General features: G+C 66.9%; 48 protein-coding genes (2 of these 48 only partly in view). 20 read left to right on the forward strand and 28 right to left on the reverse strand.

What is annotated here, in order from left to right; genetic code table 11:
* Positions 1 to 168 carry the 3' portion of a 30S ribosomal protein S21 gene (rpsU, locus tag J3A66_RS17145; protein ID WP_031394635.1) on the forward strand. The gene continues 39 nt to the left of window position 1, outside the view, so 168 of the gene's 207 nt are visible here — the last part of the coding sequence; the start codon falls outside the window, past its left edge; the stop codon is at positions 166 to 168.
* Between the two features lie 133 nt (positions 169 to 301).
* A complete protein-coding gene (locus J3A66_RS17150) occupies positions 302 to 871 on the forward strand; it encodes an FKBP-type peptidyl-prolyl cis-trans isomerase (RefSeq protein ID WP_031394634.1) in 570 nt (189 codons plus the stop codon).
* Between the two features lie 443 nt (positions 872 to 1314).
* On the opposite strand, the gene J3A66_RS17155 is transcribed toward J3A66_RS17150, so the two are convergent.
* Positions 1315 to 1560 carry a hypothetical protein gene (locus J3A66_RS17155; RefSeq protein ID WP_031394633.1) on the reverse strand — a complete coding sequence of 82 codons (246 nt, stop codon included), beginning with the start codon at positions 1558 to 1560 and terminating at the stop codon, positions 1315 to 1317.
* Positions 1561 to 1729: 169 nt separating this feature from the next.
* A complete protein-coding gene (locus J3A66_RS17160) occupies positions 1730 to 2530 on the reverse strand; it encodes a metallophosphoesterase family protein (protein ID WP_209570148.1) in 801 nt (266 codons plus the stop codon).
* Between the two features lie 92 nt (positions 2531 to 2622).
* Between J3A66_RS17160 and J3A66_RS17165 the strand changes: the two genes are divergently transcribed.
* Entirely contained in the window at positions 2623 to 3711 is a 1089-nt protein-coding gene (locus J3A66_RS17165; RefSeq protein ID WP_209570150.1) for a M48 family metallopeptidase, read from the forward strand.
* Here the strand turns inward: J3A66_RS17165 and wecC are convergent.
* Both wecC and wecB read right to left on the reverse strand, forming a co-directional pair.
* The gene (gene wecC, locus J3A66_RS17170; RefSeq protein WP_209570152.1) at positions 3708 to 5003 is read right to left on the reverse strand and encodes a UDP-N-acetyl-D-mannosamine dehydrogenase; all 1296 of its coding nucleotides are present in this window, start codon (positions 5001 to 5003) and stop codon (positions 3708 to 3710) included. The genes J3A66_RS17165 and wecC overlap by 4 nt on opposite strands.
* Positions 5004 to 5015: 12 nt before the next feature.
* Positions 5016 to 6167: a UDP-N-acetylglucosamine 2-epimerase (non-hydrolyzing) gene (gene wecB, locus J3A66_RS17175; RefSeq protein ID WP_209570154.1), complete on the reverse strand. Its 1152-nt coding sequence runs from the start codon at positions 6165 to 6167 to the stop codon at positions 5016 to 5018.
* A gap of 124 nt (positions 6168 to 6291) precedes the next feature.
* On the opposite strand from wecB, the gene galU reads away from it, so the two are divergent.
* On the forward strand, positions 6292 to 7161 hold the full coding sequence (gene galU, locus J3A66_RS17180; RefSeq protein WP_209570158.1) for a UTP--glucose-1-phosphate uridylyltransferase GalU: 870 nt from the start codon (positions 6292 to 6294) through the stop codon (positions 7159 to 7161).
* A 58-nt stretch (positions 7162 to 7219) separates the two neighbouring features.
* Here galU and moeB read toward each other — a convergent pair whose 3' ends face one another.
* From moeB to J3A66_RS17215, 7 genes are all read right to left on the reverse strand, one after another.
* A complete protein-coding gene (moeB, locus tag J3A66_RS17185; protein ID WP_209570160.1) occupies positions 7220 to 7975 on the reverse strand; it encodes a molybdopterin-synthase adenylyltransferase MoeB in 756 nt (251 codons plus the stop codon).
* The gene (locus J3A66_RS17190) at positions 7972 to 8487 is read right to left on the reverse strand and encodes a hypothetical protein (protein WP_209570162.1); all 516 of its coding nucleotides are present in this window, start codon (positions 8485 to 8487) and stop codon (positions 7972 to 7974) included. The genes moeB and J3A66_RS17190 overlap by 4 nt, the downstream gene beginning before the upstream one ends.
* Positions 8484 to 8924: a dUTP diphosphatase gene (gene dut / locus J3A66_RS17195; protein WP_209570164.1), complete on the reverse strand. Its 441-nt coding sequence runs from the start codon at positions 8922 to 8924 to the stop codon at positions 8484 to 8486. Before dut ends, J3A66_RS17190 begins: the two co-directional genes overlap by 4 nt.
* A gap of 10 nt (positions 8925 to 8934) precedes the next feature.
* Positions 8935 to 10128, reverse strand: coding sequence for a bifunctional phosphopantothenoylcysteine decarboxylase/phosphopantothenate--cysteine ligase CoaBC (gene coaBC, locus J3A66_RS17200; protein WP_209570165.1), 1194 nt, complete (start codon positions 10126 to 10128; stop codon positions 8935 to 8937).
* A gap of 10 nt (positions 10129 to 10138) precedes the next feature.
* Entirely contained in the window at positions 10139 to 11260 is a 1122-nt protein-coding gene (locus J3A66_RS17205) for a hypothetical protein (RefSeq protein ID WP_209570168.1), read from the reverse strand.
* Positions 11261 to 11273: 13 nt separating this feature from the next.
* A complete protein-coding gene (ubiB, locus tag J3A66_RS17210; RefSeq protein ID WP_107929524.1) occupies positions 11274 to 12806 on the reverse strand; it encodes a 2-polyprenylphenol 6-hydroxylase in 1533 nt (510 codons plus the stop codon).
* Positions 12807 to 13044: 238 nt separating this feature from the next.
* Positions 13045 to 13824, reverse strand: coding sequence for a class I SAM-dependent methyltransferase (locus J3A66_RS17215; protein ID WP_166748407.1), 780 nt, complete (start codon positions 13822 to 13824; stop codon positions 13045 to 13047).
* 56 nt (positions 13825 to 13880) lie between these two features.
* Here J3A66_RS17215 and mutM point away from each other — a divergent pair, with 56 nt between their 5' ends.
* The 3 genes from mutM (at position 13881) to dnaA (ending at position 16989) form a co-directional block, all read left to right on the forward strand.
* Positions 13881 to 14696, forward strand: a complete 816-nt coding sequence (gene mutM / locus J3A66_RS17220) for a bifunctional DNA-formamidopyrimidine glycosylase/DNA-(apurinic or apyrimidinic site) lyase (protein ID WP_209570169.1) — start codon at positions 13881 to 13883, stop codon at positions 14694 to 14696.
* A 107-nt stretch (positions 14697 to 14803) separates the two neighbouring features.
* Positions 14804 to 15067 (forward strand): 30S ribosomal protein S20, encoded by a 264-nt coding sequence (rpsT, locus tag J3A66_RS17225; protein ID WP_031394736.1) that lies wholly within the window; start codon positions 14804 to 14806, stop codon positions 15065 to 15067.
* Positions 15068 to 15528: 461 nt separating this feature from the next.
* Entirely contained in the window at positions 15529 to 16989 is a 1461-nt protein-coding gene (gene dnaA / locus J3A66_RS17230) for a chromosomal replication initiator protein DnaA (RefSeq protein ID WP_348634071.1), read from the forward strand.
* A 62-nt stretch (positions 16990 to 17051) separates the two neighbouring features.
* Here the strand turns inward: dnaA and trpS are convergent, their stop codons facing one another.
* Genes trpS through secB form a run of 3 tightly spaced genes read right to left on the reverse strand, consistent with a single transcriptional unit; the run spans position 17052 to position 20167 of the window.
* Complete coding sequence (gene trpS, locus J3A66_RS17235; protein ID WP_056406335.1) at positions 17052 to 18059, reverse strand: tryptophan--tRNA ligase; 1008 nt, start codon at positions 18057 to 18059, stop codon at positions 17052 to 17054.
* 9 nt (positions 18060 to 18068) lie between these two features.
* Positions 18069 to 19634 carry a murein biosynthesis integral membrane protein MurJ gene (murJ, locus tag J3A66_RS17240; RefSeq protein ID WP_159512499.1) on the reverse strand — a complete coding sequence of 522 codons (1566 nt, stop codon included), beginning with the start codon at positions 19632 to 19634 and terminating at the stop codon, positions 18069 to 18071.
* A gap of 23 nt (positions 19635 to 19657) precedes the next feature.
* On the reverse strand, positions 19658 to 20167 hold the full coding sequence (gene secB / locus J3A66_RS17245) for a protein-export chaperone SecB (RefSeq protein ID WP_031394740.1): 510 nt from the start codon (positions 20165 to 20167) through the stop codon (positions 19658 to 19660).
* Between the two features lie 184 nt (positions 20168 to 20351).
* Between secB and J3A66_RS17250 the strand changes: the two genes are divergently transcribed.
* The 3 genes from J3A66_RS17250 to J3A66_RS17260 are packed head-to-tail and all read left to right on the forward strand — an operon-like array spanning position 20352 to position 22925.
* Positions 20352 to 20999: a Tim44/TimA family putative adaptor protein gene (locus J3A66_RS17250; protein WP_156360333.1), complete on the forward strand. Its 648-nt coding sequence runs from the start codon at positions 20352 to 20354 to the stop codon at positions 20997 to 20999.
* The gene (locus J3A66_RS17255; RefSeq protein WP_348634072.1) at positions 20996 to 22366 is read left to right on the forward strand and encodes an MltA domain-containing protein; all 1371 of its coding nucleotides are present in this window, start codon (positions 20996 to 20998) and stop codon (positions 22364 to 22366) included. The genes J3A66_RS17250 and J3A66_RS17255 overlap by 4 nt, the downstream gene beginning before the upstream one ends.
* Complete coding sequence (locus tag J3A66_RS17260) at positions 22341 to 22925, forward strand: Smr/MutS family protein (protein WP_192141973.1); 585 nt, start codon at positions 22341 to 22343, stop codon at positions 22923 to 22925. The genes J3A66_RS17255 and J3A66_RS17260 overlap by 26 nt, the downstream gene beginning before the upstream one ends.
* 9 nt (positions 22926 to 22934) lie before the next feature.
* On the opposite strand, the gene dapE is transcribed toward J3A66_RS17260, so the two are convergent.
* The 8 genes from dapE to J3A66_RS17300 all read right to left on the reverse strand — a co-directional run bounded on the left by dapE (position 22935) and on the right by J3A66_RS17300 (position 28595).
* Complete coding sequence (gene dapE, locus J3A66_RS17265) at positions 22935 to 24056, reverse strand: succinyl-diaminopimelate desuccinylase (RefSeq protein ID WP_209570180.1); 1122 nt, start codon at positions 24054 to 24056, stop codon at positions 22935 to 22937.
* Entirely contained in the window at positions 24053 to 24727 is a 675-nt protein-coding gene (locus J3A66_RS17270; RefSeq protein WP_031393802.1) for a glutathione S-transferase, read from the reverse strand. The genes dapE and J3A66_RS17270 overlap by 4 nt, the downstream gene beginning before the upstream one ends.
* Before the next feature lie 66 nt (positions 24728 to 24793).
* Positions 24794 to 25390, reverse strand: coding sequence for a ribosome biogenesis GTP-binding protein YihA/YsxC (gene yihA / locus J3A66_RS17275; protein WP_245337131.1), 597 nt, complete (start codon positions 25388 to 25390; stop codon positions 24794 to 24796).
* A gap of 92 nt (positions 25391 to 25482) precedes the next feature.
* Positions 25483 to 27192, reverse strand: a complete 1710-nt coding sequence (gene yidC / locus J3A66_RS17280; RefSeq protein ID WP_056406343.1) for a membrane protein insertase YidC — start codon at positions 27190 to 27192, stop codon at positions 25483 to 25485.
* Positions 27189 to 27437 carry a membrane protein insertion efficiency factor YidD gene (gene yidD, locus J3A66_RS17285; protein ID WP_081874402.1) on the reverse strand — a complete coding sequence of 83 codons (249 nt, stop codon included), beginning with the start codon at positions 27435 to 27437 and terminating at the stop codon, positions 27189 to 27191. Before yidD ends, yidC begins: the two co-directional genes overlap by 4 nt.
* 196 nt (positions 27438 to 27633) lie before the next feature.
* Positions 27634 to 28023, reverse strand: a complete 390-nt coding sequence (gene rnpA, locus J3A66_RS17290) for a ribonuclease P protein component (protein WP_051916324.1) — start codon at positions 28021 to 28023, stop codon at positions 27634 to 27636.
* 32 nt (positions 28024 to 28055) lie between these two features.
* Positions 28056 to 28190: a 50S ribosomal protein L34 gene (rpmH, locus tag J3A66_RS17295; protein WP_031393806.1), complete on the reverse strand. Its 135-nt coding sequence runs from the start codon at positions 28188 to 28190 to the stop codon at positions 28056 to 28058.
* 87 nt (positions 28191 to 28277) lie between these two features.
* Positions 28278 to 28595 (reverse strand): hypothetical protein, encoded by a 318-nt coding sequence (locus tag J3A66_RS17300; protein ID WP_348634073.1) that lies wholly within the window; start codon positions 28593 to 28595, stop codon positions 28278 to 28280.
* Positions 28596 to 28732: 137 nt separating this feature from the next.
* On the opposite strand from J3A66_RS17300, the gene J3A66_RS17305 reads away from it, so the two are divergent.
* The 7 genes from J3A66_RS17305 to J3A66_RS17335 all read left to right on the forward strand — a co-directional run bounded on the left by J3A66_RS17305 (position 28733) and on the right by J3A66_RS17335 (position 36965).
* Positions 28733 to 30241, forward strand: a complete 1509-nt coding sequence (locus J3A66_RS17305; RefSeq protein ID WP_209570186.1) for a YifB family Mg chelatase-like AAA ATPase — start codon at positions 28733 to 28735, stop codon at positions 30239 to 30241.
* 281 nt (positions 30242 to 30522) lie between these two features.
* Positions 30523 to 31254: an EAL domain-containing protein gene (locus J3A66_RS17310; RefSeq protein ID WP_245336856.1), complete on the forward strand. Its 732-nt coding sequence runs from the start codon at positions 30523 to 30525 to the stop codon at positions 31252 to 31254.
* Between the two features lie 139 nt (positions 31255 to 31393).
* Positions 31394 to 32206 carry a DUF1206 domain-containing protein gene (locus J3A66_RS17315; RefSeq protein WP_209570188.1) on the forward strand — a complete coding sequence of 271 codons (813 nt, stop codon included), beginning with the start codon at positions 31394 to 31396 and terminating at the stop codon, positions 32204 to 32206.
* A gap of 83 nt (positions 32207 to 32289) precedes the next feature.
* Positions 32290 to 33921 (forward strand): M28 family peptidase, encoded by a 1632-nt coding sequence (locus tag J3A66_RS17320; RefSeq protein WP_209570190.1) that lies wholly within the window; start codon positions 32290 to 32292, stop codon positions 33919 to 33921.
* A gap of 145 nt (positions 33922 to 34066) precedes the next feature.
* Complete coding sequence (locus J3A66_RS17325; RefSeq protein WP_245336857.1) at positions 34067 to 35644, forward strand: L,D-transpeptidase family protein; 1578 nt, start codon at positions 34067 to 34069, stop codon at positions 35642 to 35644.
* An 11-nt stretch (positions 35645 to 35655) separates the two neighbouring features.
* Positions 35656 to 36009 carry a hypothetical protein gene (locus J3A66_RS17330; RefSeq protein ID WP_209570192.1) on the forward strand — a complete coding sequence of 118 codons (354 nt, stop codon included), beginning with the start codon at positions 35656 to 35658 and terminating at the stop codon, positions 36007 to 36009.
* Positions 36010 to 36014: 5 nt separating this feature from the next.
* Positions 36015 to 36965, forward strand: a complete 951-nt coding sequence (locus J3A66_RS17335; RefSeq protein ID WP_244649069.1) for a D-alanyl-D-alanine carboxypeptidase family protein — start codon at positions 36015 to 36017, stop codon at positions 36963 to 36965.
* Between the two features lie 69 nt (positions 36966 to 37034).
* Here J3A66_RS17335 and J3A66_RS17340 read toward each other — a convergent pair whose 3' ends face one another.
* Together J3A66_RS17340 and J3A66_RS17345 are read right to left on the reverse strand one after the other, a co-directional pair.
* Positions 37035 to 37331: a hypothetical protein gene (locus tag J3A66_RS17340; protein WP_209570194.1), complete on the reverse strand. Its 297-nt coding sequence runs from the start codon at positions 37329 to 37331 to the stop codon at positions 37035 to 37037.
* Between the two features lie 37 nt (positions 37332 to 37368).
* Positions 37369 to 37878, reverse strand: a complete 510-nt coding sequence (locus tag J3A66_RS17345) for a hypothetical protein (protein ID WP_209570196.1) — start codon at positions 37876 to 37878, stop codon at positions 37369 to 37371.
* Between the two features lie 274 nt (positions 37879 to 38152).
* On the opposite strand from J3A66_RS17345, the gene J3A66_RS17350 reads away from it, so the two are divergent.
* Together J3A66_RS17350 and J3A66_RS17355 are read left to right on the forward strand one after the other, a co-directional pair.
* A complete protein-coding gene (locus J3A66_RS17350) occupies positions 38153 to 39382 on the forward strand; it encodes an ROK family transcriptional regulator (protein WP_209570198.1) in 1230 nt (409 codons plus the stop codon).
* Positions 39383 to 39453: 71 nt separating this feature from the next.
* Positions 39454 to 40350 (forward strand): ROK family protein, encoded by an 897-nt coding sequence (locus J3A66_RS17355; protein ID WP_209570200.1) that lies wholly within the window; start codon positions 39454 to 39456, stop codon positions 40348 to 40350.
* A 54-nt stretch (positions 40351 to 40404) separates the two neighbouring features.
* Here J3A66_RS17355 and J3A66_RS17360 read toward each other — a convergent pair whose 3' ends face one another.
* From J3A66_RS17360 to J3A66_RS17375, 4 genes are all read right to left on the reverse strand, one after another.
* Complete coding sequence (locus J3A66_RS17360) at positions 40405 to 41097, reverse strand: dienelactone hydrolase family protein (protein ID WP_245336858.1); 693 nt, start codon at positions 41095 to 41097, stop codon at positions 40405 to 40407.
* Positions 41098 to 41183: 86 nt separating this feature from the next.
* Complete coding sequence (locus J3A66_RS17365; protein WP_107929492.1) at positions 41184 to 42242, reverse strand: DUF4118 domain-containing protein; 1059 nt, start codon at positions 42240 to 42242, stop codon at positions 41184 to 41186.
* Positions 42243 to 42312: 70 nt separating this feature from the next.
* Positions 42313 to 43113: a methyltransferase domain-containing protein gene (locus J3A66_RS17370; protein ID WP_209570204.1), complete on the reverse strand. Its 801-nt coding sequence runs from the start codon at positions 43111 to 43113 to the stop codon at positions 42313 to 42315.
* A 170-nt stretch (positions 43114 to 43283) separates the two neighbouring features.
* Positions 43284 to 43934: a carbonic anhydrase gene (locus J3A66_RS17375; protein ID WP_031394264.1), complete on the reverse strand. Its 651-nt coding sequence runs from the start codon at positions 43932 to 43934 to the stop codon at positions 43284 to 43286.
* An 873-nt stretch (positions 43935 to 44807) separates the two neighbouring features.
* On the opposite strand from J3A66_RS17375, the gene J3A66_RS17380 reads away from it, so the two are divergent.
* Positions 44808 to 47312 carry the 5' portion of a TonB-dependent receptor gene (locus tag J3A66_RS17380; protein WP_234387778.1) on the forward strand. The gene runs 330 nt beyond the window's last position, so 2505 of the gene's 2835 nt are visible here — the first part of the coding sequence; its start codon is at positions 44808 to 44810; its stop codon lies beyond the right edge, outside the window.

The following is a 47312-nucleotide window of genomic DNA, read 5'->3' on the forward strand; positions in this document are numbered from 1 at the left end:
CTTCGCGCGCTCAAGAAGAAGCTGCAGCGTGAAGGCGTGTATCGCGAGATGAAGTTGCGCCGCCACTACGAGAAGCCGTCGGAAAAGCGCGCTCGCGAGCGTGCGGCTGCGATCCGTCGTTCGCGCAAGCTCGAGCGCAAGCGCGCCGAGCGCGACGGCGCACGCTAAGCTTCGACTGCAGTAGGAACCCTAGGCTGCACGCGCAGCCAGGGTTTTGGGGGCCGCGTCACCGCGGCTCCGATTACGAATTCTACGGCACGCGCGGCGCTCCGGCGTGACCAGATGACCCGGGGTTTGTCCGATGTCGACCGTCACCGCCGTTCCGCTGCAGCCGACCAAGCGCAGCTATCTCATCTATCTGTGGCTGGGCATCGCGCTCGCGCTGATCGGCGCCGTTGCGCTTGCGCGCCAGGGTGACGATCCGCTGACCCGCAACGGGCGTGCCAAGGGCGTCGTCACGACCGCGTCGGGCCTCCAGTACAAGATTCTGACGCCGGGCAAGCCCGGTGCCGCCAAGCCGACCGATGCCGACGTCGCGCTGGTGAATTACGAGGGCAAGCTCCTCAACGGCACCACCTTCGACAAGTCGCAGCAGCCGACGCCGCTGCCCGTCACGGGCGTCGTTCCCGGCTTCTCCGAAGCGCTCAAGCTGATGCCAAAGGGCGGCAAGTACCGTTTCTGGCTGAAGCCCTCGCTCGGCTATGGCGACAAGGCCAGCGGACCGATCCCGGCCAACTCGACGCTCGTGTTCGACGTCGAACTGCTCGACTTCCTGCCGCAGAGCGTCGTCCAGCAGATGCAGGCGCAGCAGCAGATGCAGATGCAGCAGGGTGCACCCGGCGCCGGCGGCGCGGTACCGCAGCCGCGCTGATCGCCTCGCCGGGCGGTGCGCCGCCCGACTTGCCGGACTCGGCATCATGATACAGGGCCGTCCGTGACTGATCGTCGCGGGCGGCCTTGTTATGTCGGCGTGACGCGGATCATGCAGGGTTCGGCCGACGCGCCCGGTGACGCCTCGGGTCATCTCGCGCCCGCCTGCCTTGGCCAAGGGTGGGTGCGCCGCGTCAGGGGTCAAACACCATCCGGCATTAGAGCGGCATGGTGGATCATGCTCGACCGCCGGAATTCCTGTGCAGGCCTCAGTCCCGCGGATCGTCGCAATCTATCGTCGATCCCGGTGGCACGCGGTGGCTTGCGCAGCGGTGCAAGACGGGGAGGGGCGCTGGAGTTTCGCCGCATCCGCCCCGGACCGATCTGCGGCAGGCAAAAAAATAGCGGCCCGAAGACCGCTATTTTCCAGAACTGAGCCTAGGCTTAGTTGCTGTCGCTGTCGTCGTCGTTATCGGCAACGATAACGATGCCGCCGACAACGGCTGCTGCTGCGAGGACTGCAACGATAACGCCGCCGCCTGCAACCTTGTTCTTCTTCGCGGTAACCGAACCGGCGCGAGCCGACTTCGAAACCGAAAGGCTTGCTGCCGAATTAACCGGTGCTGCCATGGCCGGAGCAACTGCCATCGTGGCTGCTGCTGCGGTCAGGAGATACTTCCCAAGACGCATGATGAACTCCCTTTGTGCTCGTCGCGTAGGTCTTTGGCACGAAACCTGACCTTGCGCAACCGAGGTAACTGGAACGGTACGGAAGAGTTCCATACTGTTGCGAGCGGGCAACATGCCCTGATCGCCCTGGGGGTATACCCTATTGTAGTAGGACGAGAAGGCAAAGTTTTCAGGATTCGGAATAATTTTCCGACGAGCCGGGGCGGGGTGCCGTCTGCAACGTCCATGTGCGATCGCCCTCGATTCCCAACGCCGTCAGCCGACCGGTCGCATAGGCGCCCGTATCTATGCCGATACGATGCGCCATCGTCTGGACCTCTTCGATCACCGTGTGGCCATGGACGATCATCTTGTCGAGCGGGCTGCGATGATCGAGAAACGGGTCGCGGATCCAGCGCAGATCCGAACCGCGCTGGTCCTCAAGCGGCGTTCCCGGACGGACGCCCGCATGCACGAACGCATAGTCGCCGATCGTGATCAGATCCTCGAAGCCCGCCAGGAACGTGCGATGCGCCTCGGGCACGAGCTGCGCGAGCCGCTGCACCAGTTCCTCGTAATCGAGCCGCTCATATTCCGCCGCGTCCATGCCATAGCTCAGCACCGTCTCGCGACCGCCGATCCGGCAGAAGAGGCGTAGCGCCTTGGGCTCGCCGTCGAGCGCGCCGAGGAAGATCTCCTCGTGATTGCCCTGCAGGAACCGCACGTCGGAGCGCGTCGCGGCATAGCCGATCAGCCGATCGATCACCGCGGCCGAGCCCGGACCCCGATCGACGATATCGCCGAGGAAGATGACCGTCGTCTCCGCCGCGCCGCGCGCCGCATCGTCCGCGTCGATCTGCGCGATCAGGTCGTCGAGCAGATCGGCACAGCCATGGATATCGCCGACCGCATAGACGCGCCGGCCGTCGGAAATCGACGAGGACCGCTCCGCGGGTCGCGGTGCCTTGGGACGAAAGAATCTTGAAATCATAAAGCCTATATCCGTTGGCACCGCACATAGAGGCTGGGGCGCGCCGTCGCAACGCGGCGCGGTTCGTCGACTCCTGCGCGAGGGTGGATGGCGTGCGGCTGAAAGCCGTCTATCAGGGCCGCATGTCGATCGTCATGCGTCTCCTGCCCGCAGTCCTGCTAAGCGCTGGTGCGGCCTCCGCGGTTCCGCCGCCGTCCGTTTCCGTCTCCCTCGCCGGCACTATCGCCGCTCCGGCTGCGGCACCCGCGGAGGCCCCGCCCAGGGCATTCTTCGAAGCGTTGCGCGCCGCGGATCTGCGGCTTGCGACGATCGGATACCGGCTGACCTCCGCCAATGCGGCGCTGTGCGATCGTCTTCAGCCGCAGATCGGCATGCCGATCCATGCGCTCAACCAATATAGTGCGGAGGCCAGGCCGAATGCGATCGGCGTGTTCGGGTTCGAAACGCGGCTGGGGGTCGAGGCGGTGGTCGCCGACGGGCCTGCCGCGCGCGCCGGCGTCCGGTCGGGCGATTCGATCCAGCTGCTCGCGGGCAAGCGGCAACCCGGGATCGGTGCGACGGACGCCGCGGAAACCCCCGCCGACCGCGACGCCGCCGAGGCGCTGATCGCCGCGCAGCCGCCCGGCGCACCGATCGCGATGACGGTCCTGCGCGACGGGCGCGCGGTCAGCGTCTCGATCCCGGCCGTGGCGGGGTGCCGCTCGCGATTCGAGATCCTGCTCGGCAACGGCCTCGATGCGAGCGCGGACGGCGCGGTCGTTCAGATCGGCGAGAAATATTTCGAAGGCTATAGCGACGCGGAGATCGCAGTGATCGTCGCGCACGAGCTGGCGCACAACATCCTGCGCCACCGCGACCGGCTCGACGCCGCGAAGATCAGCCGCGGGCTGATGGCGGAACTCGGCCGCAACGGCCGGCTGATCCGCCAGACCGAGGACGAGGCGGACCGGCTCAGCGTCTATCTGCTCGCCAATGCCGGCTATGATCCGCGCTCGGCGCCGCAATTCTGGCGCGAGAAGGGGGGCACGATCGACGGCGGCCTGTTCCGCAGCCGCACCCACGCCTCGTCCAAGGCACGGGCGACCGCGCTCGACGCCGTCGTTCAGGACATTGCCCGCCGCCCCGAACGGCCGATCCTGCCCGCCGACGTCCTCGCGCTGCGGACCCAGCCGCTTCGCTAGTTGGCGATCCGCGCCGCCGGCTGTGCGGGGCTGCGCGGCTGGTCGGGCCAGATCCCGCGCGTATCGAGCACCGTCTTCTCGCTGCGCTCCTCGAGCGGGATCGAGCGGAAGACGTCGTGATCGACCAGCACGACCATGATCGGGCAGGTCGCGATCGCGGTGTCGACGTCGATCAGGGTCGCACCGGTGCCGGCAAAGCCGGGTGGCAGCGTGCTGGCATAGGGCTCGACGATCCGGACGCGATCCCCGAAGCGATTCGCGACCGCCAGCGCGACCTTCATCGCCGGGCTCTCGCGGAAATCGTCGATATTGGCCTTGAACGCGAGGCCCAGGCACGCGACCGGCGCGGCCGGATCCGCCGCGATCATCGCGGCGACCTGCGCGATGACGTGATCGGTCTTGCCGTCATTGACCTCGCGCGCGGTGCGGATCAGCGGCGTCTGGTCGGGCGCGGCATGGACGAGAAACCAGGGGTCGACCGCGATGCAATGCCCGCCGACGCCGGGTCCGGGCTGCAGGATGTTGACGCGCGGGTGGCGATTGGCGAGCCGGATCACCTCCCAGACATCGACGTTCATCGTGTCGGCGATCAGCGACAGCTCGTTGGCGAACGCGATGTTGACGTCGCGAAACGCATTCTCGGTCAGCTTCGTCATCTCCGCGGCGCGCGCGGTCGTCGTGACGCACGCGCCGCGCACGAACCGGCGGTAGAAGGTCAGCGCCTTGCGTGCACAGCGCGGCGTGATCCCGCCGATGACGCGGTCATTGTCGATCAGCTCGACCAGGATCCGTCCCGGCAGCACGCGTTCGGGGCAATAGGCGATCGCAATATCGGCCTGGTCCCGGGTCCGCCCGGGCACGCGCAGATCGGGCCGCAAGGTCGCCAGCAGGTCGCGGACCTTCTCGGTTGTCCCGACGGGCGAGGTCGATTCGAGGATGACGGTATCGCCGGGTTTCAGCACCGGCGCGATCGTCGTCGCGGCACCCAGGACATAGCTGATGTCGGGCGCATGCGCGGCGTCGAACGGGGTCGGCACCGCGATCACGAAGACGTCGGCGGGCTCGACCGTCATCGCCGCGCGCAGCGTGCCGCGCGCGACCACGCCCGAGACCAGACCGTCGAGATCGACCTCCTCGATATGCACGCGCCCCGAATTGATCGTCTCGACGACGCGTTCGGTCACGTCGACGCCGAGCACGCGCGCGCCGGTCCGCGCGATGATCGCCGCAGTGGGCAGGCCGATATAGCCAAGCCCCATGACGACGACGTTCAGTTCAGTATCGGAAAGCATGACGGATGATCCTCAACGATGGGCCGGTGCGCTGGCGACCGCCTGGGCCATGGTCTGCGCGATGGTTTCGGCGATCCGGGCTGCGGCGTGGCCGTCGCCGAACGGATTGTGCGCGCGCGCCATCGCGGAATAGGCGGCTTTGTCGTCGAGCAGCGTGAAGATTTCGGAAACGATGCGGTCCTCCGACGTCCCGACCAGCTTTGCGGTACCCGCCTCGACGCCCTCGGGGCGCTCGGTCGTCTCGCGCATCACCAGCACCGGCTTGCCGAGCGCGGGCGCTTCCTCCTGCACGCCGCCCGAATCGGTCAGCACGATCTCGGCAAGCCCCAGCGCGCGGACGAAGCTCGGATAATCGAGCGGCGCGATCCGCGCGATATCGGGCTGATCGCCGAGAATGCGGTCCATTACCGAGACGACATTCGGGTTGGGATGCACGGGAAAGACCACCGCGACGTCATCGCGCGCCGCGATCCGCGCGATCGCCCGCGCGATCCCGGCCATCGCGTCGCCGAAATTCTCGCGCCGGTGCGTCGTGACGAGGATGATCCGCTTGCCCGCAGTATCCGCCACGACCGGGTCGAGCGCGGCGCCGAGCGCCGGATCCGCCGCCACCCGCGCATGGGTCCAGTGCAGCGCGTCGATCACCGTGTTGCCCGTGACGTGGATCGTCGAGGGGGCGATATTCTCGCGCAGCAACGCGTCCGCCGCAGTTTGGGTCGGCGCGAAGTGGAGCGCGGCGATCGGCGCGACGATCCGCCGGTTCACTTCCTCGGGCCAGGGATGATGGATGTCGCCCGAGCGCAGCCCCGCCTCGACATGCGCGACCGGGACCTTGCGGTAATAGGCGGCCAGCGCGCCGGTCATCGCGGTCGCGGTGTCGCCCTGGACGACGACCATGTCGGGCTGCTCGGCGTCCATCACGTCGCCCAGCCCGACCAGCAGCCGCGCGGTCAGCCGGTCGAGCGTCTGCCCCGGCTCCATCAGGTCGAGATCGATATCGGGGGACAGCCCCGCGATCGCGAGCACCTGGTCGAGCAGCCCGCGATGCTGTGCGGTCACGCAGGTCCTGACGACCAGCCCCGGCTGCGTCTTCAACGCCCGGATGACCGGGAAGAGTTTGATCGCTTCGGGGCGCGTCCCGAAGATGACGAGTATTTTTGACATGGAACCCGCCTACACCCCACGTCTTTAATGACGCGCTAACCGCCGCAGTTGATTTGCCGAGTCCGTTCGGCGGCTTTATGCACCCGCAACGATCTGCACCCGCAACGATACAAGGGACTACTGAATGACGATCAAACCGCTGCGCAAGGCCGTATTCCCCGTTGCTGGGCTTGGCACGCGATTCCTTCCGGCGACCAAGTCGATGCCCAAGGAGATGCTGACCGTCGTCGACAAGCCGCTGATCCAATATGCCGTCGAAGAGGCGCTGGAAGCGGGGATCGAGCAGATCATCTTCGTCACCGGACGCGGCAAGGGCGCGCTCGAGGATCATTTCGACATTTCCTACGAGCTCGAGGCGACGATGCGCGCGCGCGGCAAGTCGCTGACCGTGCTCGACGGCATCCGCCAGCAGCCCGGCTCGCCCGTCTATGTCCGTCAGCAGGAGCCGCTGGGGCTCGGCCATGCGGTCTGGTGTGCGCGCGAGATCGTCGGCGACGAGCCGTTCGCGGTGCTGCTCCCCGACGAGCTGATGGTCGGCAAGCCCGGCTTCATGAAGCAGATGGTCGAGGCGTATAACAAGGTCGGCGGCAACGTCATCGGCGCGCTCGAGGTCGCCGATTCGGAAACCGACAAATACGGCATCATCTCGCCCGGCGCGACCGACGGTCGCCTGACCGAGGTCACCGCGCTGATCGAGAAGCCCGCCAAGGGCGCCTCGCCGTCGAACCTGATGATCCCGGGCCGCTACATCCTCCAGCCCGAAGTGATGCGCATCCTCGAAGGGCAGGAAAAGGGCGCCGGCGGCGAGATCCAGCTGACCGACGCGATGGCGCAGCTGATCGGCAACCAGCCGTTCCACGGCTTCACCTTCGATGGCCAGCGCTACGACTGCGGCGACAAGGCGGGCTACATCCAGGCCAATCTCGCGCTCGCGCTCGCACGCGACGATATCGGTCCGGTCGTCCGCGCGTTCGCCAAGACGCTGCTGGGCTGAACGGCCCGCACGTTGCGGGGCGGGTGGGGTTCGCCCATCCGCCCCGCTCGTTTTCGGATCAGCCGCCGCCGCAGCAGGGGCAGCCGGGGTCCTTGGGCAGCCGGATCGTCCGGAAGCGGAGCGACAGCAGGTCGATCAGCAACAGCTGGCCCGCCACATCGTCGCCGAACGGCGCGACCGCGCGGATCACTTCCAGGGCGGCAAGGCTGCCGACCACGCCCGTGACGGGGCCCAGGATGCCGTCCTCCGCACAGCTCGTCTCGGCACGCTCGGGATTCTCGCCGACGAAACAGCGATAGCAGGGCCGGTCCGGCTCCCAGCCGCGATAGACGCCGAGCTGGCCTTCGAACTGCCCGACCGCGGCCGAGACCAGCGGGATCCGCGCCGCATGCGCCGCATCGGCGACGACGAACCGCGTCGCGAAATTGTCGCAGCCGTCGAGCACCACGTCCGCGCCCGCGATCAGCGCGCCGATATTGCCCTGGTCGACCCTCAGGCGGTGCGTGTCGACCGCGACGTTCGGATTGATCCGGCGTAGCGCGGCGGCGGCGGCCTCGACCTTGGCAAGACCCTGGTCTTCGGTGCGGAAGATCGTCTGACGCTGCAGGTTCGACGTCTCGACCGCGTCGTCGTCGATCAGCACCAAGCGCCCGATCCCGGCGGCCGCGAGATACTGGATCGCCGGCGAGCCGATGCCGCCGGCGCCGATCACCACCGCCGTCGCGGCCTTGAGCCGCAGCTGACCGGTGCCGCCGAACTCGCGAAGAACGATGTGCCGGGCATAGCGCGCGAGTTCGTCGTCGGAGAGCGTCATGCCTTCCACGCGAACACCATCGTCGTGCGGTACCAGCTGTCGGTGGCGGCGCCGCGCAGATCGACATTGTTGCGCGCCGCGCCGAGCAGCAGGCCGGCGGCGAACTGCTCGACCGTCGGGCAGTCGATCGCGCGCGGCGTGACCCGCCGCACCCGGCCATCCGCCGCGGCGAGCAGTGCGAGGTCGAGGTTCAGGACCCAGCCCTGCGGCGTTCGCGTAGCGCCGCCGCACCGCCCGGCCAGCACCTCGCGCTGGACGAACGTGCTGGCATCCAGCGACGGGGCAACCGCGCGCCGCAGCCGCAACACCGGCAGCGCGCTCCAGTCCTGTGGCGGCAGCGGGACGCCACCCGTCACCTGCGGCGGCGCGGACGGCGTAGGCGCGGCGGGCAGGGTCGGAACGACGGGCGGGGGGATGATTCGCGGCACGGGCAGCGCCGGTGCGGTCTGCACGTCGGCGGCCGGGGCCTGCACGGCGCTCAGCGACGCTGCCAGAAGAAGCAGCGCGATCATCGTCCGGTCGACCCGAATCCTCCATGCCCGCGCATCGTGTCGTCGAGCGTCTCGACCTCGCCCATACTCGCGCGCACCACCGCTGCGGGAACGAGCTGCGCGATCCGGTCGCCGCGGGCGATGTCGAAGGGGGCATCGCCGAGATTGGCGAGGATGACCTTCACCTCGCCGCGATAGTCCGAATCGATCGTCCCGGGCGTGTTGAGGCAGGTGACGCCGTGCTTGAGCGCCAGCCCCGAGCGCGGGCGCACCTGCACCTCGTAGCCTTCGGGAATCGCGATCGCAAAGCCGGTCGCGACCGCCGCGCGGGCGCCCGGTGCGAGCGTCAGCGGCTCGGCCGCCACCACGTCCATGCCCGCGGCACCTGCGGTTGCATAGGCGGGCAGGGGGAGGCCGTCGCCATGCGGCAATCTCTTGAGGTCTATACGGATCGTCATGCGGCGCGGTTTAGCGCATCGGCTGTGCGTGTTCCAGCGCATCGGCGACGCGCCGTGCCAGCTGCGCCGCGACTGCATCCTTGCCCTGCCGCGGCCAGCTCTCGACGCCGTCCTTCGTGACGATGTGGACGCTGTTGCTGTCGCCGCCCATCACGTCGCCCGACACGTCGTTGGCGACGATCCAGTCGACGTCCTTGCGCGCGCGCTTGGCGGTCGCATGCTCGACGACGCGTTCGGTCTCGGCCGCGAAGCCGATCAGCAGCGCAGGGCGCTGCGGGCTGCGCGCGAGTGTCGCGAGGATGTCGGGGTTCTCGGACAGCGCGAGCGTCGGCGTCGCGTCGCCCTTCTTGATCTTCTGCACCGCGGCGTCGACGTGCCAGTCGGCGACCGCTGCGACCATGATCGCGGCATCGACGGGCAGGGCGCGGTCCACCGCATCGGCCATCTCGCGCGCCGTCTCGACGTCGATGCGCGTTACGCCGGCGGGGGTCGGCAGCGTCACCGGCCCCGCCACCAGCGTCACCCGTGCGCCAAGTGCCGCCAGCGCGCCCGCGATCGCGAAACCCTGCCGCCCCGACGACCGGTTGGCGATATAGCGGACGGGGTCGATCGGCTCGTGCGTCGGCCCTGCGGTCACGAGAATGTGCCGGCCCGCGAGACGCTGCGGCTCGGCCTCGAGCGCCGCATCGATCGCGTCGGCGATCCGGTCGGGCTCGGGCAGCCGCCCCGGTCCGAATTCGCCGCACGCCATCGGCCCCTCGTCGGGCGCCATCACGGTGATGCCGTCCGCACGCAGCTGCGCGACGTTGCGCATCGTCGCGGGGTGCAGCCACATCCGCACGTTCATCGCCGGCGCCGCGAGCACCGGCTTGTCGGTCGCGAGCAGCAACGTCGTCGCGAGGTCGTTGGCGAGCCCGCCCGCCATCCGCGCGATCAGGTCCGCGGTCGCGGGCGCAACGACGATCAGGTCGGCCTGACGGCTGAGCTGGATATGTCCCATCTCCGCCTCGTCCTTCAGGTCCCACAGGGTGGTGTAGACCTTGTCCTCGCTGAGTGCGGCGAGCGTCATCGGCGTGACGAATTGCTGCCCCGCCTCGGTCAGCACGCAACGGACCGCATGGCCCCGCTTGCGCAGGAGGCGGACGAGTTCGCTCGCCTTGTAGGCGGCGATGCCGCCCCCGACGATCAGGAGAATACGCTTCATGCCGCGAGTCCTAGCGGATCACGCGCGTCACCGTAATCCGTCGTGTATCGCGCGCTGCGATGATCATGTCGCGCAGGCCATCGACCGCGAAGACGATCCCGACCAGCAGGACGGGGGTGGTGATCAGCGCCCAGGGGAAGTCGTCGCTGCGCACGCCCAGCGCGATCACCGCCGCATAGCCCAGCAGCGTGGCGAGCGCACGGACGGCGGCAGGATCGCGCCACGCCAGCCACCCGAACAGCGCGGTCGCGATCAGGACCGCCGCCAGCCAGTCCGGCAGCAGCGCGAGGCCCGACGACAGCGTCACGAGCTGCACATAGAAGCCGAACCCCTCAAGACCGCTCAGCCCCTGCGCGCTGCGGTCGAGCGGACCGGTGACCAGCGTCACCGCATGCGCATGCGCGGCGAGCGCGACGAAGAAGACGAGCGTCGCGCCGACCCATGCGGCGGCCTCGCGGCGCTCGCCCTCGATCCAGGCGATCACCGCCATGATCACGACATAGATCAGCGCGGTCTCGCGGATCAGCATTGCCGACAGGCCGAGCGCGACCGCGGGGATCCACTCACCGGGGCGCCGCAAGGCGAGCGAGAGCGCGATCAGAGCCCCCGCCCAGACTTCGGGGAAGACCACCAGCGGCGGCTCGAGATGCACGTAGAGCCCCGTCAGGATCAGCAGCCCCGCGATCCCCACGGGGATCGGCCCGGTCATCGCGGGGCGCAACCGGACGATCCACGCGCCCATCGCGCCAATGCAGAGGAGCGGCAACAGCGCGGTGACGAGCAGCGGCGGCATCGCGGCCTGCACCACCGCCAGCGTCGGCAGGCGGACCGTCGTATAGGGCTTGAGCGGGGCGTGCGCGACGCGGTGCGCCTCTGCCGCCGCGACATAATAGGGCGTGCCGCTGCGCACGTTCGCGACGACGCTCTGATAGAGCAGCAGCTCGGTCTGGCCCAACGGCGCGGACGCCACGCCCGCCTCGCCCGGGCGTGGTCCGGGCGCGCTGACCGCGGTCAGGCACGCGAGCAGCAGCATCGCGAACAGCGCGAGCCCCAGCCGCGCCTGCGACCGGGACAGGCCGGCAAACCGGCTCGGGCCGACCAGCCACAGGGGGGCGCCCCGCCGCGTCCTCATCCGACGTGCAGGCTCATCCGAAGACCAGCGTGGCAGCAACCCCGGCCATCGCCGCGATCACCGCGACGAGGCCATAGCGCCAGCCGCCGCCGATCCGGATGACCTCGATCTCGCGCAGCGGCATCGTCGGTGGCGCGCCGCCGGGTGCCGGGTAATGCGCCTCGATCCGGCGGACCAGTTCGGGCAGCCGGGTCAGCGTGCGCACGTCCTCGATGATCCGGTCGGCGATCGCCGCCTCGGGGCCGAGTTCGCCGCGGATCCAGTCGCGCACGAACGGCTCCGCGCTCTCCCACAGGTTGATGTCGGGATCGAGGCTGGTCGCCACGCCCTCGACCATCACCATCGTCTTCTGCAGCAGCAGCAAATGCGGCTGCGTCACCATGTCGAAATCGCGCGTGATCGAGAACAGGCTGTCGAGCATCATGCCGATCGACATGTCCTTGACCGGCAACCCGCGCATCGGCTCGCCGACCGCGCGCAAGGCGGTCGCGAATTCGGCGACGTCGTGATGCGCGGGGACATAGCCCGCCTCGAAATGGATCTCGGCGACGCGTTTATAGTTGCCGGTGATCAGCCCGTAGAGGATCTCGGCGAGCCAGACGCGGGCGCGCCGGTCGATCCGGCCCATGATGCCGAAATCGATCGCCGCGATCCGGTTGCCCGGCATCGCGAACAGATTGCCCTGATGCATGTCGGCGTGGAAGAACCCGTCGGCGATCGCCTGGCGCAGGAAGGCACGCACCAGCGTCTGCGCGAGGCCGGGCAGGTCGTAGCCGGCCGCGACCAGCGCGGGACGATCCGACAGCTTGATGCCGTTGATCCACTCGATCGTCATGACCTTGGCGGTCGATCGGGCCCAGTCGATCGCGGGGATGACGAAGTCGGGCTCGGCGGTCATGCCGTCCGCGAGCTCGGACGCCGAGGCGGCCTCGCGGCGGAAGTTCAACTCGCGCAGCGTCCAGCGCTTGAAGGTCTCGATCGTCAGGCGCGGCCGCAGACGCATCGCCTCGGGGCTCAACGCCTCGAGCTGCGCCGCCGCCCAGCTATAGGTGTCGATCGCCCGCGCGAAATCATCCTCGACGCCGGGGCGCAGCACCTTGACCGCGACCTGGCGGCCATCGGTGGTCGTCGCGCGGTGGACCTGCGCGATCGACGCGGCACCGACCGGGACCTGCTCGATCCGCGAGAACAGCGTTTCGAGCGGCTTGCCGAAACTTGCCAGCATCGCCGCCTCGATCGTCTCGTAAGGGACGGGCGACAGCTGGTCCTGCAGCCGCAGCAGATCCTGCGCGGCATCCTCGCCGACCAGGTCTGGGCGGGTGGCAAGCGTCTGGCCGAGCTTGATCGCGGCGGGGCCGATCGCCTGGAACGCATCGGCATAGCGCGGCACCTTCGGCACGCGCGCACCGAACCGGGCGATCCGCGCGAGGCGACGCACCGCGGCCGGCGTATTGGGATCCCGCTCGATCCCGCGCAGCGCGCCGTGCCGGGCGAGAATGCGACCCCATTTGAGAAGCCGCCAGACATGGGTGGTCGAGGCGGTCACAGGCCGTTCACAGCAGAAAGCGAGATTTGTTCACGCAAAGGCGCGAAGGCGCGAAGAGAAAAATTTTGTTCGCGCGGAGGCGCGGAGGCGCGGAGAGTGTGCACCCTGCCGCGACTGCGGCTTTTTATCATCGGCGAAGAGTTGATTATGCGCTGTCGCGCGAATGCGGCTCTGACTCTCCGCGTCTCCGCGTCTCCGCGTGAACCCCTCTTCGCGCCTTCGCGCCTTCGCGTGATCACTAAATCTTCCAACCCGAATGAATCGCAACCAGCCCACCCAGTAGCGGCTCGACCTTCGTCTGCACGAAACCAGCATCCGCGATCATGCCCTTGAACTTGGGCATGTCCGGGAACCGACGGATCGACTCGATCAGATAGCGATAGCTGTCGGCATCCTGCGCGAGCAGTTGCCCGAGCTTCGGGACCATCTTGTGCGAATAGGCATCGTACACCTCGGCAAAGCCCGGCCAGACGGTGGTCGAGAATTCGAGGCAATAGAAGCGCCCGCCGCGCCGCAGCACGCGGTGTGCCTCGCGCAGCGCCTTGGGGATGTCGGTCACGTTCCGGATTCCGAACGCGATCGTGTACGCGTCGAAGAACCTGTCGGGGAAGGCCAGCGTCTCAGCATTCGCCTCGGTCCAGACCAGCCCGTCGAGCCCGCGCTTGTGCGCGCGTTCCATGCCGACTTCGAGCATCTGCGGATTGATGTCCGCAACCGTGATCGACGCGCCCGACGGCTCCATGCGGAACGCGATGTCGCCGGTGCCGCCCGCCATGTCGAGAATCTGCTCGCCCTCGCGCGGCTTCACGCGGCGCACGAAGCGGTCCTTCCACAGCCGGTGCATGCCGCCCGACATCGCGTCGTTCATCAGGTCATATTTGCTCGCGACGTTCGAAAACACGCCGCCGACGCGCGCGGTCTTCTCGGTGGCGGGAATGTCCTCGTAACCGAACGAGACGGTGTCGGCCTTCGGGGCGGTGTCGGGGATGAGAGCGGGGGCGGGCGCGATGTCATTCATGCTCCGTGCTCTAGCGGCGCCTTGTGGCGCGGGCAAACGCAACCTAGCTGGAAAACGTGCCAGAACTTCCCGAAGTCGAAACCACCGTGCGCGGGCTCGAACCCGTGCTGCTCGGCCAGCGCCTGGCCTCGGTCGAACCGCGCCGTGCGGACCTGCGCAAGGCGATTCCCGTCGACCTGCGGCAGCGCATGACCGGCGCGACCGTCACGCGGCTGTCGCGGCGCGCCAAATACGGCCTGATCGACACCGATCGCGGCGATACGCTCGTCTTCCATCTCGGCATGTCGGGACGCTGGCGGGTGGATCCCAGCGCGATCCTGCCGCACGACCATCTGCTCATCGGCACCGCGGCAGGTCGGACGGTCGCGCTCAACGACCCGCGGCGCTTCGGCTTTCTCGATCTCTGGTCCAGCGACGCGATCGCGCAATATCCGCCGTTCCTCGCCATGGGGCCCGAACCGCTCGGCCCCGATCTGACCGCGGCCTATCTCCTCGCGGCGCTCGAAGGGCGGGGCGCGTCGATCAAGGCGATGCTGCTCGACCAGCGGATCGTCGCAGGCCTCGGCAACATCTATGTGTGCGAGGCGCTGCACATGGCGAAGATCGCGCCGAGCCGGGCGGCGGGGCGGATCGCGCTGCCGCGACTCGAGCGGCTGGTCGAGGCGATCCGCGCGGTGCTGACCGCCGCGATCCTCGCGGGCGGATCGAGTCTGCGCGACTATGCGCGACCCGACGGCGAGCTCGGCTATTTCTCGAAACAATGGCGCGTCTATGGTCGCGAGGGCGAGCCCTGTGCGTGCGGCGCGCTGGTCCGCCGCAGGACGGAGGGCGGGCGTTCGACCTTCTGGTGTGCGCGTTGCCAAAAGGCATGACGGAACGCGGTTGACGATTCGGTGCGGAGTGGGTAGGAGCCGCGCTTCGAGAGGGCGTAGGAGCAATCCGGCGCCCCTTTTTATCATTCGAACATCCAGAGGGCTTCATGGCGAACACGCCGCAGGCGAAAAAGCGTATCCGTCGCAACGACCGTCGCGCGGAAGTGAACGGCAACCGCGTTGGCCGTATCCGTACCTTCATCAAGAAGGTCGAAGCCGCACTGGCTTCGGGCGACAAGGGCGCAGCGACCACCGCACTGGCCGCGGCACAGCCTGAGCTGCAGCGTGGCGTCGCCAAGGGCGTGCTGCACAAGAACACCGCGAGCCGCAAGTTCGCGCGTCTGACCAAGGCCGTGACCGGGCTCGCCTAAGCGACCCGACATTGCCGGAGCGGATTGCCCGCCGGGATCTTCCCGGCGGGTTTTTTGCGTCTGCAAAGGGAACGGAAGGCGCGCTCGCGCAACCCACGGATTCCCCGCGATTCGAGTGACGCCGGATCATGCCGCACCGGCTCCGAAATCGTAAAAATTGGCCAAACACAGCCACTTATAAAAATATCGACGCATTTCCGGGGCTTGATCAAGTCAACCCGCTTTATTTCGAAAATGTGACGTGCTCGGGCCTTGCTAGACTCGCCGATCGCTTCATAACTGAGCGAACGGCGGCGGTGAATCACGGACGTGAATCACCACTGCGCAAGCAACAGGGCGAAGATGCCGGGCGACCCTATGGGTCGTCACGGGGGATCATTTTCTGTCGGGACTATATCACCAGCGCGGCTGTCGCGCGGGGTCGGAGAAGTGTGCGCGTGACGAATTGGCAAGGATCGACCGTGCACGCTTCGGAGGCCGAAAAGGCCTGGGATCGCGTGCGCTCGTCCCTGCGCGAGTCTGCCGGCGCGCGCCTGTTCGAGCAGTGGCTGAAGCCGATCGAGCTGATCCCGAGCGACGACGAGGAGTCGATCCGCCTCGCCTTGCCGTCCGCCTTCATGACCAACTGGGTCCGCAACCATTATGCGGACCGGCTCGCGCTCGAATTCCGGCAGATCCTGCCGCAGGTCCGCACCGTCCAGATCGAGACGCGCAGGCCCGGCCCGAAGCCGGTGCTGCTGGTGATGCCGACCCCCGCGGAGACCCTGGACCGCGACACCGCAGCCGCGGCCGTGGAACCCGCTCAGGTCCCGGTCAAATTCGGCGTCGACCCGTCGCTGAAGCCCGCCCCCGCCCCCGCGGCACAGCCCGTACCGGCCTACGACACGGTCATCCCCGAGCGCCCGCCGCTCGATCCGCGCTATACGTTCGATCGCTTCGTCGTCGATGCGTCGAACAAGGTCGCGTTCAACGCCGCCAAGGTGCTCGCCGAGCCCGGACCCGTACGGTTCAGCCCGCTGTTCCTCCACAGCAACACGGGGCAGGGCAAGACGCATCTGATGCATGCGATCGGCCACACGTTCCTCGCCGCCAACCCGCACGCGGTCGTGCTGTGCATGTCGGCCGAGCGGTTCATGTATGATTTCGTCGCGGCGATGCGCGCGCGCGACACGCATGCGTTCAAGCGCCGGCTGCGCGGCGCCGACCTGCTGCTGATCGACGATCTCCAGTTCATTGCCGGCAAGGACGCGACGCAGGAGGAATTCTTCCACACGATCAACGAGATCATGACCGCCGGCAAGCGGCTGGTGATCTCCGCCGATCGCTGCCCGCAGGCGCTCGAGGGTGTCGAATCGCGGATCATCAGCCGCATGGCGGTCGGGCTGGTCGCGGACATCAAGGCGCCCGACCTGCTGCTGCGCCGGACGATCCTCGACCGCAAGCTCGTCGACCTGCCCGACCTGCGCGTACCGACCGACGTGCTCGACCTGATCGCCAGCCGGATCCACGCCAATATCCGCGAGCTCGAGGGCGCGCTCAACCGCGTCATCGCCTATGCGCAGCTGACCGGCGAGACGATCGACCTCGAGTTCGCGATCGCGACGCTCGGCGAAGTGCTGCGCGGCGCGCAGAAGCGCGTGACGATCGACGAGATCCAGAAGCTGGTGACGGCGCATTTCGAGCTCAAGCCGCTCGACATGATCTCGGCACGCCGCGCGCGTGCGGTCGCGCGGCCGCGGCAGATCGCAATGTATCTCGCCAAGCGCCTGACGACGCGGTCGCTGCCCGAGATCGGACGCAAGTTCGGCGGCCGCGATCACTCGACGGTGATCCACGCGGTCCGCAAGATCACCGAACTCCGCGACCAGGACCGCGACATCGACGCCGCGGTCCGTGTGCTGATGCGCGAACTGGAGGGCTGAGGCCCTCGCGCCCCTCATCCCGATGACGGGAGGGGGCGTCGGGGTCACGGGTGCAAGGCAGCCTAGACCTGCAACCCCATCGCATCCTGCGTGCGCTTCAGCACCGGTGCCGCGAGCGCGCGCGCCTTCTCCGCGCCGTCGCGCAGCACCGCGGTCACCGCGCTGCGATCGTCGAGCAGCCGCACCATCTCGTCGCGAATCGGCCCGAGCTTGGCCACTGCGAGATCCGCGAGCGCCGGCTTGAACGCGCCGAACCCCTTGCCGCCATATTCGCTGAGCACGGTCGCGACATCGCTGTCCGCCAGCGCGGCATAGATGGTCAGCAGGTTGCGTGCCTCCGCCCGGTCGCCGAGCTCGTCGACGGTCGCGGGCAGCAGGTCGGGATCGGTCTTCGCCTTGCGGAATTTGTCCGCGATCGTGTCGTCGCTGTCGATCAGCTTGACCACCGACTGTTCGGACGGGTTCGACTTGGACATCTTCGCCGACGCATCGCGCAAGCTCATGATCCGCGGCGCCGCCTTGCTGATCAGCGGCGCGGGGAGCGTGAACAGGTCGACGCCGTAATCGCCGTTGAACTTGGTCGCGATGTCGCGCGCAAGCTCGAGATGCTGCTTCTGGTCCTCGCCCACCGGCACGTGGGTCGCATTGTAGAGCAGCACGTCCGCCGCCATCAGCACCGGATAGTCATACAGCCCGACGCTCGCGCCCTCGCGGTTCTTGCCCGCCTTATCCTTGAACTGCGTCATGCGGTTCAGCCAGCCGACGCGCGCGACGGTGTTGAGCAGCCACGCCATCTCGCTGTGCGCGGGCACGCGCGCCTGGTTGAACAGGATCGACTTGGCCGGATCGACACCCGCCGCGATCATCGTCGCGGCGACCTCGAGGGTGTGTGACGAGAGTTCGGCGGGCGCGATCCATTCGGTCGGCGCATGCAGGTCGGCGATGAAGAACATCGACTCCCCGCCCTGCGCGACGACGTCGTCCTGCAACGTCACCCATTGCTTCACCGCCCCCAGGTAATTGCCGAGATGGAGATTACCGGTGGGCTTGATGCCGGAGACGACGCGCATGGGAAAACCTTATTTGGAACGACGCAGGAGCGTGGAGATGTCGCCCAGCCGGAACGCGCCGGTGAGCAGGGTGGCGATCGCATAGACGACCCCGCCGGTCGCGACCAGCACGAGCATCGCCCCCCAGCGCTCGGTCCCGCTGCCCGTGACGAACGGCTGGAACAGGTCGTTGAGGAAATACATCACGCCGCCCATGATCAGCGCGGCGACCAGCAGCCGCCACGTCCGCCGTACCAACCGGGCATCGGGGACGAAATGCCCGCGACGGACGAGCGTGCGGTATAGCATCGCGACGTTGACCGTGCTCGCGATCGCGGTGGCAAGCGGCGGGCCCATATGGCCGAGCGGCTTGATGAAGGCGAGGTTGAGGACGAGGTTCACGACCATCGACATCGTCGCATAGCGCACCGGCGTCTTCGTGTCGGACCGCGCATAATAGCCGGGCGTCAGCACCTTCACGAGGATGTAGGACGGCAGCCCGATCGAGAAGGCGGCGAGCGCCTGCGCGGTCAGGATGCTGTCGTCGAGCGCGAACTTGCCGTGCTGGAACAGCGCGCCGACGATCGGCACGCCGCAGACGATCAGCGCCACCGTCGCGGGCAGGGTCAGGAACAGCGCCAGCTCCATGCCGCGGTTCTGCGTCGCCATCGCCTCCGTCTCCTCGCCGCGACCGAGCTGGCGCGAGATGGTGGGGAGCAGGACGGTGCCGAGACCGATGCCGATCAGCCCGAGCGGCAGCTGGTTCAGCCGGTCCGCGAAATAAATGTACGAGACCGAGCCCGCGGGCAGGAGCGCGGCGGCGAGCGCGGTCGAGACGACGAGGTTGATCTGCACCGCACCCGCACCCGCGGCGGCGGGCCAGATCAGCGACATCAGCCGCTTCACCTCGGGGTTGAGCTGGGGCCGCTTCAGCCGGAGCACGACGCCCGATCTGCGGCAGGCGTAGATCAGCCAGAGAAGCTGGAGCGCGCCCGACACCGTGACCGCAATCGCCTGGTTGCGCGCGGTCATCAGCGGCAGCCGCTCGTGGAACAGCAGCAGTGCGGCGATCAGCGTCGCATTGAGCAGGATCGGCGCCGCGGCGTTGATCCAGAATTTATGCAGTGAATTGAGGATGCCGCCGAGCAGCGAGACGAGGCTGATCAGCAGCAGATAGGGCAACATGATCCGCGACAGGTGGACGACATAGGCGAAGCGCTCCGCGCTCGCCCCGTTGAACCCGAAGGTCAGCAGCCAGGTGACGGGCCAGGCGGCGAGCTCGAGCAGCACCGTCATGCCGATCAGCACCGGCAGCAGCACCGACAGCGCGTCCTCGGCAAAGGCGATGCCGTCGGGCAGGCCGCGGCCATCCTTGTCGCCGACCTTGCGGTTGAACATCGGGATGAATGCGGCCGAGAACGCGCCTTCCGCGAACAGCGCGCGGAACATGTTCGGGAGGCGAAACGCGATCAGATAAGCATCCGATGCGAACCCCGCGCCGACGAACCGCGCGAACAGCGAATCGCGCACCAGCCCCAGGATCCGACTGGCGAGCGTCAGCCCGCCAACCGATCCCAGCGCCTTGGTCAGGTTCACCTATGCGCCCTCCGGTCCGGGCTTCACGCCTGGCCGAAATCGCCGACGTTCGGCTGGATGCCCTGCTGTTCCGACTGCTGGAGATAGAGCTGCGCGAAATCGATCGGCTCGAGCAGCAGCGGCGGGAAGCCGCCGTCACGCACCGCATCCGACAGCACGCGGCGTGCGAACGGGAACAGCAGGCGCGGGGCCTCGCCCAGCAGGAAGGGCTGGACATGCTCGGCCGGGATGTTGCGCAGCCCGAACAGGCCCGCAAAGGACAGGTCGACGATGAAGGCGACCTGGCCGTCGGTCTCGGCGCGGACGTCGATCTTCAGCACGACCTCGTGCACCTCGTCGCCGACCTGCGCCGCGCCGATGTTGAACTGGACGTCGATCGCGGGCGGGGTCTGGTTCTGATAGACTGCGGGCGCGTTGGGGTTCTCGAACGAGAGATCCTTGACGTACTGCGAGATCAGGCCGGCGGCGGGCGCTTCGTCGGCACCATTGGCAAGCGGCTGATCCGCGATCGACATGCCGTTCTGGTCGTCCATGATCTGCGAATCCTTCGTATAAATGAGGTGGGACCGAAGCGGACGGGTCGCGCGTTCGTGTCTTGAGGCAGTGCGCGTAGCAGTGCCCGACGGGTGTTTCAACGGCTACGGATCCCACGGAATCCTAGGCGGGTTTGAAAAGAGACGCCGTTGCCCTATGTTGGGACGAAGATCGGAGGCACGGTTGTTTTACGTAGTACTTCTCGCGATGGTCGCAGGGTTCCTGGCGATGCGTCTTTATAGCGTGCTCGGAAAGCGGACCGGTCATGAACAGCAGCCCCTGCCGCGTGCGGCAGAGGAGCGGTCCATACCCGTCACGATCCCGCGCACGATCGATGCGGCCGCCGAACAGCGGACGATCGCGAACCGCAACATCGACGCGCGCGCCGAACCCGGCCTGCGCTCGATCATCGCCGTCGAGCCCGGCTTCGACGTCAACCAGTTCCTCGAAGGTGCGCAGGCGGCCTATCGCATGACGCTGGAGGCCTTTTGGAAGGGTGATGCCGATACGCTCGCCGATCTGGCGGAGGACGATGTCCGCACCGCCTTCGTGGAGGCGATCGCGGCGCGCGAGGCGGCCGGCGAGACGCTCGACAATCGTCTGGTGACGATCGAACGTGCGGTGATCGCCGACGCGTCGGTTTCGGGCCGCGAAGCCCGGATCTCGGTGCGCTTCGATGCGGACATCGCCGCGATCACGCGCAACGAGGCGGGCGAAGTCATCGCCGGGTCGCTCACCGACGCGGTCGAGACGCATGACATCTGGACGTTCGTCCGGACGCTCAAGAGCGCCGGCCCGAACTGGAAGCTCGCGGACACCGACGAGGCGTGACGCGCGCGATCAGGGGGATTGGCGGTTCGTTCGCGCTGGCCCTGGCACTCAGCGGGTGCGTCGGCGGTGTCGCGGCACCGACCGACCGCCCGTCCTCGCCGGGCACCGCATCGCCGGCGGCCACCGCCGGAAAGCCGTCACGGGGTCAATTTACCCCAAACAGTGACAACATTCGCAACATTCGCGGCATCCAGATACCCGCCCGCATTGTTGGGGCGGTACCGCTGGCTGCCGTTCCCGTCGCACCGCCTCTGCCCGGTGCGCTCGCCCCGGTCAGCGCGGTCACGGCCGGCGTAACGCTGGGGCCGTCGCTCGCAACGCTGCCGATCAGCGATGCGCAGGCCGAGGCCGCACGTCTGGCCTTCGTCACGAGCTGCCCCGGCTTGCAGCGTCGTTCCGACCAGTCGGGGCTGACCCGCGGTCCCGATTGGCAACCCGCCTGCGCCGCGGCACAGGCGACCGGGCCCGGTGGCGCGCGCGCATTCTTCACCCAGTGGTTCGAGGCGGTCCAGGTCGGTGACGGCAAGGCCTTCGCAACGGGCTATTACGAGCCCGAGATCGCCGGCTCGCTCGAACGCCGCGACGGCTATGCCCCGGTCTATGGTCGCCCGCGCGATCTGATCGACGTCGATCTCGGCGCCTTTTCGACATCGCTCAAGGGCAAGAAGATCCGCGGCCGCGTGTCGGGCTCGAACTTCATTCCCTATTATGACCGCACCGCGATCGAGCAGGGTGCGCTTGCCGACACCGCGCCGATCCTCGCCTGGGCGAAGGATCCGGTCGAACTCTTCTTCCTGCAGATCCAGGGGTCGGGACGTCTTCGTCTGCCCGACGGGTCGATCCTGCGGATCGGCTACGACACACAGAACGGCCGCGACTATACCGGCATCGGCGCGCTGATGAAGACGCGCGGGCTGTTGCAGCCCGGCCAGACCTCGATGCAGGGCATCGTGCGGTGGCTCCACGATCACCCCGTCGAGGCGCAGGCGATCATGCGCGAGAACAAGAGCTTCGTGTTCTTCCGCGAACTCGACGGCGCGCCGCAGGGTGCGATGGGCTATCCCGTGACCGGGCAGGTCAGCGCGGCGGCGGACGTAAAGTTCGTGCCGCTCGGCGCGCCCGTGATCCTGTCGCTCGACCGGCAGGATGCGACCGGGCTGTGGATCGTCCAGGATACCGGTGGCGCGATCAAGGGCAGCAACCGGTTCGACACCTTCTGGGGCGCCGGCGCCGCTGCCGAGGCGACGGCTGGCGGCATGGCGGGGCGCGGCACCGCGTTCCTTCTGCTCCCGATCGGCACCGCCGCACGGCTGAACGCCGCAACTGCGAACGGGGCGCGCTATGACGGGTCGTCCGCTCAACCCTGACGAGGCGCATCTCTGGGCGCGCGTGATGCAGACCGTGCGACCAATGCGCGCGGTCCCCAAGCTCGTGCCCCCGGTCGTGCCGTTAGCCGCGCCCGTCGCGACGACGCGCAAGGTGAAGCCGACCAAGGGCATTCGCCTGCCAACGCTTCCGCCCCCACCCGGCGCAGCGCCGTTGAAGGCGGCGGCGCGCACCCTGTCGCCGGCCAACACGCTAGACGGGGGCTGGGACAAAAGGCTGTTGCGTGGCGCGGTCAGCCCCGACAGCTCGATCGATCTTCACGGGCACACGCTCGCCTCCGCGCACGCGATCCTCGACACCGGCCTGTCCCGCGCGATCGCCCGTGGCGACCGCGTGCTGTTGCTGGTGACGGGCAAGCCGCCGCGCCCCGAAAGCGAACGGCCGCACGCCCGCGGCGCGATCCGTGCAGCAGTCATCGACTGGCTGTCGATCTCGCGTCACGCCGGCGGTATCGTCGCGGTCCGCGGCGCGCATCCCCGGCACGGCGGGGCAGGGGCGCTCTACATCATCCTGCGTCGCAGCCGCGAACTGGGCGGCTGACACGATGGGTTATCCGCGCTCGATCGCACGCACGATGACATCGGCATAGATGTCGGTCAGGCGGTACAGGTCTTCGACCGCAACCGCCTCGTCCACCTTGTGCATCGTAGCATTGATCAACCCGAATTCGACCACCGGGCACAGCTTCGCCAAAAACCGCGCGTCGGATGTGCCGCCCGTCGTCGACAGGTCTGGGACGACGCCCGTCACCGCAGTGATCGCGTCGGACATCAGAGTCGACAACGGCCCGGGTTTCGTCAGAAAGGCTTCACCCGATACGCGGCCGGTGACGACTGCTGCGGGATCATGCCGAGCCGCCAGTGCGGCGATCCGGGCGATCAGCGCGTCGCCGCTATGCATGTCGTTGAACCGGATGCTGAGCCGCGCCGACGCTGCGGCGGGGATGACGTTATGCGCGGGATTGCCGACCGCGATATCGGTGACCTCGATGTTCGACGGCTGGAACCAGGCATTGCCCTGGTCGAGCGCGACGGTCTCGATCTCGGCGAGGATCGCCACCAGCCGGGGGATGGGGTTGTCGGCGAGATGCGGATAGGCGACGTGACCCTGCCGCCCGGGGACGCTGATCCAGATATTGACCGAGCCGCGCCGACCGATCTTGATCGTGTCGCCGAGCGCGGCGGTGGAGGTCGGTTCGCCGACGATGCACTGGTCGGGACGGATGCCCCGTGACGCCATCCGGTCGATCAGCGCGCGCGTCCCGAACGTTGCAGGACCTTCCTCGTCCCCGGTGATGATCAGCGACACGGTGCCCGCGTCGGTCCGGCTGGCGGCAGCGGCAAAGGCGGCGATCGCGCCCTTCATGTCGACAGCGCCGCGCCCGTAGAGCAGGCCGTCGCGGACCTCGGCCGACCAGGGCGAGCCCTGCCACCCCTCGCCCGGGGGTACGACGTCGAGATGCCCTGCAAATGCCAGATGCGGCCCCGATCCGGTCCGGACCGCGAGCATGTTTTCCACCGGACCGTCGGGCGCTTCGCCGATCGTGAAGCGGTCGACGTCAAAGCCGATCGGAGTCAGCGCCGCCTCCAGCACGTCGAACACGCGGCCCTGCGCCGGCGTGACGCTGTCTTCGGCCAGCAGCGCCTGCGCCAGCGCCAAGGGATCGATCACCGCAGCGCGCTCGGCGCCGGCTGCTCATATTGCTCGATTACCCAATCCTCTTCCTGCGCGCCGGCGATCCAGTCCTGCATGAAGGGGTGGTCGAACATTGCCTGCATATAGCCCTGCGCGAACCGGGCGATCGGCAGCTGATAGGTGACGATCCGCGTGACGACGGGCGCGTACATGATGTCGGCCGCGCCGAACGTACCGAACAGGAAATCGCCGCCACCGCCAAAGCGCGCGCGCGCCTGAGCCCAGAGCTCCATGATCCTCTGGAGATCGACCAGGACATCGTCGTCGGGGCGCTGCGCCGGGAAGATCTGACGGACGTTCATGCTGTGCTTCTTGCGCAGCGCGGCAAAGCTGGAATGCATTTCGGCCGCCATCGAGCGAGCCATCGCGCGTGCTGCCTCGTCTTCGGGCCAGAAGCGGTCGCGACCTACCTTGTCCGCGAGATAGTCGACGATCGCCAAGCTGTCCCATACGACCGCCTCACCATCCCAGAGGATCGGCACCTTGCCCGACGAGGGGGCGAACTCATCGCCTTGGCGTCGCTTTTCCCATTCCGCATCGTAGAGCGGGACGACGACCTCGTCGAAGGGCAGCCCGGACTGCTTGCACGCGAGCCAGCCGCGAAGCGACCAGGAGGAATAGGCCTTGTTGCCGATGACGAGTTTCATGGCCCGGGGACTAGCGGGCGGGAGCGGCGAGGGCAATCTCTGCCGCCCTCGCCGGATGCACGGGCGTCAGCTGACGGCTTCGACGACCGCCGCGCGCAGTTCGGGGATGCCCATGCCGTATTCACTCGACGTCACGAGGATGTCGGGATGCGCGGCGGGGCGCTTGCGGGCCTCGACCGCGGTGCGCTCGGTGACCTCGACGAGTTCCGACGCCTTGATCTTGTCCGCCTTGGTCAGCACCATGCGATAGCTGACCGCAGCCTTGTCGAGCATCTCGAGGATCTCGCGATCGACGTCCTTGATGCCGTGGCGCGAGTCGATCAGCACGAGCGCGCGCTTGAGCACGTCGCGGCCGCGAAGGAAGTCGTTGATCAGGAAGCGCCACTTCTTGACGACATCCTTGGGCGCCTTGGCGAAGCCATAGCCGGGCATGTCGACGAGGCGGAAAGCGAGCGGCGCGCCGACCTCGAAGAAGTTCAGTTCCTGCGTGCGTCCAGGCGTGTTCGATGTACGCGCCATCGAATTGCGCCCAGTCAGCGCATTGAGCAGCGACGACTTGCCGACGTTCGACCGCCCGGCAAACGCCACCTCCGGCACCGAAGCATCGGGCAGGAATTCGAGCGTTGGCGCCGACTTCAGGAAGCCGACATGGCCGGCGAACAGCTTGCGCGCATTCTCGAGCTGCTCCGCGGTGAACGGCGCGTCGGTCTGCTCGAGATCGGGACCGAGGTTCGAGCCGGCATTCGGAAGGTCGTTCACTTGGTCACCGGTGCTTGCAGGCCCGGATGTCGGGCGTAGAGGAGCTTCTGCTGAAGGATCGTCAGGCAGTTGGACGTGATCCAGTAGACCTGAAGACCGACGGCGAACGGCGCCATCACGAACATCAGCACCCAGGGCAGCAGCTTGAAGACCTGCTTCTGCGTGTCATCCATCGGCGTCGGGTTCAGCTTGAACTGGAAGTACATGCTGATGCCGAGGATGATCGGGACGATGCCGATCGCGATCATGTGCGGCGGGGTGAACGGCAACAGACCGAACAGGTTAAGCGGCGTCAGCGGATCGGGCGCGGACAGATCCTTGATCCACGCGACGAACGGCTGGTGACGCATTTCAATCGTCAGCATCAGCACCTTGTACAGCGCGTACATGATCGGGATCTGGAGCAGCGTCGGCGCGCAACCCGCGAGCGGGTTGACCTTCTCCGCCTTGTACAGCGCCATGACCTCCTGCTGCATGCGGACCTTGTCGTCCTTGTACTTCTCCTGCAGCGCCTTCGTCTTGGGCTGGACGGCGCGCATTGCGGCCATCGACTTGAACTGGCGCTGCGCGATCGGGAAGAGCAGGCCGCGGATCGTCACCGTCAGCAAAATGATCGCGACGCCGAAATTACCGACCGTGCGGTACAGCCAGTCGAGATAATAGAAGATCGGCTTCTCGACGATCCGGAACCAGCCCCAGTCGATTGCATAATCGAGCTTGGCGACGCCGCCCGCCTGATCGGTATAGCGATCGAGCAGCCTGACCTCCTTCGCGCCCGCAAAGAAGCGCGACGTCTGGGTCACCGCCTGGCCGGGGGCGATGAGCTTGGGCTGCAGCGCGTAATCCGCCTGATAGGCCTTGTTGGCGCCCGCGCGGAACTGGCCGTCAAACGCCTGGCCCTGGTCGGGAACGAGCGCGGTCAGCCAGTATTTGTCGGTGAAGCCGAGCCAGCCGCCGGTGGTCGAAAATTTTTGCGGAGCCTCGTCGATGTCCTTGTAGTTCGGACGGTAATGCGCGCCGCCATTGTCGACCGACATCGGCCCAACGTGGATCGTCATCGACGACGGATCCTTGGAGATGCCGACACGGTTGACGAGGCCATAGGTGGCAACGGGGACGGGCGCGGTGCCAGCGTTGAGCACGGTCTGGCGGACCGTGAACATGTAATCGCCGTCGACCGCGATCTGGATGCGGAAGCGCTGGCCCGTGGCGTTGGTCGCATCGAGCGTGACCGGAGTCGTCGGCGTCAGCGTCGTCGCGCCCGACGCAGTCCAGACGGCGTCAGCGGCAGGCGGAGCAAGCCCCTGCGCGCGCCAGCCGAAGCTCGCGAAATAGGCGTCGGGTGCACCGGCCGGTGAAAGCAGACGGATCGGCGGAGAATCCTTCGCGACGGTCTCGTCATAGCCCTTGAGAACGAGATCATCGATCCGCGCACCCTTCAGGTTGATCGAGCCGGAGACCCGCGGGGTTTCAATACGGACGCGCGGCGTCTCGGCGATGACCGCGGCGCGATCGCGCACTGCGGCGGCCCCGTCGGCGGCCGGATCGGCGGCGGGGTTCGCGACGGCCTTCGTCTTGCCGCCTTCGATTTTCGTCACCGGTGGATTGGCCGTCGGGAAGAACTTGCCCTGGATCATCGGCCATCCGAACAGGATGAGCGCCGCGATAACCGCGAACAGCACGAAATTCTGCTTGTCGTCTTTCACAGGGCGGCGTCTTTCAATTTCTCAGGCTTCAGCTCTGGGACTGGGTCGGGTCCGTACCCGCCCCAAGGATGGCAGCGCGCGATGCGCTTCGCCGCCAACCAGCCCCCCTTGCGCGCGCCATAGCGCCCAACGGCCTCGATTGCATAGGCGGAACAGGAAGGATCGTAGCGACAGCTCGACGGCAGGACCAGTGAAGGACCGAGTTGCCAGCCGCGTGCGACGAGGATGAGGAGGCGGGCTAGCACGATGCGGCCGGGACCAGTGCACCCCAAAACTGTTTCCCCGCGAAGGCGGGGATCGAGACTGGACTCCCGCCTGCGCGTGAGAACAAAAAGCGGTGCAAGATCGCGCCTTCGGCACCGCGCCACTCCAGACTGCGGACCACCCCGGCGTAGGCCGGCGCCCAGTTGGGGGACGCTAGTGACGAGCGGCTGCGGTGCATTAAAGGGGCTTCCCCACCTGGGCCACGGCCTTCGCCGGGGTGGTGGTATCCACTGAAGCAGCAGCTGCTGCTTGCGGCGTTACCTTGCGAAAAGCCTTGCCAAGTTCGGTCCGCAACAGCGCGTAATCGCGCTCGATGCCGCCATTGCGGCCGATCAGTACATGATCGGCGCCAGCGACACCGCGTTCCGCCAACAGCTCACGCGCCAAAGCCCGCAACCGCCGTTTCATGCGGTTACGGACGACGGCGTTGCCAATCTTCTTCGTGACGGTGAAGCCGATTCGCATCGTCTCGTCACCGTCATCGCGGGGGCGCATGAGCAGGACGAATCCCGGCATCGGTGCGCGCTTCCCCGAATTCGCCGCGAGAAAATCGCGGCGTTTCGACATGATCGTCAGGCCGGCATCGCCGGCCGCGACGTTCAGGCCGACAGCTTCTTGCGACCGCGGGCGCGGCGGGCGTGGATCACTGCCCGGCCGCCGACCGTGGCCATCCGTGCGCGGAAGCCGTGACGGCGTGCACGTACCAGGTTGCTCGGCTGAAAGGTCCGCTTCATTGGTCATTCCCTAGGTCATCAAATAGAAAACGGCCGCCACGGGGACGGCCTTGATGGGTGGGCGCTTAGGCAAACTAGGGGGACAAGTCAATTCACCCGCTCCGTCTTCGCTGAATCGCCTCGCTGCGAAACCGCGGCGGCACGATCGCGCGCGTGCCGTCGCAACGCGCTGCGGCGGCGCATCATCCGGTCGACGAAATGGCCACCCCGCGGCCAGCGGCGCTTCAGCCGGCCCCAGCGTCGCCGTGCCCTTGGCGAATTGCGCAGCACCAGGACCATGCCGCCGGCAAACACGAAGACCCCCGCCGGCCCGGGCACCGGTGTCAGCAGGGGGGCGGCAAGGATCATCATCCCGCCGCACAACAGCTGGACGAGACGATAGGTCGAGGAGCGGACGGCGTTCACGCGAGGCATTTGGGACCGGTGTGTTAGGTTGGCAAGACGGCACCGTGCCGCCTGCCATTGCCCAAAGGCCAAATCCGGTATGAATAGGGCGTGACGGTGGCGATCCGCCATGACGAGCGACGCGGCGGGGGATTTTCATGGCGGCGATCGTGTCGACAGTGGCGTATCTCGGGCTGGAAGCGCGCGCCGTCGAAGTACAAGTCCAGCTGATTCCGGGGCTTCCTGCGTTCAACCTCGTCGGGCTGGCGGACAAGGCGGTCGGCGAGAGCCGCGAGCGGGTCCGCGGCGCGATTGCGGGGATGGGGCTGGCATTGCCGCCGAAACGGATCGCGGTGAACCTGTCGCCGGCCGATCTGCCGAAAGAAGGATCGCATTTCGATCTTCCTGTCGCGCTCGCATTGCTGGCGGCGATGGGGGTGATCGATGCCGAAATGCTTGCCGATTATGTCGTCGTCGGCGAGCTCGGCCTCGATGCGCGGATCACCGCGTCGCCCGGTGTCCTGCTCGCCGCGCTGCATGCGTCGAACGAGGGCAAGGGGCTGATCTGCCCGGCCTCGCAAGGATCGGAAGCGGCCTGGGCCGGGTCGATCGAGGTGGTTGCCGCGCCCGACCTGCTCGCGCTGATCAACCATTTCAAAGGCCATGGCCTGCTGCGCGCGCCCCAGCCTGGCGAGGTCGATGTCGCGCCGGCCGGGCCTGACCTTGCGCAGGTTCGCGGGCAGGAGACCGCCAAGCGCGCACTGGAGGTCGCTGCGGCGGGTGGGCACAATCTGTTGATGTGTGGTCCGCCGGGGTCGGGCAAATCGCTGATGGCGGCGTGCCTGCCGGGGATCCTGCCGCCGCTCGACCCCGCCGAGGCGCTCGAAGTGTCGATGGTCCAGTCAGTGGCAGGCGCGTTGTCGGGGGGACGGCTGACTCGAACCCGCCCGTTCCGCAGCCCGCATCATTCGGCGTCGATGGCCGCGCTGACCGGGGGAGGGCTGAAGGTGAAGCCCGGGGAGGTCAGCCTGGCGCATCTGGGTGTGCTGTTCCTCGACGAATTGCCCGAGTTCCAGCGGGCGGTGCTCGATTCGCTGCGCCAGCCGCTCGAGACGGGAACGATCAGCGTCGCCCGCGCCAATGCGCATGTGACCTTCCCCGCCCGCGTCCAGCTGATCGCGGCGATGAATCCGTGTCGTTGCGGTCATCTCGGCGATGCCGGCCTCGCCTGTGCGCGGGCACCGCGCTGTGCCGCGGACTATCAAGCGAAGGTGTCCGGGCCGCTGCTCGACCGAATCGACCTGCACATCGATGTGGCAGCGGTCACGGCGGCGGATCTCGTCCTGCCCCAGGCCGGCGAGGGATCGGCAGCGGTGGCGGCTCGAGTGGCGGTGGCGCGCCGAGTGCAGACCGAGCGTTATCGCGAACATTTCGTGCGGACGAATGCCGAGGCGGACGGCCCGTTGCTCGAGTCGGTCGCTACCCCCGATGCGCAGGGACAGCGTCTGCTGGTGCAGGCGGCGGAGGCGATGCGGCTGACCGCGCGGGGTTATACCCGGATACTGCGCGTCGCGCGGACGATCGCGGATCTGGCCGGCGCCGATCATGTGGCGCGGATCCATGTCGCGGAAGCGCTGAGCTATCGCCGCCGTCCGCCAACTAATTGACGCATGTTTGGACCTCTACAAGATACTTGATCTATGATAATAAGCTAGTACTAATCATTCCGTTAATTGTTGTAGATTAACAATGACCTCACCGAGTTTGGAGTGAGGTGGCGTCGCGCCGGTTCTCATGCCCGTCCGGCCCCGACAGAGCGCGGTAAGGAGCGACAGTGACATTTATCGACCCCGCCCCATTCCGGGCTGCATCCCGCGCTCCAGCAGACGCGATTGCACCAGTCGAGACGGCGACCCGTGTGACGTGCGGTGCCTGTGGCACCGGCAGCATGCTCCCGTTCGATTTCACGATGGCGTTCCAGCCGATCGTCAACATCGCGACGGAGCGGGTCTGGGCCTATGAAGCGCTGGTTCGCGGTACCGACGGTGCGGGCGCGGGGGCGATCCTCGACAGGGTGTCGGGGGACATGATCTACGGGTTCGATCAGGCCTGCCGTGTGCGCGCGGTGGAGATGGCTGGCGCGCTGTTCACGCCGGGCGAGGACGTGAAGCTGTCGATCAATTTCATGCCTAACGCGGTCTATGAACCCAATGCCTGTATCCGGGCGACGCTGGGGGCAGCGGCGCGGGTCGGCTTCGACAAGCGCAACCTGATGTTCGAATTCACCGAGAACGAACGCATGCGCGACGTGCCGCATGTACGGCGGATCATCGAGGCGTACCGTGCGCAAGGGTTCGTGACCGCGATCGACGATTTCGGCGCGGGCTATGCGGGGCTGGGGCTGCTCGCCGAACTCAATCCCGATGTCATCAAGATCGACATGGCATTGATCCGCGGGATCGACGGGTCCGCCGTGAAGCGGTCGATCGTCGCCGCGGTCATCGCATTGTGCGACGAACTTGGCATCATCCCGATCGCCGAGGGGATCGAGACTTCGGGCGAACTGGCGGCGTTGCGCGCGCTCGGGGTACGGTTGTGCCAGGGCTACCTGATCGCGCGTCCCGCGATTGCACGCCTTCCGGTCCCCTTCGCGGACGCCGCAGAGGTGATCCACGCCTGACGGTCCGGTGCGGCCCGGGCGCGGTACCGGGCTGCGCCGATCCGCGTCGCCGCGGCGATGTCGTGACCGCCGGCGGAACGTCGCTGCGCACGGCGGGTTTAGCCGGCGTAACGATCAATATGATCCAGGGGGATTTGCGGTGACCATCTCGGATGTCCGTGCGACGCAACTCGCACGTCTCGGCTTCGCCGCGCGCGGGCTGGTGTATTGTCTGGTTGCCTGGTTTGCGGTCGATGCCGCAATGCGCGGCGGAACGATCGCCGACAATCAGGGTGCGATCGGATCGCTGGCGGACGAGCAGCTCGGTGCCGTCCTGCTGGCCGTCATTGCCGCGGGTCTGCTCGGCTATGCGGTGTGGCGGCTGACCGAAGCGATCGCCGATCCGGAGCGGATCATGCGCGACGCCAAGGGTGCCCTGACCCGGATCGGGCACGTCGTCAGCGGGATAGCCCACCTCATCCTTGCCTGGAGTGCGGCACGTCTCGCCTGGCAACCAAGGACGGGCGGCGGCGGGCAGTCCCCGGGTGACGAGAGCGCCCGCGACTGGACAGGCTGGCTGCTTTCGGTCCCGTTCGGCCGCGTGCTGGTTGCCGTGGTCGCAATCGGTATCCTCACCGCGGCTGTGATGCAGGCGAGGAAGGCCTGGAAGGGCGATTTCGTCAAGGACCTGCACAATGACGGCTCGCTGCCTTCCTATGTCTGCACGATGGGGCGGCTGGGTTATGGCGCCCGCGCAGTCGTCTTCACGATCATCGCCGGCTTCTTTGCGGTCGCGGCATGGCAGGCGCACGCCACCGAAGCCGGCGGCATGGCCGACGCGCTGGCGATGCTGCAGGACCAGCCGGGGGGCAAATGGCTGTTGGCCGCGACGGGCGTCGGGCTGGGATTGTTCGGCGTCTACAGCTTTGTCGAAGCGCGCTTTCGCCGCGTCCAGGTTCGTTTGCCTGGCTGAACGTCGCACCCTAAGGCACGGGAATAGCGCGCAATCTCATTCGGTCGCTTGTGCGTGCGACGCATCACGGGCAGGTTGAGCCGATGAAACGCCTCCTGCCGCTGCTGCTGCTCACCGTCTCGGCCACTACCGCCGCCATCGCCGCTGATCCACGGCCGCCCATCCTGTCGCCGGACCGGATCAAGGCGGACGTCCAGACGCTGAGCGCGGATGCGTTTCACGGGCGTGGACCCACCCAGGCGGGCGAGGCGGTCACGCTCGAATTTCTCGAGCGACGCTTCAAGCAACTCGGGCTGAAACCCATTGTCGGCGCCAGCTATCGGCAGCGTGTGCCCCTGCTGCGCTGGACCCGCGATGCCGCAACCTTCACGCTGCATCTCGGCGATCAGTCCGTGGCGTTGCGGCCCGGAATCGAGATCGCGGCATCGTCGCGGATCGTCGGCACGACCGCGCTCGATCATGCCGATATCGTCTTTGTCGGCTATGGCGTGGTCGAGCCAAAGCTCGGCTATGATCCGTATCGCGGGGTCGATGTGCGCGGCAAGATCGTCGTCGCCCTGGCCGGCGATCCCGATGTCGAGGCGGGGCGGGACCTGGGATTTGGCGGACGCGCCTCGAGCCCAGCCGCACGGACCAAGCTGAACGAGGCGCAGAAGCGCGGCGCTGCGGCGTTCCTGACGATCCACGAGACGTTCCCAGCCAGCTATCCCTGGCTGCAGATCGCGAACGGCGACGCGGTACCGGGCTATGCGCTCGACACCGGGACGGTGCCTGCGGCGTTCGGACTGCGCGGAAACCTGCGCAACGACATCGGAATCCGTCTGCTGCGGCAGGCGAGCCTGGATTATGCCGCGGCAAAGGTTGCTGCTCAGCGCGCAGACTTTGCCGCGATCACTTTGAAGGGGGCGACCCTGTCGGCGCGCGTCGAAACGCGGATGGAACATGTTGCGAGCCACAATGTCGTCGGCGTTCTTCCGGGCACCGATCCCGCGGCGGGCAGCATTCTCTATGGCGCGCATTGGGATGCCTATGGGGAGAACGCGTTCGATCCGCCCGCGGACCGGATCCGCAACGGCGCAATTGACAACGGGACCGGCACCGCAACGCTGCTCGAGATCGCGCACGCCTATGCCGGCGCCGCACGCCCGCGGCGTTCGGTCGTGTTCGCGCTGTGGACTGCGGAAGAAAAGGGGCTGCTCGGTGCAAGCTGGTATGCCGACCACCCCGTCCTGCCGCTCGCGACGACCGCCGCACAGTTCAATCTCGATCCACATGTCGTACTGGGGCGGACGCGCGATCTCGAACTGATCGGCGTCGGGCGAACGCCGATGGAGCGCGATCTCGAGCGGGTTGCGGCGGCGCAGGGCCTGCGGATCGTGCCCGAGGAGAATACCGAGGCGGGCTGGTATTACCGCTCGGACCATTATGCGCTGGCGCAGAAGGGCGTGCCGGGGGTGTATTTCCGCGCGGGCCGCGATCTGGTGACGGGCGGGGCGAAGACGGGCGAGGCGATGCGCGATCGGTTCAACGCACGATGCTATCACCAGACCTGCGACGAATTCGACGCACGCTGGGACATGACCGGCGCCGCGCAGGAGGGCAGCGTCGCCTATGCGCTGGGCCGCGAGGTCGCCGAGGGGACGGCATGGCCGGTCTGGAACTCGTCCGAGCCGTTCGCAGCGGCGCGCGACACGACTCGGGCGGCGCGCAAATGACGGGCACGGCCGCGCCCGGGCCGAAGGGGGCGTTGAGCCCTGTGATAGTCGGCAAGGCGGCGGGAAATATCGCGTCGTCCGGGCTTTATTCAGGCTAGGGCGATATTGCCCGTGCGACGCAGGACGCGATCGCTATAGGGACGCTATGCAAAGCCTTTCAAAGACAAAGACGAACGCCCCCTGGTTCGGCACGATGCTGAGCGGTGCCGCGTTGGTGGCCCTGTTGCTCCCGGTCGACGCCGTTTCGGCCCGAGCGCCGCAGGAGCAGCTGGTGCCGCCGCAACTGTTCCAGACCCAGCCGCAAAGGCCTGTCTCCCCATCGAACCCGCCGGCCAGCCAGCCTGCGCTTCCGGCCCAAGCGATGACGCCGCGCATGGCGGTGCCGCCGGTGGTGCCTACCGTTCGCATGCCGGTGCTGTCCCTTGCCCAGGTCAAACAGCTGCAGAAGCTGCTTGCGTCGGACACGATGGGGCAGGGGCTTGCCCTCGCGCGGCCGGCGCTGGTGCTCGACGTCGACAACGACACATTGGTCCGCGAAGCGCTCGACCATGCCCGCGCGGTGCATGCCGGGCGTTTGTCCGAGGCAGACTTCCAGCGTGACTGGGGCATGCGCCCGCCCGCCTTCGATCCGCTGCCGGGCTTTGCCGATGCGGTGAAGCGTGACCGGATCGCCGCGTGGTTCGCCGCGTTGCCGCCGCCCTATTCAGGGTATGACGGGCTCAAGGCCGGGCTCGAGCGCTATCGCGCGATCGCGGCGGCGGGCGGTTGGTCGGTGCTGGCGAGTGGGCCGGACATGACGATCGGCGCGACGGGCCCGCGTGTGACTGCGCTCCGCCAGCGCCTCGCGGTCGAGGACAAGGACGTATCGACCGGTGGTGACCGGTTCGACGCTGCGCTGCTCGAGGGGGTACGTCGCGCGCAGCGGCGCTACGGGCTCAATCCGAGCGGGATCGTGTCGGGGCAGACGCTGGGTGCGCTGAACGTCTCGGCGACCGATCGCGTCCGCCAGATCATGGCGAACATGGAACGCTGGCGCTGGCTGCCGCAGGAACTGCCCAAGGATCGCATCCAGGTGAACATCGCCGCCGCGGTCCTGACGGTATTCGATGGCGACCGGCCGATTACCTCGATGCGCGCGGTTACCGGGCGGCCGGGCGACGAGACGCCGATGCTGACCTCGACGATCCACAGCGTCGTGATCAATCCGCCCTGGAATGTGCCGACCTCGATCGCGACACGCGAACTATGGCCGAAGGAAAAGGCCAATCCGGGATACCTGAAGCGCAACGGCTTCAAGGTGATCGGCGGCACGCGGCTGCAGCAGGCCGCAGGCACGCAGAGCGCGCTGGGGCGGTACAAGTTCGATTTCGACAATCCCTATTCGGTGTATCTGCACGACACCCCGTCACGCGCGAAGTTTGCGAGCTTCAGCCGTCTGGCGAGCCACGGGTGCGTCCGGCTCGAAAAGCCCGCCGAGCTTGCCAACCTCCTGCTCGCGGGTGATCCGCAATGGACCCCCGAGATGGTCGCGGCGACGGTCGACAAGGGCGCGACGGTGCGGGCGCGGCTCAGCAAGCCCGTGTCGGTCTATCTGCTCTATTGGACGGCATTCGCCAGTGGTAACGGCCAGATGAACTTCCGCGCGGATCCCTATAGCTGGGATTCGACACTTGCCTCCAAGATCGAAGCACGGTCGGCGGCGCAGGCGATGGCAGCACGATAAGGGACATGACCATGACGACCAAGGCATATGCGATCCGCTTCGCGCTCGGCGCGAGCCTGTTGGTGACCGCGCTCGGCGGCTGTTCCCCGTCCGAGCCGGACACCGCAACCGTGACCGAAAACAGCGCGTATGAGGAAGAGGCCCCCGCCGAGGCCGAGGCGCCGGCGGTGGTCGAGGAAGCGCCTGCACCCGCCCCTGCGGAGGTCAAGGCCGAAGCCCCTCCCGCTCCGGAAATCGCGCCGGACGTTCAGATGCAGGACGATGCCGATGCGACGGGCATGACTGCGCGCGTCCGCCGCGACGGCAGCAGCGCGAGCGAACCCGCTGATGACGTGCCCGCCACGAACGAGATGGAGCCGCAGTGAGGCCGATGCCGACCGGCGCCTATCAGCGCCGTATCCCGGCCGTGCTGGCGGCGCTGGCCACGCTGGTTCTGCCCATGTCGTCTGCGGTATCGACGGCGTCGCCCGCCGGGGTGGCGAGCCGCGCCGCGCCGGTGCCGCTGGCGGCGATTCCCGGGACGGCAATGGCGGTTCCGGCTTTGGCGGAACCGGTGCTCGCCGCGCCATCGCCCGCGGCGGCGCGGACCGTGTCGGCCATCCTGATCGACGCGCGCGACGGCCGGGTATTATATGCGCAAGGGGCCAATCTGGTCCGTCGACCCGCGTCGCTGACCAAGATGATGACGCTGTTCCTCGCGTTCGACGCGCTCGACGCGAACAAGCTGCAGCTGTCCGACACCGTCAAATTCTCACGCGCTGCGGCAAACCAGCCGCCGTCACGGCTCGGTCTGCGACCCGGTGCCGGGCTGACCGTCGGCGAAGCGATCCGGGCGATCGCGGTGAGTTCGGCCAATGACGTGGCGGTGGCACTTTCCGAAAAACTGGGTGGCAGCGAAGCCGGCTTCGCGCGGCGGATGACCGCAAAGGCGCGGACGCTCGGCATGCGGCGGACGTCGTTCACCAACGTCACTGGATTGCCCGGCGCCAATCTCACGACCGCCACCGACATGGCCATGTTGTCCAAGGCGCTGATCGACCAGCATGCGGATCGCTATGCCTATTTCAGCACCCGGTCGTTTCGCTGGGCGGGACGGCAGTTGCAGAACCATAATCACATGCTCGGCGCCTTCGACGGGCTCGACGGCATCAAGACGGGCTATACGGTCGAGGCCGGGTTCAATCTGGCGGCATCGGCCAAGCGCGGCAACCGCCGACTGATCGCCGTCGTCCTGGGCGAGCGAACCGCACGCTCACGCGATCGGCTGGTCGCGCAGATTCTCGAGCGCGGGTTCAACGGCGGCGAGGGCGCCCCGAGCTAATCTGTTGCGGCTCAAGCCAGGGCACCCCGTACGCCACGGTGCACGGGGTGCCTGATTGGCGCGGGGGCGTCAGGTGCGTTCGATCAACTCGATCTCGGCCTCGACCTCGATCTCTTCATCCTCGCCGCCGTGCGTGCCGTCATCCTCTGGGATGATCAGGTCGACGGTCCAGTCATAGATCTTCTCGCGGTTTTCGCCCTGCACCCAGACGCGCACAGCGCCCTTGGTGATTTCTCCACCCATCTGCCCGACGAAGTCGGAGATGAGCGTCTCGGCGGCATCCTCGTGATCGGTCGCGCCGGAGATGCACGCGGACTGCATCTCCTCTTCGAAGTCGATCAACTGTGCCCAATATTGTTTCGCCATGTGTCGGTCCTCTTCGTGGGGCGCTGCGTGCGCCGGGTCAGCGTGCGATACCGCCCGCCGGGGTCGAGACCGGAGCGATTTGCCCCGACGCGGGCAGCAAGGCCAGCGCCGTCTTGTAGCAATCCTCGATATGCGCGTTGCCGACCAGCTTCATCGCCCCGAAGCTGATCGTGGCTGCGAAGGCAGAACCGACGAACGGTACGTATTTGGCAAGCGATCCCGCCGCCATCCGCGTGCCGACGCGCCGCAGCAGCGCGGCGACCACCCGTTTGGTGACCATGCGGCCGATCACGTTGTTACCCATGCTCGACGCCATCACCAGCACCTGCTGCGCGAGATGCGGCTCGAGCCTTTGCACCTGTTCGTGATCGAGCTGGAACATTTCGCTGATCTTCGGCAGCAGGGTTGTCAACAGGCCGACATCGGCGACCAGGTCGACGCCCGGGATCGGTACGACCGCGGCGCCCGCCGACATCAAGGATCGCCGGGTGACAAGCGACCGGCTTTCGGCGCGGACCCGCTCCAGATCTTCGAGCCGTGTAATCATCGATGTCGATCTTTCCAAATGGTTGAATTGCGGCGCGATACCACAGGCTTTGCAACTGCGCGACGTGGCTTGTTCGCCGCCGGAAGCGCGCCGCCGTGCCGGACCGGTGAGGCTCCCGATGCGGAGATATAACCAACTTGGCATATTCAATTGACCGGCTGGGGTGGATGTCGGACTATAGGATCGCGTTTGGGGCCGTCGGCCGCGCGACTGACGGGGCGGCGCGCGAAGTCACATCGACGTGCGCCTCGACGTTCCAGGGAGGGAGCAAGCCGTGGATTTCTCGGATTTCGAGCCGCACGCCGGTGGCGGGGTGACTGCGGAGGAACGCGCGGTCCGGCTCGGCCCAAGCCTGTCGGGCACCAATCTCGAACGGGCCGGCGACTATAACCAGCGCGTCGTGCTCCAGGTCATCCGTCGAAATCCGGACATCACCCGGACCGAGATCGCGACGATGACCAACCTCACCGCGCCGACGATCGCGAATATCACGGGACGCCTGTTCGAGGCTGATCTCATCGTCGATGCCGGGCGCCGCAAGGGCGGACGCGGCCAGCCGGCGGTGCGGTTGCGGATCAACCCCGATGGATGCTTCGCGATCGGGCTGAACATCGACCGTGATCACGTCACGCTCGTATCGCTCGATCTGGCGGGGCAGGTTCGGTCCCGGTTCACACAGCAGATCGCGTTCGCGATGCCCGACGACATCATTGGTATCGTCGGCAAGGAGATTGTTGAGATCCGGCGATCAGACGTGCTGCGCGCCGACCGTATCCTCGGCGTCGGCGTGGCGTTGCCCGACGATCTGGGGCAGGTCGCGTTGCCGCATCGTCCGGCGGGCTATGAATGCTGGGGCGCGGTCGACCTCCAGGCATTGCTCGCCGGTGTCGTTCCATGGTCGGTGCATATCGACAATGACGCGGCGGCGGCGGCGATCGGCGAGGCGCAGTTCGGCGGCGGGCTCGACCATGCGAGCTTCTTCTACATTCTGGTCAGCGCAGGGCTCGGGGGCGGGGTCGTCATCGACGGCTCCTATTACCGCGGCGCCGACGCGCGGAGCGGCGAACTCGGCTTTCTGCCGCTGACGGGTATGCCGGGACAGGTGCTTCAGGACGTGGTGTCCTTGTCCGCGCTCGCCGCGCGGCTTGAACAGGCTGGCTTGACCACGCCGTTCGACCCGGCGCTGGACGTTGCCGAACAGTTCGGTGCGACACTTGATGCATGGGTCGACGAGTGCGCAAGCGCGCTCGTGCCCGCGCTGACCGCCGTCAACTGCCTGATCAACCCCGCCGCGGTGCTGATCGGCGGACGCCTCCCCGATACGGTACTCGACCGACTGGCCGAGGAAACGGCCCGCAAGCTGCTCGCGGCAGCGCCGACGATCCCGGCGCGTGCACCGATCCGGCGCGCCACACTGTCGCGCGATGCGCCCGCCGTGGGCGCTGCGATCTTGCCGTTTCTCGACCGGATCCTGCCGTCGGACGCTATCCTGATCAAGGGCTGATTGTTAAAGCAAATTGACTTTATCTTTCTCACGGGCAGGGTGCCGCAAAATCAAAGTCAGAGAGAGATGCAGTGATCCAGATCGGTATCGACGTCGGCGGCACGAAGATCGAGGCAGCGGCCCTCGACGCCGACGGTCAGTTTCTTGCCCGCGTGCGCAGCCCGAACCCGGGCAATTACGACGGCGCCATCCGGACGATCGGTGACCTGATCGCTCGCGCCGAGCGCGAGGCGGGTGCCATGGGCTCGATCGGGGTCGGTACGCCCGGATCGATCAGTCCGCGCGACGGGCTGATGCGCAACTCGAACGCCACCTTCCTCAACGGCCGCGCCTTTCGCGAGGATCTGGAGACTGCGCTCGGCCGTCAGGTCCGGATGGCCAATGACGCGAATTGCATGGCGCTGTCCGAGGCGGTCGACGGGGCGGCAGCGGGGGCGCGGTCCGCCTTTGCGGTGATCGTCGGGACCGGCGTCGGAGGCGGACTGGTCGTCGACGGGCACATCGTCGAGGGCGCGAACGGCATGGGCGGCGAATGGGGCCATGTTCCGCTTCCATGGATGACCGCGGCGGAATATCCCGGTCCGTCCTGCTGGTGCGGACAAAGCGGGTGCCTCGACATGCTGATATCGGGGACCGGTTTCCGGCAGGATCATGCCGCCCGGTCCGGGCAGATGCTCGACGGCGCCGCGATCGTCGAGGCCGCGCGACACGGCGAAGCCGACGCGGTCGCATCGCTCGACACCTATGTCGATCGGCTCGGACGCGCGCTGGCGATGATCGCCAATATCGTCGACCCGGACGTCTTCGTGTTCGGCGGCGGCATGTCGAATGTCGAGGCGATCTACGCCCGGCTTCCCGCGGTGATCGATCGCTACAGCTTCGGTGGCGACTGGAAGGGGCAGGTGGTGCCGGCCCGTTGGGGTGATTCCTCGGGCGTGCGCGGCGCAGCGCGGTTGTGGCCGCGCTGAGCCTCCTGCGTCGGAGCCCGCGAGGCGCCTAGCCGGCTCACCGGCGGTGCGCCGTCATCCGGCTGGGGTGCGGTTAAATAGAGCGATGACCGCGTTCAGCGTCTGGGTGAACAGGGCGGGATCATAGCGTGGTCCCTCGTCACGCAGAAACGCGTGCTGGCCGTTGACCTCGAGCCAGCCATAATTGGCGCCGACCGCCTCCAGCCGTGCGCGGATCGTCTCGCGCGCGGCAAACGGGACATGCGGGTCCTGCCGCCCCCAGATGAACAGCGTTTCCGCCTTCAGCTCCTCCATGCGCGCCAGACTGTCATCCTGCTTGCCTTCACCCAGCGTGCCGCTGTGGATGTCGGTCGCGTAAAAGCACGCCGCTGCTGCGACGCGGGGATCGAGTGCGGCGCGGTAGGCAAGATGTCCCCCCAGGCAGACGCCCATCGTCGCGAGCCGCCCGGTACAGGCGGGGTGCATGGCGAGGCCGTCGAGCGCCGCGACCGCATCCGCGTCGAAGGCGTGAACCGGTTTCGTGACCTTCAGCGCGTTGCCGCGATCGGTGCCGGCCACGTCGTAGCGCAGCACCGTCCCGGGTCGCTCATACTCATGATAGACCTCGGGCACCGCGACACAGAAGCCGTGGCCGGCGACATAGGCGGCGAGTCGGCGGATCGGATCCGTGACCTGGTAAATTTCCGAGAACAGTAGAACGCCGGGATAGCGTCCCTCGACCGCGGGGCGGAACAGGTGCGTGCGCATGACGCCGCCTGGTGACGGCATGGCATCATCCGAAGGAGTGCCGCTGGCGATGCGAGGGATATCGATGAATTCGTCGCTGCGGATGATCATGGGGTAGGGGGCTGTCCTGCGGGGGAATGGGGGATGGTCAGAACGCTCTGTGCGCCGACCGGATCGGCGCTTCTGACGTCGAAGCTGCCACCGAGCTGGCGCGCTAGCGTAGTGGCGATCTTCAGGCCGAGACTCGTCGAGCCGCGCGTGTCGAATCCCTCGGGCAGTCCGGCGCCGTCGTCGGTCACGCAAAGCTGCAACCCGGTGGCGGTCTGGACGAGATCGACCCGGATGCTGCCATGATCGCGTCCCACCAGCCCATGCTCGATCGCGTTGGCGATCGCCTCCGCCATGATCAGCGCAACGGGGATCAGCGCGTCGGGGGGGAGCATGACGCCGGGCGGTGCGGAAACCGAGTGGACGATACCGGGATTGCCGCCCGCCTCGATCACGTCGGCAGTCAGTTGGTGCAGGAACTGGTCGAGCGCGATCAGCGATCCGCTGGTATCGTAGAGCTGCCGCTGGATCCGGCCGATCAGCGTGATCTTGGTCGCTGCATTGTCGAGCGCGAGGGCCGCGGCGGGGTCGGCGATACCGCGCTTCTGCAACGCGAGGACGGCCCCGATCATCTGGAGATTATTCGATACGCGGTGCTGCAATTCGCGGAACAGCACCTCTGTCCGATCAGCAAGCAGCCCGCTGCGCAGCGCGAGGTCGGCGTTGCGTTCACGCTCGTCGCGCAGCCGGTGATTGGCCTGCTGCATCCAGTGGACCAGCGCGATGTCGACGGCAGCGACTGCGGCATAGAAGAGCAGCGCCACCGCGGTATCGACGCCGAGCGTGAACCCTTGGCGCGGCGCGATGAAATAATACCAGGCCAGCACGCCGCACAGCAGTGCAGCCGCTGAACCGGGACCGCGCCCGAGCAGGAAGGACGAGATGATGACCGCCGGGAAGAAGGTCAGGAACGGAAAACCGGGCGGCAGCAGGTGATCGACGCCGATCCGGATCGCGCAGGCAGCGATGGAGAGGGCGACCGCAACGCCGTACGCGATGGCGCGGCGATCCCATAGCAGCGGCAGACGTTCGAGGAAACGGAGTGGGGTGGCGGTCACACGGGTGTCGTAACAGTGTAGCCCGCCGCTTCCAAACCTTGGATGCGGCGGGTGACACTCTGCGCGGCGATCAACGGGGTTTGACGAACTTGAGCGTCATCCGGTCGCTTTCGCCGATCGCGGCATAGCGCGGGCGGCCAACATCGCCCTCGGCGTAATTGGGCGGCAGGGTCCACACGCCCTTGGGATAGTCATGCGTATCCTTCGGGTTCGCATTCACCGCGCTCTCGCCTGCCAGCTTGAATCCTGCCTTGGTGGCATAGGCGATGACCGAAGACCGCTTCATATAGCCGCTCTTGCCTTCCTCGATCTTGCCCGACGCTTCGGGCAGATGGTGTTCGACAAGGCCAAGCGTGCCGCCGGGCTTGAGCATCGCGAACATCTGGTCGAACGCGGCCTGGGTCTGATCGGCGGCCCCGAACCGCCAGTTGTGCACGTTGCGGAAGGTCAGCACGACGTCCGCCGAGCCTGCGGGAACGGTCGGCTGGCCGGCGACTGCCGGGAACATGGCATAGCGCAGCGCGCGATAGGCTTCGGGCATCGCCTGGCGCTTGGCCCGGACAGCTGCGAGACCCTTCTCGCTCGGCGCAGCGGCATAAAGCGTGCCGCGGGCCGCGAGATAGGGCGCAAGGATCTCGGTATACCAGCCGCCGCTGGGCCAGATCTCGACGACCGTGTCACCAGGCTTCACATCGAAAAACGCCAGCGTCTGGGCGGGGTGGCGGAAAGCGTCGCGCGCGATCGTCGCGGGCGTTCGCGTCCCGGCTTTGGTCGCCGCGACGAGAGCGGCGCTCGGCGCGGGATCGGGTGCGGCATACGCCGCTGTGGCGGCCGACAGGCCGGCAGCGATAACCAAGGCAAGGCGCGTCATAGGACCTCCAGTCAGAAGCCAGCAACATAGCGCCCTAATCTGACGGGCCGCAACCCGCCTACAGTCTCGGTTTCCCCTGACCATTTGCGAGAGCTCGCAGCGGCCAGCAGATAAGGTTTGAAGTAAAGATGCGCCGGGCCGACGAGACTTTCGCCGGCCCGGCCTCGGCATCAGTCCGCGCGGGGCTGAGCCGGCGTGAACCCGCCATCCTCGTCCATCACGCGCAGAATGCCGTCGTCGATCGCAAACACCGCGCCGCGGATCTCGAGATCGCCGGCAGCCTCTGCATCGCGGACGAACGGGAAGGTCCGCAGATTTTCAATCGACGTCCGAACGGCAGCCTGCTCCATCGCCTCGCGAGCCTCTTCAGACTTCAGATCGGCATGATCCTTGGCGACGGACTCGCGTGCGCCATCGAGCAGATGCACCCAGTCACTGATGAAGCCACCCTGGCCGCGCTCTGCCTTGTCGAACGTGCCTGCGAGCGCCGCCTTGCAGCCGCCGCACTGGCCATGGCCGAGTACGACGATCTCGCCGACCTTGAGCTGCGTGACCGCAAATTCCACCGCGGCAGAAACGCCGTGATAGCCGCCGCCCGTCTCGAACGGCGGAACGAGGTTGGCGACGTTGCGGACGACGAACATCTCACCAGGCAACGTGTCGAAGATCTGCGCGGGTTCGACCCGGCTGTCCGAACAGGCGATCACCATGACGCGCGGTTCCTGTCCGACTTTCAATTTCTCCCAACGGTCATGCTGGCGGCGCCAGTCGGACGTCCGAAACCGCTGGTATCCATCTACAAGATCGGCAAAATCAGTCATTGTGTATCGTCTCCCGGGATACGGCCAAAACGGCCAATTTCAGAAACCCCTTGTCATGCGAGCGGTTCCCCGGGAAGCCCGCAACACTGCCGATCCTGCGATAGGGCGAGCGATCTGCCCCGCGAGTGGCGCAGGTACGGGGGAATCGTAGGCACGCCCCCCGCACGGAGGAATTGCGCGACCATGGGGTTGGTCAGGCCCTATGCCATGGGCAGGGGCTCCGGCGCCATGGACAGGGCGCTGCCGCGCGCAGCATTGCGCTACGAGGATATTTTGCGCTCGCCTGATCAGCGCTTTCGCTGGGGCTGGTAGCGACACCCGCCGCGCACAAACCGCATGGCTCAGTGGACGCCGCAAACATCCTATATTGGTACGGAGTGTTGCCCTTATTCGGGGTTCGCCAACGGATGCCTCGCGAGCCTAAGCGAGTATTAGATCCGCTGCGGTCGATCTTGGCGTCAGCTGCCGGGGTCATGATGCGCTAGCGCCTGTCAGTAAGCGTGGGCAAGTCCCTCGACGGGCAAAGGAATGTGTCTTCGGCTCGCGACTGACACCATCTTCCGAAACGTGGAGTACCTTGGCAAATTGATGCGCTGACGCGTCTTGCCTTGTGGAACGAACTCGGCCCGGGCCTTGCTGGCGTCAGGTCCGCAGCCACGGGGCAACCGCCGGACTGGAATGCGTCCCTCCCAGAATTGGTAATAAAAAGGTAATTTTCGCATTAGATTCGGAAAATGAATTTGATATAGGTAGCGGCGCCTAGACATCGACCTGGCTACCAAAAGAATACCGGGCGATTCGCGGGATTTACGGGTGCAGGCATGGGCTGCATCGGGATGGCGCGATGGCGCCTATGAAAAGGGGCTTTGACCAATGGTTTTTCCTAAGCAGATGTTGCTCGCATCCACCGCCGTGGTCGCCAGCGCGATCGCCGGGCTGATCGCGCCTGCGGGCGCACAAACCGCGCCGTCATCCGCCCCGCCAGCCGCCGCCGAGCAGCCCGTATCCGCTCAGACACCTCCCACGCAGGCCGCCCCCTCGGGGGACGCGGACAGCGACATCGTCGTCACCGGTATCCGCGGCAGCCTGCGCAGCGCGATCGCGGTCAAGCGCGAGGCCAATGCCGTGGTCGACGTGATCAGCGCCGAAGCGATCGGCAAGTTTCCTGACCGCAACGTCGCCGAATCGCTGTCGCACATCCCCGGCGTGAGCATCGATCGGCGCTTCGGCGAGGGCGAGAAGGTCGCCATCCTTGGTACCGATCCCGCGCTCAACCGGATGCTGCTCGACGGTCATGCGCTCGCATCGGCGGATTGGGGCGGTAACGACAATGACCCGTCGAGCCGCACCTTCAACTATTCGTTGCTTGCGCCCGAACTCGTCGACCGGCTCGAGGTGTACAAGTCGCCCGAACCGCGGATCGAGGAGGGGAGCCTCGGGGGCACGGTCATCGTCCGCACCCGCCGGCCGCTCGAGCTCAAGGCCAATTCGATCTTCGCGTCGGGCGGCTATTCGTACAACGACCGTTCGGACAAGGGCAATGTCCGCGGCTCGGGGCTGTACAGCTGGAAGAATGATGCGGAGACGTTCGGTGTGCTGGTCGCCGCGACCTATGACAAGCAGAGCCTGACGCGCGCCGGCGTGGAATTCTTCGGCTATGACAATGCCGCGGCGAATGCGGACGGCACCTATAACAGCCCGTTCGTCAACCGCGCGCAGGACGGCACGCTTAGCCTGAAGAGTCCGGGTGCGACCATCACTGGCGGAACGATTGCGGATCTCTACAAGGCCGCGTCGCCGTTCGGCATCAACTACGCCTATTTCCAGCAGACGCGCGAGCGCAAGAGCGTATCGGGTACCGTTCAGTACCGCCCCAGCTCGGAGCTGACGCTGACGCTCAACGGCCTGCACATCAACGGCAATTACGACAATTACAGCCAGTCGATGTACACCATTCCCGGGGCCTGGACGGGTAACGTGCTGCAGTCGGCCAATATCAGCAACGGGGTCGTCAACGCCGCGACCTTCGGTGCTGCCACGAGTCAGAGTGCACAGCTCGACACGCTCGTCCGCAAGACCAAGCTGACAACCGATAATCTGAACCTGTTCGCGGATTGGGAAGGCGATGACGGCGCCAAGGTGTCGTTCGCGGGTGGCTGGAGCCGGGCGAGGGGCGGGCGCAATCCCGAATATCTGTTCAACGTGCAGACCAGACTGCCGTTCAGCTATGCCTTCACCAACGATACGGCGACGGTCAACTTCACCGGCGACCCGACCAACCCTGCAAACTACTTCACCAACCCGAACAACAATCCCGCACAGATCGAGGGCAGCCCGGTGCTGGTCGGCGGCACGCAGTTGAACGCCGCGCAGATCGGCGGACTCGATTATAGCGTGACGACCGATCGCGACATCTTCGGCGGCTATGATGCGACGATCCCGGTTTCGTTCGGGCCGTTCACGCAGCTGATGCTCGGCGCGCGCGTCACCGACCATGTCAACCGCATCGACGGCCGCGGCATCAACACCTATCTCACCACGTCCCAGCTCGCATCGCAGCTCAACGTGCCGACTGCGTCGACCCCGGACGGCACATTCAGCGGCAGCGGCGGGTTGGGCAACGCGACTCAGTATCTGAACCTGTCCGAACAGTCGGTGATCGACATCCTGGCGAATGCGATCAATTCGCCGCTGATCCGCAAGATCGGCGCGTCAACCCGGGTCAAGGAAACCGTCGCGGCGAGCTATGCGCAGCTCAATTTCGAGCAGAGCGGCTTTCGCGGCAATATCGGCGGCCGGCTGGTCTATACCAAGGACGTGTCGGACTATGCGCTGACGCTGTCGACCGCGGCCAACCCCAACCCCGTGCCGACCCCGACGACGACATCGACCGACTATCTGAAGTTCCTGCCGAGCTTCAATATCGCCTATGAGGCGAGTTCGTCGCTCATCTTCCGCGGTGCGGTCGCCAAGGTGATCTCGCGGCCACGCTATCAGGATCTGGCGGCATCGATCTCGCAAAACGATACGACGCGCGATGCGGGTGGCGGCAATCCCAATCTGAAGCCGTATGAGTCGACCAATTACGAGCTGACCGCGGAATTCTACCCGCGTCCGGGCAGCCTGCTCGCGGTCGAGGCCTTCCGTCGCGACATCAGCAACTACATCATCACGACCCGGACCGAGGGGGTGACGCTGTTCAATTCGCTGACCGGGCGGCTGGAGAACAATTACAGCGTTTCGCAGCCGATCAACGGCGGCAAGGCGAAGGTGAACGGCATCCTCGTGTCCGGGCAGAGCGAGATCTGGGGCGGGTTCGGGCTCCAGGCGAATTATACCTATCAGGACAGCACGACCTCCTCGACCGACGCGTCGGGC

The organism is Sphingomonas sp. PvP018 (assembly GCF_017876865.1).
In the GTDB taxonomy this organism is placed as follows: Bacteria; Pseudomonadota; Alphaproteobacteria; order Sphingomonadales; family Sphingomonadaceae; genus Sphingomonas; species Sphingomonas aerolata.

What these genes read in the sequence shown, in the direction of transcription:
- J3A66_RS17215 (WP_166748407.1), bottom strand. Translation starts at nt 13,824, where the DNA reads ATGAATGACATCGCGCCCGCCCCCGCTCTCATCCCCGACACCGCCCCG.
- J3A66_RS17335 (WP_244649069.1), top strand. Translation starts at nt 36,015, where the DNA reads ATGCCGACCGGCGCCTATCAGCGCCGTATCCCGGCCGTGCTGGCGGCG.
- rpsT (WP_031394736.1), top strand. Translation starts at nt 14,804, where the DNA reads ATGGCGAACACGCCGCAGGCGAAAAAGCGTATCCGTCGCAACGACCGT.
- J3A66_RS17270 (WP_031393802.1), bottom strand. Translation starts at nt 24,727, where the DNA reads ATGAAACTCGTCATCGGCAACAAGGCCTATTCCTCCTGGTCGCTTCGC.
- trpS (WP_056406335.1), bottom strand. Translation starts at nt 18,059, where the DNA reads ATGCGCGTCGTCTCCGGCATCAAGCCCACCGGTAATCTCCATCTCGGC.
- J3A66_RS17360 (WP_245336858.1), bottom strand. Translation starts at nt 41,097, where the DNA reads ATGCGCACGCACCTGTTCCGCCCCGCGGTCGAGGGACGCTATCCCGGC.
- wecB (WP_209570154.1), bottom strand. Translation starts at nt 6,167, where the DNA reads ATGTCAAAAATACTCGTCATCTTCGGGACGCGCCCCGAAGCGATCAAA.
- J3A66_RS17320 (WP_209570190.1), top strand. Translation starts at nt 32,290, where the DNA reads ATGAAACGCCTCCTGCCGCTGCTGCTGCTCACCGTCTCGGCCACTACC.
- dut (WP_209570164.1), bottom strand. Translation starts at nt 8,924, where the DNA reads ATGACGATCCGTATAGACCTCAAGAGATTGCCGCATGGCGACGGCCTC.
- rnpA (WP_051916324.1), bottom strand. Translation starts at nt 28,023, where the DNA reads ATGTCGAAACGCCGCGATTTTCTCGCGGCGAATTCGGGGAAGCGCGCA.
- J3A66_RS17205 (WP_209570168.1), bottom strand. Translation starts at nt 11,260, where the DNA reads ATGAGGACGCGGCGGGGCGCCCCCCTGTGGCTGGTCGGCCCGAGCCGG.
- J3A66_RS17155 (WP_031394633.1), bottom strand. Translation starts at nt 1,560, where the DNA reads ATGCGTCTTGGGAAGTATCTCCTGACCGCAGCAGCAGCCACGATGGCA.
- J3A66_RS17260 (WP_192141973.1), top strand. Translation starts at nt 22,341, where the DNA reads ATGACGGGTCGTCCGCTCAACCCTGACGAGGCGCATCTCTGGGCGCGC.
- coaBC (WP_209570165.1), bottom strand. Translation starts at nt 10,128, where the DNA reads ATGAAGCGTATTCTCCTGATCGTCGGGGGCGGCATCGCCGCCTACAAG.
- wecC (WP_209570152.1), bottom strand. Translation starts at nt 5,003, where the DNA reads ATGCTTTCCGATACTGAACTGAACGTCGTCGTCATGGGGCTTGGCTAT.
- J3A66_RS17190 (WP_209570162.1), bottom strand. Translation starts at nt 8,487, where the DNA reads ATGATCGCGCTGCTTCTTCTGGCAGCGTCGCTGAGCGCCGTGCAGGCC.
- J3A66_RS17345 (WP_209570196.1), bottom strand. Translation starts at nt 37,878, where the DNA reads ATGATTACACGGCTCGAAGATCTGGAGCGGGTCCGCGCCGAAAGCCGG.
- moeB (WP_209570160.1), bottom strand. Translation starts at nt 7,975, where the DNA reads ATGACGCTCTCCGACGACGAACTCGCGCGCTATGCCCGGCACATCGTT.
- J3A66_RS17305 (WP_209570186.1), top strand. Translation starts at nt 28,733, where the DNA reads ATGGCGGCGATCGTGTCGACAGTGGCGTATCTCGGGCTGGAAGCGCGC.
- J3A66_RS17330 (WP_209570192.1), top strand. Translation starts at nt 35,656, where the DNA reads ATGACGACCAAGGCATATGCGATCCGCTTCGCGCTCGGCGCGAGCCTG.
- J3A66_RS17325 (WP_245336857.1), top strand. Translation starts at nt 34,067, where the DNA reads ATGCAAAGCCTTTCAAAGACAAAGACGAACGCCCCCTGGTTCGGCACG.
- J3A66_RS17160 (WP_209570148.1), bottom strand. Translation starts at nt 2,530, where the DNA reads ATGATTTCAAGATTCTTTCGTCCCAAGGCACCGCGACCCGCGGAGCGG.
- J3A66_RS17340 (WP_209570194.1), bottom strand. Translation starts at nt 37,331, where the DNA reads ATGGCGAAACAATATTGGGCACAGTTGATCGACTTCGAAGAGGAGATG.
- rpmH (WP_031393806.1), bottom strand. Translation starts at nt 28,190, where the DNA reads ATGAAGCGGACCTTTCAGCCGAGCAACCTGGTACGTGCACGCCGTCAC.
- secB (WP_031394740.1), bottom strand. Translation starts at nt 20,167, where the DNA reads ATGGACGACCAGAACGGCATGTCGATCGCGGATCAGCCGCTTGCCAAT.
- J3A66_RS17310 (WP_245336856.1), top strand. Translation starts at nt 30,523, where the DNA reads ATGCTCCCGTTCGATTTCACGATGGCGTTCCAGCCGATCGTCAACATC.
- J3A66_RS17370 (WP_209570204.1), bottom strand. Translation starts at nt 43,113, where the DNA reads ATGACGCGCCTTGCCTTGGTTATCGCTGCCGGCCTGTCGGCCGCCACA.
- J3A66_RS17150 (WP_031394634.1), top strand. Translation starts at nt 302, where the DNA reads ATGTCGACCGTCACCGCCGTTCCGCTGCAGCCGACCAAGCGCAGCTAT.
- J3A66_RS17375 (WP_031394264.1), bottom strand. Translation starts at nt 43,934, where the DNA reads ATGACTGATTTTGCCGATCTTGTAGATGGATACCAGCGGTTTCGGACG.
- galU (WP_209570158.1), top strand. Translation starts at nt 6,292, where the DNA reads ATGACGATCAAACCGCTGCGCAAGGCCGTATTCCCCGTTGCTGGGCTT.